Raw genomic sequence first — 57,671 nt, forward strand, 5'->3', positions numbered from 1 at the left:
ATTGAAAGAAATAAGACATAACCAAGAACTAAGTGTTTATGCATTTGATAAAGTAATTTTTTATGTGTTACAACGGTTAGTATAAGAAAAGTAGGGCTGGTGGTAAGCGATGACTTTTCCGTTTAAGCACAAGCCAAATCTTTTGCATTTTGTTTTTACCTTATTTTTCTAAAAGCCAAATCAAAAGATTTGGCGACTTCGTAAATACGCCCAAGCCTTTGTTTAAGCACTGTTTGCCCTATTTTTTTTATACATTGTTAGCTGCTGGCTTTTTTCCATTTTTATTCTTTTCATAAATCAAGTGGTAAGGCTTTTTCTTCCACATTTTGTCATTAATTATGCAGAAAACAGCAAACAACCAAATACTAACTACAAAAATCATTTTAGAACTACCGAATGCTTTATCAACATTGTTGAACATAGCATGCAACAAAATCACAGCAAGAATAGAATAAGAGGATTTGTTATACAGCCAAGTGGCTATAAATGTTAATGGTATAGTCCAAATAAAACCAGGAAGTACGTCCACAAATCCTCCATTTGAGTGGTATCCATTGTAATGCAGTGGTAAATGCCAAAACCTCCATAAAACTATGATTATAGTAGAGGTGATTAGTGGATTGTGTTTTTTCTGTAATTCTTTTTGTAAAAATCCTCGCCAACCAAACTCTTCACTTCCTCCATAAAGTAAAATCGCGCTAAAAAATCCAATGAACCAAATAAGTTTAGGATTAATAATGAAGTCAGTAACATTAATACCAACGAAACTGCCAATAAAATAACTTAAAAGACTTAATGTAATAAATGTAAAAATTCCAATTAGATACCACTTCAATTTACTGTTGTTATAGATAAATGAAGTTAGGTAGTTTTCGTTTAGTTTTTTATTTGTTGCATTACTGGCATTAATACTTAAAATTAAAAGTGGTATTGTAAGCATTAAATAGCCCAAAACACTAATTTCATTTAGAGTTGGTATTTTTCCATTAACTTCTCCATTAAGGTCACTCAAGCCTTTGCCGGCAAAATAAATTCGTAAAAACAACAATATGGTAGCAGCTATGAATACAGCCAAAAAAATAGGCTTAGATTTTATTGTGAATTTTTCATCTGAATTTATAACGGTGATAACATAAGCGGCAATTAGAGGTCCACAACTACCAATGAGAATAAAAGCAAATTCTAAGTCCTTTGGTATCGCTATCATAACTGGTAAAAACCAGAAAGAAAAAGTTATAATAAATGTGAGAAGAATAAAACTTATTATTGGCTTAAACTTGAATAGTTCTTTCAAATAAAATATTTTAGTTGGTTATTTTCAGCTTGCAGCTAACAATTGAATATAGCACATTATGCACTATATATCACTTATAGCTAAGATAACAAATCATCAATATCCTTGAAGGAATTTTCTTCTAGGAATTGATCGTCCCGATGAAATCCCCAAATCTTACCCATGACTTTGCGCATGGATCCTGTCCGATTATTTTAGTGTTCCGGCAGATAAGCGTTAAGAAATAATCGGATAGGGCGCATTCTACTATTTGTTAAATACCTGATTACTTGTTTTCATGTTTAGGATGCGAAGAAGACTAAATTGAAAAGCAAGAGGATAACACGCTTCGCGATGTTATTATTATTTAATTATTTGAATATCAAATAATTAAAATATTCGACAATTTAGATTTTTAGTAAATTTTCCTTGAAAAACTCCGGGAGACCTTATAAACAGGGAAAATATTCCGTGAAAAATTAGTAATTATTAAAAATGAACGCTTTTTACACATAAGCATTGCATAGTATTAGTTTCTGTAAGTTTTTGGGACGCTTGCAGCGCGAAATACTATTTCGCTCGCTATCCATTGATTTTATTGCCAAATGTCTCAATAAATGTTAAAGTTTGAGGTGTTTGCAAATTGTTTGCAAATGAAAAAAGCTTCAGAAGTCTGAGACTCGCTGAAGCTTTATGTTTACTGGGCTCCCCCTCTTGGGCTCGAACCAAGGACCCTCTGATTAACAGTCAGATGCTCTAACCAACTGAGCTAAGGAGGAATAAAATCTCTTTTTAGAGGGGCCAAAGATAGCAGTTTCTTTCAAATCCCCCAATAGTAGACCCTAATATTTTTATTTGAATATTGCCTTGTAGATGTCATTCCCATTGGCAAACAATAAGAGGGCAATAAGAAGGAAAAATCCGGTCATCTGGGCATATTCCATAAATTTATCACTTGGCTTCCTTCCGGAGATCATCTCGTAGAGTAAGAACATTACATGTCCGCCATCCAATGCAGGAATCGGAAGGATATTCATAAACGCTAGAATGATAGAGATCAATGCCGTTGTGTTCCAGAACGCCGGCCAGTTCCAGGTATCGGGGAACATGCTCCCGATGGCTGCAAAGCCCCCCACTCCTTTATAAGCCCCGGTTTCGGGATTGAAGATCTTTTTAAGCTGTTTTACATATCCCGTTAAGGTTGTAACTCCTTTATCAATGCCCGCCGGAATCGATTCGGCAAAAGAATATTTCTTTGTTTCCAGCCTTAAATACCCTCTTTTTTCCATTTCGTCATAAGTCAGGCCACCCAAATTAACCCCAATGGTAGCGGTATCACTAATGACAACAGGTATTTGTTCCCTGCGTCCATCCCTTTCAACGGTAAGCACTGTTTCCTGCCCTGTATACTTTTCTAAAATTGATTTTGCCTCATCGAAATAGGTCACCTCGTCATTTCCTACAGCTAAGATCAAGTCGTTTACCTCCAGGCCTGAATCCTTATTGGCGGAAACCTCAGGAATCGCTCCTATAACGAAAGGGCGCCTCGGGCTTAAAAATTGAACCTTATCCTCATCTTCTAACAAAGTGGCAATAAAATCGACAGGGATTTCCATATCAATGATCTGCCCATCCCTCTCTATGGTCATAGAATTTCCATTGACGATTTCTAAAAAAAGACTGTTGAAATTTTCAACTTTATTTCCATCAACCTCTAAAATTTTATCCCCTGTCTGTATGCCTAGCTTATCCCCGATGTTTTCTTCGGTTACCCATACCCCATCCCTAAGGCTATCCATGGGTATATACTGATCCCCATAGGCATATGCCATTCCAATGTAGATAATAACAGCTAGGATAAAATTTACAGTTACCCCACCTAACATTATGATGAGTCGCTGCCAGGATGGCTTACTCCTGAACTCCCAGGGTTTGGGAGGCTCCTGCATCTGCTCCTTGTCCATGCTCTCATCGATCATCCCGGCGATTTTTACATATCCGCCCAGCGGTAACCATCCGATCCCGTAAACGGTTTCCCCGATTTTCTTTTTGAAGAGAGAATATTTTATATCAAAAAAGAGGTAAAATTTCTCCACCCTGGTCTTAAAGAGCTTCGCAGGAATAAAGTGTCCCAACTCATGCAGAACAATCAGCAGGGAAAGGCTCATAAAGAATTGAATAGTCTGTATAACGATCGGATTCATTGAAGAAATCTTATTTTGGTGCACAAAAGTACGCTTTTAGGGGGTCTAAAAAAAAGAAACTCCAACAGCCCGGAAATTTTTAAGAAAGTTTTAGCAGCGCAGGAGTTCATGATAATTGATTGGCAGTTTTCGCTGCAGTACCTTTGTAAAAAACTATAATGCGGCAGTTCTTTAAAAAATTCAGATTTCTGGGCATTGTTTTATTAGGCATTTCTGCGGTTATAGTCTATCTTTTTTACAACGCCCTTCAGCCACAGAAAACGCTGCCGGTGTACCAGCCTGCTGATTTTAACCCCGAACTGGTAGACGACTCGGTTCAATTTGTCAGGAAATACCATACTATTGCCGACTTTTCCCTGGTCAATCAGAATGGAGACACCATCACTCAGGAAAACTACAGGGACAAAATCTATGTGGCAGATTTCTTTTTCACTACCTGCCCAACCATATGCCCAATTATGACAGAAAATATGGTTACCATCCAAAATGAGATTCTCGAAGATGATGAGGTGCTGCTTTTAAGTCATTCGGTAACACCTGTAATCGATTCCGTACCCCAACTTAAAAAATACGCCCTGGAAAAAGGGGTCATTGACAAAAAATGGAACCTGGTTACCGGAGATAAAAAACAAATCTACAACCTCGCGAGGAAGTCGTATCTGGCTGTAAAGTCTGATGGAGACGGAGGGCCCTATGACATGATACATACAGAAAATTTCATCCTGGTAGACAAGGAAAAAAGAATCCGGGGAACTTATGATGGCACAAACCCTGAGGAAATAGAAAAATTGCTTAACGATCTAAACATCCTGAAAGCATCTTACGCAGAATAAAAAAGTTCCGTTAATTCACCCTCCTTATTCTATTTTTTTCCACTATTTTTGTGCTTACTTAAAATCAATCTAAATAAAAATTGGACCATACCGTTGTAGATTTAAAAAGGGGACAACGTGGAATTATCAAGGAATTTGCCGATGATGTCCTTCCTATAAAACTCCTTGAACTGGGCTGCCTTCCGGGCAATGAGATTGAAATGGTTCAGATCGCCCCATTTAAAGACCCTATCTATATCAACGTCAATGGTTCACATATTGCCATCAGGAGGTCTACCGCCCGCCTGATATCCCTCGACATTATTGAAGACGCATAATCCCTCATGAGCAAGAGTATCAACGTTGCACTTATTGGAAATCCAAACACAGGGAAAACCTCCGTGTTTAATCAGCTTACCGGGCTGAAGCAAAAGGTTGGAAATTATCCGGGGATCACAGTAGAAAAAAAAGAAGGGGTTTGCAAACTACCCAGGGGAGTAAAAGCCCACATATTAGATCTCCCGGGTACCTACAGTCTTAATACGACTTCCCTGGATGAAAGTGTAGTTGTTGAATTACTGCTGAACCGTAATGACAAAGACTTCCCTGATGTAGCTGTTGTGATCAGCGATGTGGAAAACCTCAAACGAAACCTGCTCCTCTTTACACAGATCAAGGACCTGAGAATACCTACTATCCTAGTGATCAATATGGCAGACAGAATGTCGAGAAAAGGTATATCTCTCGACGTTTCTTTACTGGAAAAGAAACTGGATACAAAAATTGCCCTGGTAAGTATGCGAAAAAATACCGGGATCGATAAGATCAAGGAATTGATTGCCGATTATAAAAACTTATCGAGCAAACCTAATGTTGATACCACCGTAATTGCCCCGGAGTATTTTGACCGATTAAAAAAGACCTTCCCCAACGAGGATCTCTATAAACTTTGGCTGGTGATCACCCAGGATGTCAACTTTATGCCGATTGAAAAAAAACGCATTCAGGATCGAAGTAACTTCAGCACAAAATCAAAATCCGAGCTAAAGCGACTTCAGCAAAAAGAAACTATCCTGAGGTACCAGTTTATCAATGGGATTTTAAAAGAAGCCTATAAGGTTGACCTGAAGGCGGCCAAGGGATTCAGGGCAACATTAGATAAGATTCTTACACATAAGGTTTACGGCTATCTGATCTTCTTTCTGATCCTTCTTACCATCTTCCAGGCCATTTACGACTGGAGTAGCTATCCTATGGATTTTATTGATGAGCAATTTGCTGCAGGAAGTGAGTGGATTAAGGATACACTACCCCCTGGGGTCTTTACCGATTTGCTTGCGGAAGGTATCCTGGCCGGGATTGGGGGAATCGTGATTTTTATCCCTCAGATCGCATTTTTATTCCTGTTTATAGCTCTCCTGGAGGAATCGGGTTATATGAGCAGGGTGGTTTTTCTAATGGACAGGGTAATGAGGCCCTTCGGACTCAGCGGAAAAAGTGTGGTTCCCCTTATTTCAGGTACTGCTTGTGCAATACCGGCTGTTATGGCCACACGAAATATCGAGAATTGGAAGGAACGCCTGATTACTATACTGGTCACACCTTTTACTACTTGTTCAGCCCGACTTCCGGTTTACCTTATCATAATCGCCCTTGTAATCCCTGAAGGCAGATTTATTGGCCTCAGTTATCAGGCCCTCACCCTCATGCTTTTATACGCCCTTGGATTTATGGCTGCGATATTTTCTGCCATGATTCTGCATAAAGTACTGAAGATAAAAGGTCGGACTTTCTTTGTAATCGAAATGCCCAACTATAAATTGCCGTTGCTAAAAAACGTGGCGATAACGGTGATTGAAAAGACAAAGAGTTTTGTTTACGGTGCCGGGAAAATCATTCTAGCCATCTCCATTGTACTCTGGTTTCTGGGGTCTAATGGAATTTCAGATCGTTTTTCTGAGGCTGACACTCTGGTGCAAAAACGGATCTCTGAAGAGGGTTATACACCCTATAATAAAGCCGCTATGCAACAGAAGATAAAGGCTTATAAAGCTTCTCTGGATTCCCTACCCGCAATAAGTCCCACTCAAATTCAGGATTCCCTCATAGCCCGGCAAAAAGTACTTGAAGAACGAGCGGTTAAGCAGGAAATAGCCAGTTTTAAACTCGAGAATTCGTACATCGGTAATATTGGTAAAGCCATAGAACCCATTGTAAGACCTTTGGGATACGACTGGAAGATCGGCATTGCTGTACTTACTTCTTTTGCAGCAAGAGAAGTGTTTGTAGGAACACTTGCAACCATTTACAGCGTTGGAAATGACGAAGAAGAAACCATCAAAAACAGAATGGCAGCAGAAGTAAATTCTGAGACAGACCAACCTTTGTTCAACCTCGCTTCTGGTATTTCTCTTCTTTTATTTTACGCCTTTGCCATGCAATGCATGAGCACACTGGCGATTGTACAACGGGAGACCAATAGCTGGAAATGGCCCCTGGCACAGCTCGTTTTTATGAGCGTTTTTGCGTATCTTGTAGCGTTACTGGCTTATCAAATATTGAAGTAAAATATGAGTATTCAATCGGTTCTGGTTTACCTGGTACTTTTTATCGCCCTGGCTTATCTGGTGAACAAATTCCTGTTGCCAAAAAAGCTGTGGTCTGGAAAGAAGTCCTCTTCTCCGTGCGGAGAGGATGATTGTGGTTGTCACTGACCTTACACGATGTGCGCGATAAAAGAATAGAAAAGCATTGCCCATCCGGCCAGTAAAAGCAAGCCTCCAAGAGGGGTAACAGGACCCAAAAATTTCCATTTTCTCCCCTTTGCACCTGATAGACAAAGTCCGTAAATACTAAAAGAGAAAAGGAGGGTTCCAAAGATAAAGCAATAGGCCATATAGGTTTCCAAAGGCGTTGTGAATCCGAGATTAAATCCCAGCACTACAAGTATAATAGCGTGGTACATCTGGTATTTCACTCCGGTTTCGAAGCTCTTCAATAATTCTTCCGAAAGGGATTTTTTCAGAACATGGGCCCCGAAAGCTCCGAACAAAACGGCCAAGAATCCAAGCAAGGCACCTGTTACCTGTACCAGTAATATCATATGTATTGTTTTGACCAAATATAATCATTCGTTTCTGATGACATTTGACAAAAAAATAGGTCAGCTCACAGGAATGCCATATCTTCATGGCACTGAATTACGCTGATTTTATGAAACAATTTATCTTATTATTCTGTTTGTGCCTGTTTGCCTTCACTGCTTGCGGACCCGCCAAGAATACCGGGGATTCTGGTATTCCTCTGGAGAAATCATTAGACGATAAAAACAGGGTTACAATATCTTTACTAAACCAAATTAGACGTTTACCCGGGGTTGTTGTAAAAGGGGGCATACCATTCTTTAATAAAGCCAACAACTCTATGCTTCTGGAAGGTTCTCAGGAACCTCTTTATGTCCTTAACGGATATATTGTGGGCACTTCTTTTAAGAGCATTGATCAAATTGTCGACAACGTCAACGTTGCAGAAATAGAAGCCCTATACGGTGCCGATGCTTCTGAATATGGCGCAAGAGGAGCTAATGGGGTTATCAGGATCACTACGAAATAGATCCTAAAATCATATTATTATTCTACGCATTTATTGAGCATTATTCCTATTTGATGATGATCAATTGGGATTGATTAGCTCGTCTTTTTTCTCTACTTTCATAGGATAAATCATATCCAATGAAAACGCTAAATCTGTTACTTTTCTTTCTCATTTCTACAACAATCTCAGCTCAGGGAACACAACTCCTGAGGCAACCCACACTATCAGGATCGGATATTGTTTTTGTGTACGCGAACGATCTGTGGAAAGTTTCTGCCAATGGGGGAAATGCCCAACGGCTGACCAGCAATGAGGGATATGAATTCTCACCACATTTTTCCAATGATGGTTCCTGGATCGCTTTCACTGCAGAATACGATGGCAATAGCGATGTCTATATCATTCCCGTTTCCGGAGGGGAACCAAAAAGGCTTACCTGGCATCCGGGAGCGGATGTTGTTCAGGGCTGGACCCCCGATGGCGAGGTCTTATTCCGATCGGCCAGAGAGGCCAGGCCCACCCAAACCAACAAACTATACAAGGTATCTCCTGATGGTGGATTTCCAACAGCTATTAATATCCCGAGGGCGGCCTACGGGGAAATTTCCCCGGATGGCAAATATGCTGCCTATACACCTATCACTTTCTGGGATCCTGAATGGAGGAATTACCGTGGTGGGCAGGCCATGCCTGTCTGGATAGTGGAACTGGCTACCGGAGAGCTCCAGAGGACACCTCAGCCCACAAAGGAACGTCACCTGGATCCTGTTTGGTTTCAAAACAAGGTTTTCTACCTTTCGGAACGCGATCTGGCCAGCAATATCTGGTCTTATGACCCTTTGACCGGGGATGAAAAACAGCATACTTTCCACAAAAAATTTGACGTAAAAAGCCTGGATGCCGGACCAGGCCGAATCGTCTATGAGCAGGGAGGATATCTTCATTTGCTGAATCCTTCTGACAATTCAACCCAACAATTGATTATCGAGGTTAAAGGAGATATGAACTTTGCCCGCCCCAGATGGGAGGAAGTCAAAGGGAATGATCTCAGTCACGCCAACCTGTCTCCTAGAGGGAAAAGGGCTCTTTTCGAATACCGCGGTGAGATCATCAGTGTTCCAAAGGAGAAGGGCACCTACCGAAATCTCACAAATTCTCCCGGAGTGGCCGACCGTTATCCGGTTTGGTCTCCCAAAGGGGATAAGATCGCCTGGTTCTCAGATGAGAGCGGGGAATATCAATTGATGGTGGCAGATCAGGAGGGAAGTAATGCAAGGAGCTACCCCCTGCCTAATCCTACCTTCTACTTTGAACCCGACTGGTCACCTGACGGGAATTATATCGCCTATTCTGATACGGATTACAATGTTTGGGTCATATCCCTGAATTCGGGCAATGTCCAGAAAGTAGCTACAGACCGATACGCCCACCCGAACCGGACCATGAATCCTTTATGGTCTCCGGATAGTCGCTGGATAGCCTATTCCAAGCAATTGAATAGCCATTTTAAGGCGATTTTTGCCTATGATGTACAGGAGAAAAATGAAATACAGCTCACCGACGGCATGGCAGATGCGATAAGTCCGGTGTGGGATGAAGGAGGGGAATACCTCTATTTTCTGGCAAGCACCAATTACGGCCTGCAATCAGGTTGGTTAGACATGAGTTCATACGATCCGCAAGTGACGCGAAGTCTGTACGCTCTGGTCCTTGCATCAGACGGCAAGGCTCCAAATCTTCCCACATCTGATGAAGAAGAAGTGAGTACTTCCTCTACACCTGCGAAGAAGGACAGCGACAAAAAGAAGGGGAAGGAGGAAGATGCGGAAAAGAAGGTCAATGTAAGGATAGATGCCGAGGGGATCTACTCCCGAATCATCCCACTCAAATTGGAGGATCGAAACTATGTATCCCTTGTTAAAGGCCCTGAACATAGGGTATTCATTGCCGAAAACGTAGCTAATCAACCCAATCTAAAAATTCATACATACGATGTAAAGGAAATGAAGGCGGAGGATTTTGGGACCAATATATCAGACCTCGTCTCGTCCTCAGACAGGAAGAGCGTATTGGTGAAACAAAATGGCTCCTGGTATATTTCGGAATCCAAGGGAACTTTCAACAGCAGTGAGGGCAGGTTGGATACGAACATCAAAGTGCAGGTTGATCCCAGGGCAGAATATCATCAGATCTTCAGGGAAGGCTGGCGTTTTATGCGTGATTTCCTCTACGTGGACAATGTGCACGGTGCTCCCTGGGACCTCATCTACGAATGGTATTCCCCCTGGATAAATAATGTACGTCACCGTACCGATCTTAACTATGTGGTTGATATCATGAGCGGGGAAGTCGCCATTGGCCACTCTTATGTTTCAGGAGGGGACCTCCCTGATATAGACGATGTCCCCGTCGGTTTATTAGGGTGCGATCTGGAAATTTCTGGAGGGCACTATCGTATCTCCAAGATATATTCCGGAGAGTTGTGGAATCCCGGACTGAATGCTCCCTTACACTTGCCCGGTATTGATGTAAAAGTTGGGGATTATATTCTGGCCATAAACGGCAAACCCCTCACATCAGATGTAAATCCATATAGTTTATTAGAACAAACGGCAGGAAGGGAAACCAGTCTGAGCGTTGCTTCGGGTACCGAATTGAAAGATGCAAAAGAGATTCTGATAAAACCTGTCAGCAACGAATATATGTTAAGGACCATGGATTGGATCGAAGGTAATCGCAAAAAAGTTGATGCCTTGTCCGAAGGGAAATTGGCCTATGTTTACGTACCAAATACGGGGGGAAGAGGGTTTGAATATTTTAACCGCTACTATTTCGCCCAGCAAGACAAGAAAGGCGTGATCATTGACGAACGCAATAACGGAGGTGGCTCTGCAGCCGACTATATGATCGATATTATGGACCGTACGCTTGTGGGTTATTTCAATAGTAAGACCAATGACAACAGACCCTGGACAACCCCCATTGCAGGAATTTGGGGGCCTAAGGTGATGATCATTAATGAAAGGGCTGGTTCAGGAGGAGATTTATTGCCCTATATGTTTAAAGTAAAGAATTTAGGACCACTTATCGGTACAAGGACATGGGGAGGCCTGGTAGGGACATGGGATACCCCTAGGTTTATAGATGGCGGCCGTATGGTTGCCCCTCGTGGTGGATTCTATGATGCGAACGGGGAATGGGCCGTTGAAGGTGAAGGAATTGCTCCGGATATTGAAGTCATTCAGGATCCAAAAATGGTGTTGGAAGGACATGACCCACAACTGGAAAAAAGCATTGAAGAAGCATTGAGACTGCTCAAAACTCAGGAATTTAAAATGATGCCAGAGCCGGAAGCTCCGGTGAGGTGGATGCGTCCTCCGGGATATGAGAAGAGCAAAAATTAGGAATTATAAACTGATTTTGACCTCCTGATTTGAGGAAAGCCGGAAGGAACATTCTTTAAAGCTCGGAGGGCCAAAAGTCTTCATCCGGGAGTTAGAAAAACCTACTGGTTCCTTGGGGATTCCCAACCAGTTCGTATCGAGGATGTTGTTTCCATTTTCGTCGTGGAAAACGGCCAGGGCATATTCCCCACTCGGCAGATTGTTGATTTTTATCTGAGTATGACCTGCAGTAGCACGAGTGCTGTCTGAGATGTAAACCCCTTCAAATTTGAGAAATCCATCCGCATGATTGTACACGGCAACATTTATATTTCCATCGGAAGACTGTACCCCCTGTACGTCTATGATTAGTTCGTTTTGCGCCATGCCCAGAAAGGGAAGCAGAACAAATCCGAGTCTCAAAAATTTTACCATAGATTCTTAATTTCTCTATTCTAAACTGATTCTGGTCTGCAAAAGTATTTTAAAACCCAGAATTTTTTTATTCAAAAACAAAAAAGTACACACTTATCCTAAGTACCGAATCTATTCTCAATTTTCCGGTTCCTTTTTTTTAAGGTCTTCGAGCAGATTCTCATAAAAAGATGCTGTTTCAAGAGAGTCTTTAAAATTAAAGTAGATCAAGGGTGATTCTCCCTGTTGCAGCATGATCTTGGGATTCTTTAAGTTATCTACGTACACTCTTATCCCTTCCAGGCCTTGTATTGTATCCCTAAAGATTCCTTTTTCTATGGCCCAGGCAGAAAAGCCGCTCTCTCTTTCCATCTCCGGTATCCTGGAGACCATACTGACTTTTTTGATACTGTCATAGCGTATCTCAGAGTAGTAGAATCCGGAAATAAGGGTAAAACCGCCTTCTTCCTGCCTTATCCAGTTTTTGGAATGTAAGATAAAGGCAGCCAGACATATCACTATGGTAAGAGCGATAACCGTGTTCCAGAGCCAGTGTCTTTTCCGAATAGCCATTTATTCTTCCTCAGAGTTTCGGAATTTATTGAGCCAGGCGAGTGTATGTGCTACCTTAGTGATAAGATTGCTGGGTTTGTTTGCGATGCCATGACTGGCTCCGGGAATTTCGACCAACACCGTCTCAATTTTTCTCAATTTCAGGGCGTGGTACAATTGCTTGGCTTCACTTGGAGGGGTCCGCAAGTCATCCATCCCTACCAGTACCATAGTAGGGGTTTCAACCTGACCTACAAGTGAAAGTGGAGAAAACTTCCAGTATCCTTCAAAATTTTCCCAGGGCTGCCCGGGATAGCGAGAATTTGCGTAGCCAAAATAGTTGTCTGCAACAAGGGTCTTACTGATCCAGTTCATAACCGGCTTGGCTACAACGGCTGCTTCAAATCTGTTGTTTTTACCAATAATCCAGGCGGTCATAATTCCACCTGCACTTCCTCCTGTAACAAATAACTGATCCTCGTGGGCAATTCCTTTAGCGATACAATAATTTACCCCGTCCATAACATCGTCATAATCCTGCCCAGGGTAATTGTTGTATAGCAGATTCCCAAATTCCTCTCCGTAGCTGGTACTTCCCCTGGCATTTGGATAAAAGACTATATATCCGTCTGCAGCGTAAAGTTGGATTTCGGCAGTGAACCTGTCGCCGTAATTTGAAATCGGGCCACCATGATTTTCAACCAGGAAGGGATATTTTTTGCCAGGATCATAAGCGGGAGGGTAAACCACACATCCCTGCAGGTCGCGCTGGTCAAAAGATGATTTGTACCAGATTTCCTCCACCTTGCCCAGTTCTCTAAAATCGAATAAGGGTCCATTGAGGTCTGTTATTTTTGTAGTTGTTCCCTTCTTCGAATCATAAACAGCTAATTCTGCAGGGTATTCAGGTCTGGTCTGGGTAAATGCAATGGTGCCGTTCCCGGAAACACTGAAAGAACCACCCCCATACGGTCTTCCAATAGAGGTTCCACCAACATCTCCCACCAGCTGTTTAAGTGTCCCGTTAGGCGACATATGGCCAATTTTTGTGTTTCCTTTGTCGTCATACATAACGTAAAGTCCATTTCCTTTTGAATCCCATATGTAGTCGTCAATATCCCTGTCGAAGTTTTGGGAAATACTCCTTTTATTTTCCCCATTGAAGTCCATTAGTTGCAACCTACTTACCTGGTATGCCTGTACCTGGTCCTCATAACCTGAAAAGGCTACGGTGTTTCCATCTGGTGATATCGCAGGGCCTCTGTCAGGACCTTGCCTTGTTGTGAGTTGTCTGATCTTTCCATTCTGAACATTTACTGAATAGATTTCGCTGTTTCTGAAATCGTATTCCCAGTTTTCACTCCTGTTTGCAGAGAAAAAGAGTTCATCTCCTCCGGCAGACCAGGAAAGTGTCCCTCGGTGCTGATAATCTCCTTCCGTCAATTGTCTGGGAGAACCGCCGCTTGCAGGAATTACAAATAAGTGATTAAATCCAGGTTCAATGTATCCCCTTCCGTCTGCTTCGTGATAAACCCGGTCTGTGATTCTGGGCGACTCTGCCCATTTGGCCCCTTTTGGCTTCTCCGGCATCTTAGCGAGCACAGGAGGTTTTTTTGGAATGTTCATCGAAAAGGCGAGCTGATCGCCATTTGGTGACCAGCAAAGAGAAGAGGGGCTGGCAGGCAGTTGGGAGATTCGGGCAAATTTACCGGTACTTACCCAATACATATATATTTCGGATCCCTCATCAGTACTACTTACGAAAGCGATCCGGTCTCCATTCGGTGACCACCTCGGACTGGATTCAGACACTTCTCTGGTGGTAAGTTTCTGGTGCCGACTACCATCTTTTCTGATCATCCAAAGGTTCCCCTTCGCGCGATCGGTCATAATATCAAATCCCATTCGCCTGTATACGATCCAGTTTCCATCAGGTGAAATCTGAGGATCGGAGACATACTGCAGATCGAAAACATCGAGATAGTCAAAAGGTTTTTTCTGGGAATAGCCTGTTGTAACATGCAGGCAAATCAAAATGAAAAACAGAATAAAGGCAGATTTCTTCATAAGGGTAGAATTGACCGTTAAACATAATCAATAGGTCCCAGTAAAGCAAGAAGAAGGTTTAGGCTATATAAGGCTGGTTTCGAGTAGTACGAATCCACGACTCTTCCTTTGAAAAAAACTCAAAAACAGTATCTTTAGGGTCGAAGGCAGGTCCAATTTTGACGTTGAGCCTTTAATAATTCCATTAATTTTAATCTCCTACCCAGTTTATGTATACCATAGAAGACCTGACAGAGGCGAAGAAGAGGAAAGACCTTATTGAAATTGCCCTGAAAAAAGGGATGCCAGTCCAGAAAGCGCTTCGAAATCTGACATATGAAGAAGAGTTGCGATTGTTGCAGATCGAAATGGTGAATTTTCAGCAATGGGTAAAGAAAGAGGGGATCAGAGTTGCCATCATTTTTGAAGGTCGGGACGCGGCCGGGAAAGGCGGAGCAATCAAAAGATTTAAACAACATCTCAATCCCAGATCTACGCGTGTTGTCGCCCTATCAAAACCGACTGATGTCGAGCGGGGTCAATGGTATTTTCGAAGATATATCAAGGAACTTCCCAATCCTGGAGAAATCGTACTCTTTGACAGGAGCTGGTATAACAGGGCGGTTGTGGAACCTGTTATGGGATTCTGCAATCAGCAGGAATACAATCAATTTATGGTTCAGGTTCCGGGATTTGAGCACATGTTATATGAGGATGGGGTAAAAATCATCAAATTCTGGTTTTCCATATCCAAAAAAGAACAGAAGAAGAGAATGGAATCACGGTTGCTTAATCCCCTGAAAAAATGGAAATTCAGTCCGGTAGATCAAAAAGGACAGGAACTTTGGGACAAGTATACTTATTACAAAGAGCATATGTTTTCCAAAACACATTCTACCTTCAGTCCCTGGATCATTGTAAAAGCCAATAGTAAGAAAACTGCAAGGCTTGAGAGTATGCGATATGTTTTATCCCAGTTCGATTATTCTTCTGCTCAAAAAACCCAAACCACAATTCTGCCCGATCCCAACGTAGTACAACGTTACTTCAGGCAGATAGAACAAATTGATATTTAAACCATGAGGAAAGGAGCGGAAAGGAAGATTGATCTGAGTGAGGAAGATCTGCAATTACTCAATAGCCCTATGGGGTTGCAATTATTACTAGCAGATAAAAAACCCAATTTTGACAAAGCACTTCGGCTGGTTAAAAATGAATTAAAATTTCATGAACTTCAGGCTGAGGTCATCAAGCTACAAAATTGGGTAATTGAAAAAAACAAGAAGGTTGTGGTTATCTTCGAAGGCCGTGATGCCGCCGGAAAAGGTGGCGCTATCAGAAGAATCACCGAACACATTAATCCCCGTCATTTCAGGATAGTTGCCCTTCCGAAGCCAACAATTGAGGAACAGGGTCAATGGTATTTCCAACGCTATGTAAATCAACTCCCCAAACCAGGTGAAATGGTCTTTTTCGACAGGAGCTGGTACAACCGTGCCGTTGTTGAACCTGTCAACGGATTTTGTACAAAGTCGCAATACCGCAGCTTTATGGATCAGGTAAACAGCTTTGAACACATGATCATGGACTCGGGAATCCACCTTATCAAATTTTACTTTTCCATTACCAAAGAAGAGCAGGCAAGGCGCTTTAAAGAAATCCAATCCAGTCCGTTAAAACGATGGAAACTGACTCCTGTTGACCGGAAAGCACAGGAATTATGGGATACCTATACCGAATTTAAATTAAAGATGTTTGAGCATACCGACCTCAAACAGTCTCCATGGATTGTCATTGAAGCCAACCGTAAAACAGAAGCCAGAATACACGCCCTTGAATATATCATTGACACCATTCCTTACAAAGTTCCCAAAGAGGGAAATGAAGATGATGAAGACTAACGGGAAATTTTGGTATCTTTGAGAAGAGTGTGGTAGCCATGAAATTCTTTTCAATTATATCTGCTTTCCTGATATTATTCCAGAGCTTTAATATTAGCCTGGGAGAACTGGCACAATTAGACGAATTCCTTGAGCACGCCAGCTTCCATAAAGAACAATACGGCGACTCGCTTTTGGTCTTTATCTCAAAACACTACGGAGAACTGAAGGGGGAACATGAAAAGAACCATCAGGAGGAACAAAAGGAACACGAAAACCTGCCTTTTCAGAATCATTCAAGCACACATCATCTCGTAAATGCCTTTGTCCTTGTTACCAACTTCCTTCATAACGAAAAAATAGAGGTAAGCACGGAAAAAGCAGAGAATTTTTATTATCTGCAAAGCGATTCTTCTGGTTTTACTTCGGGGATATTCCAGCCACCCAGACACATCTGATCTTTATTTTTTGCCCGACCTTTCGTACAGGGCCATCTAATTCTTATATCAATTTAAATCAGATCATTAAATGCGTAATGGCATTTAATGCGTTTGTCAATATATCAGCTAATCATGCTATCCTCTATAATTAATTTTAGTATCCGTAACAAGTACCTTATCCTGCTCCTGGTATTGTTAAATATCGGATACGGTTTATTTTCCCTGACACAGATCCCGATAGGCGCTGTCCCCGACGTCACAAATAATCAGGTACAGGTCATCACAACCTCCACCAGTTTGTCTACACGGGAAATGGAAAAGTTTATCACCTACCCTGTAGAACTTGAGATGGTGAACCTCCCCGGGGTAATAGAGATCAGGTCAATATCTAAATTTGGCTTATCTGTGGTGACCATAGTATTTGAAGATGCAATGGGGACCTACTTACCCAGGCAATTGATTGCAGAAAAAATAAAATCAGCTTCGGAAAAAATTCCCAAAGGGTTTGGAAGCCCCGAAATGGGACCTATTTCTACAGGATTAGGTGAGATTTATCAATATACCCTTGAGGTTGAGCCTGCTTTTAAAGGCCGCTACTCCCCTACCGATTTGCGAACTATACAAGACTGGATCGTAAAACGACAGCTCTCCGGAATCCCGGGAGTGGTTGAAGTAAATACCTGGGGTGGGAAACTAAAACAATATGAAATTGCCATCAACACGGGGAAGTTGAATGCCATGGATATTTCTGCAGCTGATGTTTTTGAAGCCTTAGAGAAAAACAACAGCGTTACCGGGGGAGGATATATCGAAAGAGAAAACCAGGCGTACTTTATTAGGGGAGAAGGACTGATAGGTTCACTTGAAGATCTCGAGTCTGTAGTAGTAGATAACAAAGATGGAATCCCTATTCTAATCAAAGATATAGCTGAAGTCGGATTCGGGAATGCGTTGCGTTTTGGGGCTATTACTGGGAATGGAGAAGGAGAAAAAGTTCTCGGACAGGTTATGATGCTGAAAAACGCTAATTCCAAAAAGGTGATAGAAGCGGTTAAAGAGAGGGTTGCCAGTATTTCCGGCTCCCTCCCGGAAGGAGTCTATATCAACGCTTTTCTCGACCGTAGCGAACTGATTAGCAGAACCACCGCAACAGTTACTGAAAATCTGATCTTCGGATGTCTGATCGTAATTTTTGTGGTCGTCCTGCTATTGGGAAATTTCAGGTCCGGGTTGGTTGTTGCATCTATCATTCCCCTCAGTCTGTTATTTGCATTATCCATGATGTATCTGTTTGGCGTTGATGCCAATCTGATGAGTCTTGGAGCCATCGATTTTGGAATCATCATCGACGGCGCAGTCATCATCGTTGAATTCATCGCTTTTCAAATCACTAAAAAACATTCGCAATTCCAGAGTTTACCCAGGGAAGGTCAACAGCATTTAAAAGATGACATCGTGATCGATGGAGCAAGCAGGATGATGAATTCTGCTATTTTCGGTCAATTGATCATTCTTATCGTCTTTATCCCTATCCTTTCTCTAAGCGGCGTGGAAGGTAAGATGTTTAAACCGATGGCACTCACCTTTAGCTTCGCCCTCATTGGGGCCATTATCCTGTGTCTTACTTATGTCCCCATAGTGTCTTCTTTATTTTTAAAGCCCTCAAAGGCAAGTAAAAAAAATATTTCTATCCGACTCATGGATAGCTTGCAGTCCTATTATAACCCGGTTCTCCACTGGGCCCTTCATAAGAAAAAGCTGGTTCTGGGTATTGCAGGCGGACTACTGGTATTGACGGTCTTTCTTTTTTCCAGAATGGGTGCAGAATTTGTGCCCACTTTAGATGAAGGAGATTTTGTGATTCAGCCCATCCTAAAAACCGGGACTTCCCTAAGCGAGACTGTAGAAATCACCACCCGCATAGAAAAGATTTTACTCGAACAATTTTCCGAAGTGAAACAAGTAGTAACACGAATAGGAGCAGCAGAGGTACCCACCGACCCCATGTCAATGGAAGAAAGTGATGTGATCATCATCCTCCATCCTATCCGTACCTGGAAAGTGGCAAAAACCAAAGATGAACTGGCGGAGAAGTTTAAAGAAGCTTTGTCAATCATCCCGGGAATGCAGATCGAATTTACCCAGCCTATTGAAATGCGATTTAATGAATTGATCACCGGGGTAAGGGCAGATATTGCCATTAAAATTTTTGGTGAAGACCTCAACGTTCTCAGCAAAAAAGGAGAAGAGATTAAATCCCTTATCTCTGGCGTTGAAGGCGCAGCCGATATCACTGTAGAAAAGATAGCCGGACTCCCGCAAATGAATGTTGCTTACGACCGTTCGAAAATAGCCCGATTCGGCCTGAATATTGACGATTTGAATAAAATGATCTCCACCGGTTTCTCAGGCAATATCGTGGGTAGTGTATTTGAAGGGGAAAAGAAATTTGATTTGGTAGTTCGTCTCAGGCAGGAGCAAAGAAGTGGGATTGAAGACCTGCGGAATCTATATGTGGATCTTCCCAATGGAGGAAAAATCCCCCTTTCCCAGGTAGCCGATATTTCCTATCAAAAGGAAGCAGCCAAAATCTCAAGAGACAATAGTCAGCGCAGGATTGTCGTGGGGATCAACGTAAGAAACCGCGACCTGCAATCTGTGGTGGATGATGTTCGGGAATTGATCGAAACAAATATATCGCTGCCCGTAGGGTATACCATAAGTTATGGGGGGCAATTTGAGAATTTACAAAGTGCCAAGGCTCGACTATTAGTGGCAGTTCCCATTGCTTTAATCTTAATTTTTATACTGCTCTACTTTACTTTTAGATCTTTCAAAGAAGCCCTGCTAATCTATTCTGCGATTCCACTGGCAGCCATAGGGGGCGTCTTGTTGTTATGGCTCAGGGATATGCCTTTCAGTATTTCAGCAGGAATCGGTTTTATTGCCCTCTTCGGTATTGCCGTACTTAATGGGATCGTCCTGATCGAACATTTTAAAGAATTAAAAAATCAAGATTTCAGGGACATGGAAACACTAATAAAACAAGGAACAAAAGACAGGCTTCGTCCTGTATTGCTTACTGCTTCTGCCGCTGCTCTTGGATTCTTGCCTATGGCCATCTCTACCAATGCGGGGGCTGAAGTTCAAAGACCTCTGGCTACCGTGGTAATTGGCGGACTTATTTCTGCTACCCTGCTCACCCTGGTGGTCCTCCCTGTCTTGTATTCAATTTACAGCAGAGTTGAAGCAAGGGGAAAGAAAAAAGGCAAAGTACCTGCTTCAAAATTCCTGGGGTTAATTTTTGTTTTGATGGCATTCAACGGTCATGGGCAGTCGAGCCCCATGAATTTGGAAAGTTTAATCCCGCTTGCCCTGGAAAACAATGCAGGTCTGCAGGCTTCCTTTCTGCAACTTGAAAAGTCTGAGGCACTCAGGGGCACTGCCTTTAGTTTTGATAAAACCGAGATCTATTATTCTTACGATCAAAACAATATTGCAGAAAATGGCTTCCCTATTGACGTCTTTGGAATCAAACAGGATTTTCAATTTCCTACAGTTTACGGAGCCCAAAGAAAAGTTCAGAACAGGGCCTTTAATCTGGAACAGGATTCCTATGAAATCAGGAAAAAAGAGGTCATCCGGAATCTTACCAGGGCCTATTATGACTATCAGGTAAAAAGGCAAAAGGAAATTATTTACGATCAACTCGATAGCCTGTACAGGGACTTTGACTACGCAGCTAAACGACGTTTTGAATTAGGAGAAACCAATTATCTGGAAAAGGTGACGGCAACAGCCAAACAACGACAGATCATCATCCGGAAGAACAAGGCTGAAGAAGACGTGAGGCAAGCCTATAGAAGTTTGCAACAGACACTTCAAATTCAAGACAGTGTAATAATCCTGGAAGAACCCGAAAAGAAAATTATACTTGCTAATCCCAGGCTGGAAGAACTGCCGGAACTGGCATTCTACCGAGATAAAGCTCAGCTTTTAAAAGCAGAAAATCGATTGGAGCGGCAGAGGCTATTGCCGGATATAGGCCTGACGTATTTTCAGGGTTCAAACGCCACCCTGGATGATAATCTCACCGGGTATCTCATCGGTTTGAAAATACCTGTATTATTTGGTGGACAGGCATCAAAAATAAAAGCTTCAACAATTGAAAAGGAGGCCTTCGCCGCACAGAGCAGGGAATACGAGCTTCAGCTGAGTACCCGGTTAAAAGTATTACAGGGAAATTTTGATCAAAACAAAAAAGCTTTATTGTATTACGAAGAGGAGGGTAAGGCCCTTTCGGAAGAAATTTTGAAAACCGCCTCGAAAAGCTTCAGGAGCGGAGAGATCGATTTTTTCCAATACATACAAAGTATTGAAAATGCTTATGAAATAATGCTTAACTACCTCGATAGCCTAAATGAGTATAATCAGACCATCATCGAGATCAATTATTTAACCCTATAATTCAAGACTATGGCGCTTAAAATATATAAAATTACCCCGTTGATAATCCTTTTATTCCTGGTCGCATGCAGAAATAATACAGAGGAAAAAGAATCGAGTGATACAAAAGAAGATTTGACTATCACAGTCTCAAAAGAACAATTTGAGGCTTCAGAAATGGCATTAGGCCTTATAGAGATTAAGCCTTTCCCTGCCCTTAAACAGGCAACAGGTATGATTGAAGTCCCTCCACAGAACAAAGCTGTAGTCAGTGCCCTTATGGGTGGGTATATCAAAGAGACACCCTTGCTCATAGGAGATAAGGTTAAGAAAGGACAAGTACTGCTTACTCTTGAAAATCCTGAATTTATTACCCTCCAGCAGAATTATCTGGAAACTAAACAGCAGCTCGGGTTTTTAAAGGCCGAATTTGAACGCCAGAAACAACTAGTAGAAGAAAAAATTACTTCACAAAAGAATTTCCTGAAAGCAGAAAGCGATTACAAAGGAAAACTGGCTCTTTACAATGGTCTGAGGCAAAAATTAATCATGCTCAATATTCCTATTGCCCAGGTTGAAGCAGGAAACATAAGATCGGTACTAAACATTTACGCTCCTATTTCGGGCAGCGTAACCAAAATGCTTGTTTCAAAAGGTATGTATGTCTCTCCCGCAGATGAAATCCTGGAAATCACTGATAATGACCATATTCACCTCGAATTACAGGTTTTTGAAAAAGACATCATGAGCTTAAAAATAGGTCAGAACATTGTATTCACCATCCCTGAGGCATCTAATGAAAACTTTGGAGCTGAAGTATATCTGATCGGTACACATATTGAGGAAAACAGAACAGTAAGAGTCCACGCACATTTAAAAGATGAGAAAGATAACCGATTTCTTACAGGGATGTTTGTGGAGGCTCAGATAGAAACCTCTGAGACACAAAAACATGCATTGCCTACTGAAGCTCTGGCTGAAATTGACAATTCAGTTTACGCATTGAAATTGATTTCAGAAGATCAGAATAAGTATGTATTTGAACAGCTAAGGGTGAAAAGCGAACATCGTCACCAAGGCTATTCGGCAGTTGAACTTACAGAAGTAAAAGATAAAGATGCCACCTATCTGGTGAAAGGGGCTTTTTCACTCTTTGCTGCCGAATTTTAACAAAGGTTTAGCCGAGACCAACATCTAATGCCATCATGATTATAAAACCCCCTATAAAACCCATGGTAGCGATATCGGTGTACTTATCGAGCTGAGTTTCAGGGATCACTTCCTCAACAACCACAAAGATCATTGCGCCTGCCGCAAAAGAAAGGGCATATGGCAATATCGGTTGAAAGGTTAGTACAGCCCATGCTCCCAGAACAGCAGCTATAGGCTCTACAATGGCGGATGCCTGCCCGTAGGCGAAGCTCTTAAACCTGCTCAGGCCCTGTCTTCGAAGGGGCATCGCAACCGCAAAACCTTCAGGGAAATTCTGCAGACCAATCCCCAGAGCAAGAGCTACTGCCCCGCCAATATTGGCACCTTCAAATCCTGCTGCAACCCCTCCGAATAAGACCCCAACCGCCAAACCTTCCGGAATATTGTGTAAGGTTATTGCCAGGGTGAGCAGGGTAGTCCTGTGCCAGGGAGTTTTAATTCCTTCAGGTTTCTTGAAGTTTATATGTACATGAGGTAATATTTTATCGAGTCCGTATATAAAAGCCGCACCTAGCAAAAACCCTACGGCGGCAGGAATAACCTTTTGAAATCCTTCCCCGGGACTCATTTCTATTCCGGGCGCCAGAAGACTCCAGAAACTTGCAGCTACCATTACGCCCCCGGTGAATCCAAGCATCCCGTCTAGAAGAGCCCTGTTCATCGATTTAAATAAAAAAACCAGGGAAGCCCCCAGGGCAGTAAGCCCCCAGGTAAACAAAGTGGCATAGAACGCCGCCAGTACGGGATTAATTGATTCGAAATAAGAAATTACCTGTTCCATTATAATTCCAGTTAAGTGACAATTAAATTAGAAGCTATTAGATGGGAAAGATGAAGTTTCCGGTTCCCGATTTGTACGTGTACCGAATTGTCAAAATCTTCCTTTTCGAGGATTCGTATTTTATCTCCCAAAGCAATCTGGTTTTTATCAAGATACCGCAAGAATGATGAGGAAGAATCCTTCACGCCTATACAGACACAGTTAGTATCGGTATCCAGATTACTCAGGAGTTTAGACTGACGTGGTTCCAGTTCTCCATTCCTGTCAGGAATCGGATCTCCATGAGGATCTACCTTGGGAAAGGAGAGAAAACGATCGAGTTCATCGATCAGTTTTTCACTTTGGATATGCTCGAGTTGCTCTGCGATCTCGTGTACCTCATCCCAGTTAAAATTAAGTTTTTCTACAAGAAATGTTTCCCACAGTCGGTGCTTTCTAATTACTGAAAGGGCTTTCTGCTTTCCTTCAGAGGTAAGTGATACTCCCTGGTATCTTTTATAGTTTAACAGACCCTTGTCTGCCAGTTTCTTTACCATGTCGGTTACTGAAGAAGGCTTGGTCTGCATCTCTTCAGCAATGGCATTGGTAGATATCACCCCGGATTTTGCCTTTCCAAGGTGATAAATAGCCTTCAGGTAATTTTCTTCAGATTGAGTCATTTCTTTTGTCCTCGAACAAAAATACATTTTTATTTGTAAAAACATATTTTTAGATTTGTCTAAATTTTAGATACTCCCATGAGGTACCATTGGCCATCAAAGTATTTGTTCCTCGTTTCCTTTGTGCTCTGCAGTTATTTTCAGGGACATAGTCAGGAATCGAGTATCTATGGTACTATATACGCTGGAAATGAGGCAGTACCGTTTGTAAATATTCGGTTAAAAAATACCGATATCGGGACCTCAGGCAAGGCCGATGGCACCTACATTCTTGAGGATTTGCAGCCTGGAAAGTACCAGCTCATTGCCTCCGCAATAGGTTTTGAAGGGTTTAGGACAGAGATAAACTTAACAGAAAACCAGAATCTCAAGCTCGATATTGAACTCATTCCCTCCGTAGAAAATCTCGATGATATTGTAGTAAGCGGCACCTTAAAACCGGTGCGCCGACTTGCAAGTCCGGTCCCTGTAGAAGTTTATTCTCCGGCTTTTCTCAGTAAAAACCCAACCCCGAATGTCTTTGAATCCCTGGCCAATGTAAACGGGGTAAGGCCCCAGGTAAATTGCAATGTATGTAATACAGGAGATATACACATCAATGGCTTAGAAGGGCCTTATACCTTAGTCCTCATTGACGGTATGCCCATTATCAGTGGCCTGGGAACGGTTTACGGCTTGTCGGGTATCCCCAATTCACTGATTTCCCAGGTTGAAGTAGTCAAAGGTCCGGCCTCTTCCCTATATGGAAGCGAGGCGGTAGGCGGACTCATCAATGTGATTACAAAACACCCTCCGGAAGCACCCGAACTGGAAGTAGATGGATTTATGACCGGCTGGGGAGAATACAACCTGGATGTAGGTTCTAAAATTGCCCTTGGAGATAAGACTACCCTGTTGTTGGGATTAAACTATTTCAATTACAACATCCCTATTGATAACAATAACGACAATTTTACAGACGTCACCCTTCAAAATCGGATTTCCCTATTTCAAAAATGGAATTTTCAACGTTCTAACCAACGAGTGTTTTCCCTTGCGGGAAGGTACCTGTACGAAGATAGATGGGGAGGTGAAATGCAGTGGACGCCTGAGTTCAGAGGAGGAGATCAGATCTATGGAGAAAGTATTTACACCAATAGATGGGAAATACTGGGAAAATACCAGTTGCCGGTTGACGAACCCCTGATGCTGTCATTCTCCTATACGAATCACAATCAGAATTCGGTATACGGTACTACTACGTATCTGGCTGATCAACGAATCGGATTTGGCCAACTTACCTGGGGACCAACTTTCAAATCACATGACTTGCTCTTAGGCACCTCCCTTCGTTACAATTATTACGATGACAATACTCCTGCCACGTCAAATGTAAATCAGAATGAGCCTGATAAGGTATGGATTCCCAGCTTGTTTGCACAGGATCAGATAAGCCTTGGAGAAGATCATTCATTGCTGCTGGGATCAAGACTCGACTTTGACCAAAGGCATGGCGTTATTTTTACCCCCAGGCTGGCCTACAAATGGAAACTGTCAGATTCTGATATGTTCAGGTTAAATGCCGGTACGGGATTCAGGGTAGTTAATTTATTTACCGAAGACCACGCGGCATTAACCGGTGCCAGAGAGGTGGTAATTGCCGAAGCGCTTGATCCTGAACGATCTTACAATGTAAATCTGAATTATTCAAAAAAAATATACAGTTTTAACGGACTGTACCTCAATCTGGATACCTCAGCGTTCTACACCTACTTTACGAACAGGATCATCCCGGATTACGAAACAAATACAGACCAGATCATTTATGACAATCTCGATGGTAATTCTATATCCAGGGGAATAAGTGCGAATATCGACCTGGCACTACCTAATGGACTAAAATTTTTAGTAGGGGGAACACTTATGGATGTTACCAGCACTGAAAACGGGATAAAAACCAGGCAGATCCTAACCGAACAGTTTACAGGTACCTGGAGTATTTCATACGCCATTAGATCTATAGACCTGGCCTTAGATTATACCGGCAACCTCTATGGCCCCATGCGTCTTCCTCTTCTGGGAGAGTTGGATCCGCGGAGTGAATATTCCCCTAGCTGGAGTATTCAGAATATCCAATTCACTTACTCGGGGTTAAAGGATTTTGAGATATATGGGGGCATTAAAAATATACTCGACTGGACGCCCGCTAAAAGTGCACCTTTTATAATCGCCAGAGCTAATGATCCTTTTGATAAAAATGTGACATATGACTCAAATGGCAATGTAGTTGCCACCCCTGATAACCCTTATGCCCTTACTTTCGACCCTACCTATGTCTATGGGCCCAACCAGGGAATCCGTGCCTTTGCCGGGCTACGATAAAGCCTGTAATAATCGAGGCCAGATCAATACTTCCAATATTCGTACCTTAGCAATTCTTCAGTAATCTATGACAGAATACGATTTCATCATCATTGGAGCCGGGGCATCCGGCCTTATGCTGGCAGATGGATTGGGAAAAGACCCCGCCTTTAAAGACAAATCAATTCTCCTTTTAGATAAAGACGATAAATCCCGAAACGATCGTACCTGGTGTATTTGGGAAAAAGGAACTGGTCCATTTGATGAATTGATTCATAAGAAGTGGAAGCAGATTTACTTCGCAGGAAAAAAACACAAAGAGTCGTACCAAATCGCACCCTATTCCTACAAGTTGATCAAAGGGATAGATTTTTATTCGCATTACTTAACACGAATAAAGTCATATTCCAACATTACCTTTAAACCGTCAAGGGTGTTAGATATAGAAGAGAATTCAGAAGGAAGGGTTGTGGTTAAAACAGACCAGGAGAATTTCTGCACAGCACAGGTATTCAATAGTTGGTTTAGCTATGACAACTTCAGGGAAAATGCAAAATATCCTATCCTCCAGCAACATTTTATAGGCTGGTTTGTTCAGACGGAGCAAGCTGTATTTAATTCTGGCCAGGCTACTTTTATGGACTTTTCGGTTGTGCAAAAGGGCAATACACGATTTATGTATGTCTTGCCGTTCAGTGAGAAAGAAGCACTTGTTGAATACACTTTGTTCTCCCCACATCTTCTGAAGGATGAGGAATATGAAGGGGCGATTAAGGAATATATGATCAATGAATTTAATTGTTCAGATTTCAGGATCTTAGAAAAAGAAAAAGGAAGTATTCCGATGACCTGCTATGATTTTACACAACACAACACACAAAGGGTTTTCCATATCGGCACGGCAGGAGGATGGAGCAAGCCCAGTACAGGTTACACCTTCATGAATACGGCAAAGAAAACATCCGCACTCATTCAACATCTAAAAGAGCAGAAGTCTTTAGATACCTTTCAAAAAAGAACTCGTTTCTGGTTGTACGACCTGCTTCTCCTCAATATATTGTATAGAAATAATGAATTGGGTAGATCTATCTTTGAATCGCTATTCAAGAAGAGGAAACCCCAGCTTATTCTAAAATTTCTTGATGAAGAAACGAAGTGGTATGAGGATATCTATATCATGATGGCTCCAAATCCTATTCCATTTGTCAAATCACTGGGAAGGCATATTTTCTGGGCTATTGGCGGAAAAAAGAAATGGTGGTAGATGTTTTTTTTACACCTTTCTGCCCATCAGATCACGACCAAAACTAAGTAGTACTTCTTTATTTTCCTGACTAATATCCAGCTGATTCAGAAACTCGAACGCCTTGTTTGTGTAATGCGCAATTGCCTGCTTTGTTTCCTCTGATGCTCCTGATTGATCATAGATTTCCATGACTCTCCTGATCTTCTTCTCCGTATTCCTGGGCTGAATTGAAAACAGGTCTTTTAACTCTCGTGCCTGATTCGCATCACCTTGTTCAAGTGCTTTGAGGTAGAGGTAGGTCTTTTTGTTTTCAATTATATCCCCTCCTGTTTGCTTTCCAAAGGTTTTGGGATCTCCAAATACATCGAGGTAATCATCCTGTAATTGAAAAGCTATTCCCAGATAAAGACCAAAATTGTAGATCTTATCCTGTTCAGCTTCCGAAGCACCTGCGGTTATCGCTCCCATTTTCATCGCTCCTCCTACCAGGACCGCAGTTTTATACCTGATCATTTTTAAATACTCCGATACACTAACCTCTTCCCGGGTCTCAAAATCAATATCATATTGCTGCCCCTCACAGACCTCTATAGCCGTCTTATTAAAAAGCACAGTCAATTCCTTAAATACTTCCGGGGGATACGTTTCAAGAAAGCGATATGCCTCAATCAGCATGGCATCTCCAGACAGTATCCCGGTATTGATATCCCATTTCTTATGTACCGTAATTTTACCCCGCCTAAGTGGAGCAGCATCCATTATATCGTCGTGAATCAAGGAGAAATTGTGGAAATACTCTATAGCCATGGCGGCTTTAAAAGCATCCTTTGTCTCTCCCCCAAACAGATCGGCAGAAAGTATGGTAAGAACTGGCCTCAATCGTTTTCCACCAAGTTTCAGGATATAAAACATGGGTTCATACAAGGATCTGGGTTCCCGATCCCCAATGCTAGAACTGAGATACTCCTCAAATTTATCCCTGTAGAATGACACAGATTGCATAGACAATTTTTTTTCAAAAATAGAAGAAATCAGAACATGCCTGCCTTCCTTGTCCTGAAAAACGGAATTAAATTCAAATTGACGGTTTGTGTTAAATTATTGTAATACTTTGGAAACTTTTATTGTTTTTAAAGTTTCCAAAATTATATTTGCCCCCTGATGAGAGAAAAAATATTATATAAGGCAACCGACCTGTTCCTGTCCCTGGGGTTTAAAAGCGTCACTATGGACGACCTGGCTCATGAAATGGGCATTTCTAAAAAGACTATTTATTCTCATTTTGACAATAAAACCAAATTGGTTGAGGCTTGCACACTTGAACTATTCAATACTGTTTCACAAGGGATAGACGCCATCTGCAGCCTGCAGAAGAATCCAATTGAAGAACTCTATGAGATCAAGAAATTTGCGATGAAGCACCTTAAAGATGAAAAGGCCTCTCCACAATTCCAATTGCAAAAATACTACCCTAAAATACATAAGACGCTCAGAATGAAGCAATTTGAGCTTATGCAGAACTGTGTCGTGGATAATGTAAAAAGAGGGATAGATATGGGTATTTACCGCTCTTCTTTGAATATCAATTTTATTGCGAGAATTTATTTTTCAGGAGTTACCAGTATAAAAGATCACACCCTTTTCCCTGAAGATGAATTCCCTCAATCGCAGTTGATGGACGACTATTTGGAATACCACCTCAGGGGAATCGTTACCCCTCAGGGTAGAAAAATATTAAATGAAATTATTCACTCAAATCAAAAATAAATGAAACTTACTCGTTTATTTATAATGCTGATATTCTTGTCCTACTCGGGATTTTCCCAGGATGAGCCCACTTCATTTACTCTAAATGAAGCCATTGCATTTGCCTTAGAAAACAACTACTCTGCGCTCAATGCAGATAGGGATATTGTAGATGCCCGAAAGCAAAAATGGGAGACCATAGCTTCAGGACTACCCCAGATCACAGGAGATGTTAGCTATCAGAATTTTCTTAAACAACCTGTTTCCCTGATTCCTGCAGAATTTTTTGGCGGAGAACCCGGGGAATTCCAGCCTATTGTCTTTGGACAACCCCAGCAGGCAACGGCTACCGCTACGTTAAGACAGCAGGTATTTGACGGTTCCTATATTGTAGGGGTTCAGGCTACAAAAGCCTTTTTGAGTTACAGCCAAAACAACAAGGAAAAGACAACACAGGAAGTGCGCAAGGCCGTAGTTGAAGCCTATGGGAACGTATTACTGGCCAAGGAATCAGTGGGTATCCTTAGAAATAATCTGGATGCACTAAACGATAACTTGTACGAAACACAGAAACTATATGAGAACGGATTGGCAGAAGAAGAAAGTGTAGAGCAACTGCAGATCACATTTTCTACGGTTGAGAGTCAGTTCAACAATGCCATGCGCCTTGAGAAAATTACACTTCAGATGCTGAATCTGGTAATGGGTCTTCCCCTGGATTCAACCACACAATTGTCGGAAGATCTGAATGACCTGGCACAGGCTTATTTAGACCCCACCATTTTGGATGCCCCGTTTATCATGGAAAATAATGTTGATTTTAAACTTGTGAATAATCTCAATGAGCAGCGTTATTACGAGCTGAAGCTCGCTAAAAGCAGGGCCTTACCTACTTTAAATGCCTTTTTAAATTACGGTTCCACCGCCTTTAGCGATTCCTTCACTTTTTTTGACAGTGAACAGCAATGGTTCGATTCCTCTATTTTAGGATTCGACTTAAGTATCCCTATTTTTAGTTCTCTGAAACGCAGCGCCAGCACTCAGCGTGCTAAAATAGCCCTGGAAAAAGCAAAGACCCAACTCAAAGAAACACAGGAACAAATCAGGCTACAGCTGGAAAAAGCAAAGAGCGATTATCAGCTGGCTGTGGAACAATACAATACCACTCAGGAAAATCTGAATCTGGCTGAGCGCATTGAAAGAAAAAATCAGATTAAATACAAGGAAGGGATCGCCAGTAGTTTTGAACTCAGGCAAGCCCAAACCCAGCTCTATACTGCGCAACAGGAATATCTCCAATCCATGGTAGATGTAATCAATGCCAAAACCGAATTAGAAGTAATCGCAAACAACTAAGAACAGATCTTTAATCCATAACCAAAATGAAAACTAGTATATCAATCCTGACACTATTTCTCCTGCTCCTTTCGTGCGGGGAAAGCCAGAATGACTCTCTCGATTCCCTCATCAGCAGTGGAGATCTGGAACAAATACGATCTAGGAAATTAAGCCTTTCAGAAGAGGTAAAATCGTTGAATGAACAGGTCAATAAACTCGACTCCGTAATAGCAATCCTGGATGCCGACACCAGGTTCCCACTGGTAAATACCTATGAGGTTAACCCTCAGAATTTTGAGCATTTTCTGGAATTGCAGGGAAATGTAGCTACCAAACAAAATGTTTTGATTTATCCCGAGATGGCGGGAACTCTGAAAAGGGTTTATGTTAAGGAAGGTGACAGAGTTGTAAAAGGGCAGTTACTCGGAAAGATTGACGATGGTGGCTTAGCCAATCAACTGGAACAGTTGAGAGCCCAGGCGGCACTTGCAGAGACCACTTACCAACGCCAGAAAAGACTTTGGGAACAGAATATCGGTTCAGAAATTCAGTACCTCCAGGCAAAAACCTCATACGAAGCCATCGCAAACAATGTGCAACAGGTTGAACAACAATTGGGAAAATCATCTATCAGAGCTCCTTTTTCCGGGATTATTGACGATGTGATCAAAGATCAGGGTACCGTGGTTTCGCCAGGACCGGGCTCTGAAATTTTCAGAATTGTGAACCTCAGCAACATGTATATCAACGTAGATGTACCCGAAACCTATGTCGGTAGTGTCGCTGAAGGCACTAAAGCCCAGGTTTACTTCCCCGTTTTGGGAGATTCTGTTCAGACCAAAATCAGGCAGGCGGGTAATTTTATAAATCCAAACAACCGCTCTTTTAGTGTGGAAATCCCTGTTCCGAATGCGCAAGACAGGATAAAACCCAATTTAACTGCCAGGGTGATGATCAACGACTACAGCAATCCGGATGCCCTGCTGGTGCCTCAAAGTGTCATCTCCGAAAATGCAGAAGGAGAACAATATGTTTTTGTAGTGGATAAACCCGATGAAGAAATGAAGGGTACTGCCAAAAAGCGAGTGGTCACTACAGGAAAGACCCAGGGCAGGTATGTAGAAATCCTGAGTGGACTTCAGCAGGGAGATCTGATTATTCAGGAGGGTGCCAGAAGCGTAAAAGATAACCAGGACGTTCAAATCATTAAGTAGGATTTACAATGAGCAGACAAAAAAAGAACGCCGATAAAGAATTCAGGTTCTCTTCCTGGGCAATAGACAACCCATCTGTGGTCTATGTGATGATCGCAATCTTCCTCTATTTAGGGTATACGTCCTATATGGAGCTTCCCAGGGAAGATTTTCCTGAAGTAGTAGAGACCAAGGTTTATATCAGTACTCCTTATCCAGGGAATACCGCTGAGGATGTAGAACGATTAATCACCGATCCCCTTGAAGACCGCATTAAAAATGTGAGTAATCTGGTTGAACTCACATCAACTTCCCAGGAGGATTACAGTATTATCACCGCCGAATTTGATGAGGATATTTCAGTTGAGGAAGCCAAACAAAAGGTAAAGGATGAGGTGGATGTTGAAAAAGCAAGCGAAGATTGGCCTTTATTCAACGGGGCTAAGGTAGAACCCAATATTTTCGACCTGAATCTCGCTGAACAAATCCCCATCATCAATATCAACTTCACCGGGGATTATCCGGTTGAAAAATTGAAGGAATATGCCGAATATCTGGAAGAGAAAATAGAAGACCTCCCTCAGGTTAAAGAAGTGGATATTCGTGGCGCACAGGAAAAAGAAGTGGAGGTAGCCGTGGATGTCTATAAGATGATGGCTGCCAAAGTGAGTTTCCAGGATGTGCTGCAAGCCATTTCCAATGGAAATATGACTATGTCTGCCGGCAACCTTAAAACCATCAATCAAAGAAGAACAATCCGAATTCTCGGGGAAATAGAAGAACCTTCAGATCTGAACGACTTTGTAGTTAAATCTGAAAATGGAGCTATTTATCTTAAAGACATCGCAAAGGTGACCTTTGATGAAAAGGACAAGACTACCTATGCCAGGGAATTCGGCGACAATGTGGTAATGTTGGATGTAAAAAAGAGATCAGGGCGAAATACTATCGAGGCCATCAACGATATTAAGCAACTGGTAAAAGAAGCTGAGGATAATTATTATCCCAAAGACCTCACCCTTACCCTGGCCAACGATTCCTCCAGCAGGACGCTGGGACAGGTAGATGACCTTGTCAATAACATCATCTTCGGGATCATTCTCGTAGTGACTGTACTGATGTTTTTCCTGGGATTCAGAAATGCTTTGTTTGTCGGTTTTGCGATTCCAATGTCGATGTTTATGTCTTTTGTTATTCTGTCATCCCTGGGCTATACACTAAATACCATGATACTGTTTGGTCTTATTATGGGTCTTGGAATGTTGGTGGATAACGGGGTTGTAGTTGTTGAGAATGTCTATCGCCTTATGGAACAGGAGGGGATGTCGAGGATCGAAGCTGCCAAAAAGGGAATCGGAGAGATTGCATTTCCGATTATTATATCTACCCTTACCACGGTAGCTGCATTCGTACCTCTTGGCTTGTGGCCCGGTATATTTGGACAGTTTATGATCTATTTCCCGATTACCCTTTCGGTTGTTCTGGGCTCTTCTCTTTTCGTAGCAATTTTTATGAATTCCATGCTGGTTTCGCGCTTTATGGAAGTTGGCGATAAAGAACTAACCCGTAAGCAACTGATCAGGACCAGTTCTATCCTCGCGGGAATAGGAGTTTTTATCCTCATATTCGGAGGAAGTATGCGAGGTCTGGGCAGTGTTATGATCGTAACAGCCATTCTATTCTGGGCATACAAATACGGCATAAAAAAATGGTCTAAAAAGTTCCAGAGTACAATCCTGGTTAAGTTTGAAAATTTCTACGAGCGACAACTCAAGTTTTCACTGAGGGGAAAAAATGTTTATTGGTTTTCAGGGATCACTGTATTGTTGCTCATCAGTACGATCATGCTTTTTGGCCTTTCTCTGGGGAGCGGCAGAACGAAAGTAGAGTTCTTTCCAGACAATACCCCAAACGAGGTTAACGTATACATAGAGTATCCTCAGGGCACAGCAATTGAAAAAACCAACGAGCTTACTAAAGCCATTGAGGACCGGGTTTATGCAATTGCCAATAAGCCCAAATACACCGATGGGGATTATAATTTTCTCTTATCCTCAGGGGTTTCACAGGTAGGTGAAGGAGCAGGAAACCCATATACAGATGGGGGCTCTTCGGCAGAAATGCCTCACAGGGGGAAAATTACTCTGTCTATGAGGGAATTTAAATATCGGAATGGGATCGATTCCGAAGGACTTAGAAAAGACATCCAGGACAACCTCATTGGGATTTATCCGGGCGTATCTATATCTGTTGAAAAAGATGCGGTAGGGCCCCCATCGGGCTATCCGATCAATATAGAATTGGAAGGAAAAGACTACGATGTGCTCATCAATACTGCTGAAAACATCCGGAATTTTATCAACCGGAAAAATATTGCAGGAATAGAAGAACTGAAGATCGATGTCAATAAAGGCAAGCCCTCTATGAACGTTGAGGTCGACAGGGAAAAAGCAGGGGAGCTGGGCGTCAGTGTTGGCCAGGTAGGACAACAATTGCGACGGTCTCTCTTCGGTGAAAAGGCCGGGGTATATAAACTGAATGGGGAAGATTACGATATCAATGTCCGCTTTAAAGAAGACCTGAGATACGATAAAAGTGCCCTCTTTAATCAGAATATCATCTTCAGGGACCAGGCAACAGGACAGATCAGGGAAATTCCTGTTTCTGCAGTGGCTAGTCAGAAAAATACTTCCTCCTTTAGTGCTATCAAACACAGGGATAATAAACGGGTTGTAACGGTCTATTCGGGACTAAAACCCGGTTTTTCAGATGCAGGAGCGATAGTTGCGGAAATTCAGAAGGAAATGGAGAATTTTGAGGAATTGCCTGCTGATGTCCAATTAGATTTTACCGGACAGATTGAAGAACAAAATAAGCAAATGCAGTTTCTGGTGGGTGCTTTCTTTTCGGGACTGGGTCTTATCATGCTGATCCTGATTTTCCAGTTTGGAGGAATTTCCAAACCGGCCATCATTATGACGGCTATTTTCCTGAGTTTTATCGGGGTTTTTGGAGGGTTGATGCTCACAGGATGGCCCTTTGTGATTATGATGACCATGATGGGAATTATAGCTCTGGCAGGAATTGTGGTGAATAATGGAGTGGTTCTGTTAGATTATACCCAGATCCTTATCGACCGTAAAAAAGTTGCCCTGGGGATAGATGATTACAACCTGCTTCCGCTCGAACATGTAACCGAGGCCATTGTAAAAGGAGGGAAAGCCAGGTTACGACCTGTAATCCTTACGGCAGTTACTACCGTTCTTGGTTTGATACCGCTTGCTGTGGGATTAAATATCGATTTCTTCTCCTTATTTTCCACCGGAGATCCCAGAATATATGTAGGAGGTGATAATGTGATTTTCTGGGGGCCATTGGCCTGGACCGTCATTTTCGGTCTGATTATCGCTACCTTCCTTACGCTGATCATTGTCCCGGTATTGTTTAATATCACCTATCGGATTAAATTATTTTTTCAGAAAGACAAGAAGGCCGATCTGAAAAAGATCGATGCTGATATCGCCGCCTGATCAAGTAAAAAAGGCCGCCCAGATGGGCGGCCTTTTCATTGATAATCAGATCAGTTTATTCATTTTCCGATAAAGGCACCGGTAACGTATTAAATACTTGATCTCCTGCTCTGTCGATAGGCAAGGTATTGGAAAGGTTATACCTTCTCAGATCAAACATCCTGTGATTTTCGCACCAGAGGGAATAGCGTCTCTGATTCAACATCTCTGTGGTTAATGCCTCTGCAGTCAATGCCCCGGTATAAACGGGTAAAGAAGCAGAGTTTCTGATGACATTAATCGCATCTTCTGCCTCAAACAGATCGTTGGCCAAAATATTAGCCTCGGCATATACCAGAATCAATTCCTCATTCCGCAACATATCTATAGGAGATATATTTGACGCGTACAAGGCCGTTTGATAATCCCCTGAAAGTCCGTCCTGAGTAGTAGGATTAGCTCGAATCAGCGTTTTGCTATCAACTCGGGTATCACCAGCTTCAGCATCGGCAATAAATGAAGGATGTACAATGATCTGGTCTCCGTTATTATCCGGAATCTTAAAGAGCCCATTGGTGAAGTCCCCACTATCCAGACTATAAACGTGCTTGGGTCCGATAGTCAGGTCGCCTGCGAGATCAAAATAGGAATTAGACAGGGCTGTTAAGGCTGCATTTCCATCACCGGCATACACAGCGGCAACAGCAGCTACTGCTCTGTTGAATTCTGCGAAACCACTTGGAGTATCAAAACCTGAGAAACCTGCAAGGGGAAAAGCAAATTCTGCCCCTGCTCCATTCAGGTCGGTCAATGCTTCATCCAGCAAGGCTCTTACAGCCGTCAGAGCCGCATCAAATTCCAGAATAGGTCCAAGATTGTCCGGATCGGCCACGTCTATCCGTGCGCGGTTATACGACTTTAATACTTCGATCAGCTCAAAAGCTATTATGGTCTTGGCATACCCTCTATATCCCGCTTTCTGAGTGTCGGTTACCTGCTCTGTATTCTCTACAGATTCCAAAAGAATATTTGCATTCTTTATAGAAACGTACCGACCACCCCAGGGAGCAGTGGAATAAAAGGAATTATTATCCAGGGAAATCCCATTTGCGCCAAGTAAATCCTGGGTGTTTCTGGGATCTGCATCAAAGAGATACAATTCTCTTGCCATAGTTCCCGAACCCGTTGTCTGGATAGCCAGCGAATTACGCATAGCCGATTCAACCCCTACAACCAGGTTATTGAGCTGGTTTTGAGAAGCGTCGGTCAGGACCCCGGCCAGACTAGGTCTGTTGGGATCTACTTGTTCATCAAAAGAACAAGCGGTGATTACAGCACCAAAGAGTATTAAAAGTGCTAAACCTCCTATTGCTTTATATTTCTGTATGATTTTCATTGCTATTTTTTTAGAAGTTAACATTTAAATGAAAGTAAAACTGCTTGGTACTTGGGAATGGTGTAACCTCTATCCCTGAAGACAAGCCGGCACCTCCATTGGTGGAAGTTTCCGGGTCGTAGCTACTGTAATCTGTAATGGTGAATATATTTCTACCCGATACTCCCAGCTTTATTCCAGTAACCGCATCTCCGAAGAAGGCAAGGGCGCTTGAAGGCAATCTGTAATAAACTGCTGCTTCCCTTAGTCTTAAGTATCCTGCCGGTTCTACAAACCTTACCGCAGCAATAGGAGAAGCATTTCGAGCTATACCCTCAGGAGTATCTAGATCCGGGGTGGTACCCCCAAGGTCTGTAAGTAGTCTGGACAGATTGAGGTTATCTCCACCTTTTTTCCATTGTAAAAGGAAGGATACATCAAACTGCTTGGCGATGGTAAAATTATTGAAAAATCCCATCTGAAAGTCGGGTTCAACATTTCCAATCTGGGTGGGTACTCCATCTACATTCCCTGCCAACTGAGTTACAGGCTGTCCTTCTTCAATATAGAAGGTTCCCAGACCGAGGCCGAAACCGGCACCGGGCTGTGGGAAGGCGGGTACATCCAACCTCGTAATCTCTGATCGGTTAAACCACCAGTTGATATTTGAACTCCAGAAGAAATTCTCATTCTGAACAGGATTAACGGTTATACCTACTTCTACCCCTTCATTCTTTAAGTCGGCTAGATTTGTCGTTTCCGAACCAAAGCCTGTTGAAGTGGGCAGTACCCTACTCAAAAGAAGATCACTTACAACCCTGTTGTAATAAGAAACTTCCAGATTTACCTTATTAAAAAGCCCGGCATCAAAACCTACCTCAAATTCTGAGGAAGTTTCTGGTTCTATATCCGGGTCCCCTTTTAATGCAGAGATTGAAGAACCTCCAATTCCACCTACAGAAACCTGATTTAGCCCTGTGAATGCAGAACCAAAAGCTCCTGAAGATCCTGTTTCCCCGTATGCTGCTCTAATTTTTAATCTTTGGAAAACTCCATCCGACCAAAAATCGAAATTATGCAGGTTCACCGCCAGCGATGCCTTTGGGAAACCGTAAAACTTATTGGGGTCTCCGTTGAGGGTCGACTTGTCAAATCTGTACCCTACCGTACCGATCAACTGATCCTGATAATTTCCTTCAACCTGAGCAAAATATCCAAATTCCTTAACCGTTGAAGTGGTCTGGGTGATGGCTTGAGCAGAACCCTGACTTAGGTTGGTCTGACCTGGAATTAATTGTGTCGACTGGTTAAAGATCAGATCTGCCTGTTGTTCCAGATAGGAAATACCTGCCTGGGAAGTAAGGGCCAGATCACCTCCCATCGCATTGCGATTCCAGACCGCAATCCCCTGATAGTTGAAATTGGTAAAGTTATTCTTCCCTACTCCAATAAAGCCATTCTGATTTCCTCTTTGTGCCTGATGGGTCTCAGGAACGTACACAAAGGTTTCGTTTGCCAGAAAATCGGCCCCTCCATTGAAGATCAGTTTAACAGCGTCATCTCCGGTATTTAAAAGATTGGTGGTTAACTTAATCCCCTGTATAAAACGGTTGTTTTTATCTTCATTCACGGCCTGATCCCTCACGAAAATGGGATTTCCTGAATAGTTAGGGTTATCCGGATAAGCTCCGGTATCATCCGGGAACAAATTGATCCATGGTCTGGTAAATGCCAGGGTATACCCATAACTCAGACCTCCCTCATTCTCATTTCCGGTAAAACTCCTGCTTGAGCTACTCCTCACATAATTGGAAGAGGCCGAAAAGCTAAACGTATTTGAAATTGTATGGTCAACATTAGCTCTGAGAGAAAAACGATTAAAGCCGGTGTTTTTAATAATACCTTCCTCATCCCTGTAAGAAGCACCCACATAGAACTTGGTTTTTTCATCACCTCCACTTGCGCTAATACGCGTATCGGTAATTAATCCTGTTTCTCCGTAAATGATATCTTCATAATCAAAAAGTCCGCCACTGGCAATAGCCTGGTTGTAAAGGTCAACCTCAGCTGCACCAAAAGTATCTTCTACACTTTGGGCAGTCCAGGGCCTTAGTCCCAGTTTATTTATAATGGTATTAAATCCGGTATCTTGGCTAAACTTAACTTCAGTTTTACCCTGGCTTCCCCTTTTGGTGGTGATGATCACAACCCCGGCATTCGCCCGTGTTCCGTAGATGGCAGCGGCAGAAGCACCTTTAAGTACTTCTATGTTCTGAATGTCATTAGGATCCAGGTCGGCTATACGGTTGGCCGAGTTTTCTTCATTTCCCCTGTTGGCACCAGATGCAAAACGCAGTCCGGAAGGAATCTCCGCATTATTAACATACACCCCGTCTACGATATATAGAGGTTGGTTATTTCCGTTGATGGATGAGATTCCCCTGAGTCTCAAGGCAAATCCCCCACCGGGAGCACCTGAAGAAGAGGTAATATTCACCCCGGTAAGTTTCCCGTAAAGTGCACCATCTAAGGTGGTCTGTGCGGTAGTCCCTACAAGTTCTTCGTTAGACACCGTAGCAACAGCATTCGCCAGGTTACTTCGTTTGATGGAAGTTCCCAGACCTGTTACGACCACTTCATCAAGTCCGGTAGCGGATTCTCCGAGCGATACATTTAAAGTAGTAGGTCCTTCTACTGTCACCTCCTTGGTCTCATACCCTAGAGATGAAAAAACCAGGGTAGCAGGAAAATTGGCTACGCTGATTGAGTAGTTCCCGTCGAAGTCGGAAATAGCCCCCTGAGAGGTTCCTTTGACTACGACATTTACCCCCGCCAGGGGGTCTCCGTAATTGGAATCTGTAATATTCCCGCTAACCGTTCCCTGCGAAAACCCTAATATGGGTAAGGCGAGAAACAACCATAGGAATGTCTTTCCAAGTGATTTTTGTTTCATGTTAATTAAGTTTTGAGTTAGATTATTGATATTCCAAGGTAAGGAAGATATTATAATTACAAAATCTATCAATAATTTCTTTTGAATTCAGGGAGTAAAATTATCCCTAAAATACAATCAGAAATTGGGGGTTCAACGCATTACTTCTTACATTTGCCGCAGCTAAAATTCAGATTTTCAATGTATAGAACTCATAGTTGCGGAGAGTTAAGAGGAAAGGATGTAAAGACTGATGTTGTCCTGAGCGGATGGGTACAAAAAGTACGGGATAAAGGATTTGTGGTCTGGGTTGATCTAAGAGACCGATACGGCATTACCCAATTGGTCTTTGATGAAGAAAGGACACCGTCAAAACTACTGACCGAAGCCAGGAAACTGGGGCGCGAATTTGTCATCCAGGTAAAGGGAGAGGTCATTGAGAGGACCTCTAAAAATCCGCAACTCGGAACAGGTGATATTGAAATTCTCGTTAAGGAATTATCGGTACTTAATCCGGCATTACTCCCTCCTTTTACGATTGAAGATGAGACTGATGGCGGCACAGATCTCAGAATGAAATACAGATATCTCGACATTCGAAGAAATCCTGTAAAAGACAAGCTGATTTTCCGCAGTAAGGTTACCATGGAAGTGAGGAAATACCTTTCTGAACATGGATTTATCGAGGTGGAGACGCCCTATCTGATCAAATCAACCCCGGAGGGAGCACGCGATTTTGTGGTCCCCAGCAGAATGAACCCGGGGGAATTCTATGCCTTGCCCCAATCCCCTCAAACCTTTAAGCAACTGCTGATGGTTGGAGGACTCGACAAATATTTCCAGATAGTGAAGTGTTTCCGAGATGAAGATCTGAGAGCCGACAGACAGCCAGAATTTACGCAGATCGATTGCGAAATGGCCTTTGTGGAACAGGAAGATATCCTTAATGCCTTTGAAGGCCTCACCCGCCATCTGCTGAAAGAGATAGCAGGGGTGGAAGTTGATGCCTTTCCCCGGATGACCTATGACGAGGCGATGAAAACATATGGTAATGACAAACCTGATATCAGGTTTGATATGCGATTTGCAGAACTGAATACCCTTGCACAGCACCGGGAATTCAACGTATTTAATTCGGCTGAATTAGTCGTGGGAATTGCCGTTCCAGGAGGGGCCTCGTTTACCAGAAAAGAAATAGATGGTATCATCGACTGGCTCAAACGTCCTCAGGTGGGAGCGAAAGGAATGGTTTACGTGAAATGCAATGAAGATGGAAGCTTTAAGTCGTCAGTAGACAAATTCTACGAACAATCAGATCTTCAAAAATGGGCGGAGGCCACGGGCGCCAAGCCGGGAGACCTAATTTGTGTACTCTCTGGCGATATCGATACTACACGAACCCAGCTCAGTGCCCTTCGAATGGAGATGGCAGAAAGGCTCGGTTTGAGAAATCCTGCCGAATTTGCCCCCTTATGGGTCATAGATTTCCCCCTCTTGGAAAAAGATGAGGAAACAGGGGATTATCACGCCATGCATCATCCCTTCACCTCTCCAAAACCAGGTCAGCTCGAATTGCTCGATACTGATCCTGATGCGGTGAGGGCCAACGCTTATGACCTCGTCCTTAATGGAAATGAAATTGGCGGTGGATCTATCAGGATCCATGACAAAAAGGTGCAGAGTATCATGTTCCGGCATCTCGGATTTTCAGAGGAGGAAGCGAAAGCCCAGTTTGGGTTTTTAATGGAAGCTTTTCAGTACGGTGCACCTCCCCATGGGGGTATTGCCTTTGGTCTTGACAGGCTGGTGGCTATACTCGGAGGGCAGGAAACGATCCGTGATTTTATCGCCTTCCCCAAGAACAACAGTGGCAGGGATGTCATGATTGACGCCCCCGCACCGATTGATAACGCACAGCTGATAGAATTGAACCTGCGTCTGAGAGAGGAGTAAAAATTGCTTTTTTTAGTTTAAAAAGACCTAATGGGCTGGGCTGGTGTAACGAGGCTGTGAATTGTCATAAATTTGATGTTTAATTTCCATAATGCAAAGACAGATCAAAATTCTGTTCGCCAGGTTTTATCGCTGGAGGTATAAAAATATCTCCAATAAGACCTTTATCCATATCATGAGTGTAGTGGTTGGTCTGTTAGCCGGATTGGCCGCGGTGACCCTTAAAAATACCACCTACTTTATTGAATCCCTGGTAGAAGAAGGCATCACCTTTACCAGTACTCAGCTCTATTTTATAAGCCCCATTATTGGCCTTACCCTGGTGTATCTCTATGTAAAATATGTGCACAGAGAGAAACTAGAACATGCCATTTCTTCTATCCTTCTGGCAATGTCAAAGAAGAAGGGCATTATCACCATAAAAAAAATCTACACTCCCCTGATAACGGCCCCTCTCACAGTTGGCTTCGGGGGTTCTGTCGGACTCTTAGGTCCTGCCGTGGCCTCGGGTTCTGCCCTGAGTTCAAATCTATCCAGATTCCTGCATATCAATGCCAAAACGCGCTCCTTGCTTATAGCTTGCGCTTCAGCCGGAGCCATAGCTTCTATTTTTCAGTCCCCTATAGCGGCAATCATCTTTGCAGTGGAGGTATTTAGCCTCGACCTTACCATGCTCTCTTTGCTGCCTTTGCTCTTTGCTTCCATTTCTGGCGTACTCACCTCCTATTTCTTCCTGGGCGACGAAACCCTTTTCAATTTTAATGTCACCGACAAATTTGAGATCCGGGATACGCTTTTTTATATTCTGCTGGGCGTGGGAACGGCCTTTGCCTCCATTTACTTTACGAGGATGTACTTCGGTATCCTCGAATTCTTTAAGCGATTTAAAAGCCCTAAATACAAACTGCTTGTCGGAGGTATCGCAATTGGGATCATGTTATATTTCATCCCTCCTCTTTACGGGGAAGGATTCGGGTTTATCAACCATTTATTGGATGGTAATTCACTGGAAGCACTTGGGAAAACCCCATTTGATAAATATACTTCCAACATATGGGTTGTCATTGCCCTGCTTTTTGGGATCACCATCTTTAAAGCAGTGGCCATGACCACTACTTTTGCCGCAGGAGGTGCAGGAGGGATATTTATCCCTACTATGGTGATGGGAAGCGCGCTGGGAAATGTAGTCGCAAAAGTGATCAACAATATTGGCATCGGATTTACGGTGAGTGAGAGTAATTTTACGCTGATAGGCATGGCCGGCCTGATCGCAGGGGTATTACACGCACCCCTGACAGCCATTTTTCTTATCGCTGAGATTACAGGTGGATATGAGCTTTTTGTTCCCCTGATGATCACCTCGGCCATCTCATATCTCATAACAAAGAACGCCATGGACCATACCATTTATACCCGGGAGCTGGCCAAAGCCGGGGCTCTGATCACTCATGATAAAGACCAGACCGTTCTTACCCTGATGCATTTGGACGATGTGATCGAAAAAGGTTTTAAAACCGTAAATCAGGATATGACCCTAGGAGAAATGTTGCACCAGTCCGTTGCTAAATCAACCCGGAATATTTTCCCCGTAGTCAACAAAGGAGGTATACTGGTAGGGATTGTTTTGCTGGATGATGTTCGTGATTTTATGTTTGACACCAGTCTTTACGACAAACTTTTTGTTGAAACACTAATGCACAAAGCCCCGGAACATATATTTTATGAAACCGACACTATGCAGGCCGTCATGAAGAAATTTCAGGACAGCAGCGCATGGAATTTACCCGTTATCAAAGATGGAAAATATTACGGTTTTGTCTCAAAATCTAAACTTTTGACGGCATACAGACGCAAACTGATTAATTTTACAAAATAGGATGCTTATAAAGACTAAATATATCATCACAGCCATTGTTCTTCTCTCCCTGGGAGCCATCATCTACGGTTTTATCATCGTGGGAGAACAACCTGCAACAGGCAACAAATACATAGGCTTTGGGACGGTTGGTTTGTTCCTTATCGCCATGCCACTCTTCCTTCTGAAAGAAAGTAAGGGGAAGAATGTAAAGGATTATATGCTGAACGAAGAGAACATCAGAAAAATGAGGGATGTTGAAGAAAAAAAGACCAAAAAACGCTAGTAATCAGGCAATTTCTCCTCATTCCATTACGGCTTCTGCCCAAAATTCCATATTTTAGTATTACACATATTATTTATTAATCTTAATTGGATGACTGGAACAGTAAAATTTTTCAATGAATCTAAAGGTTATGGATTCATTACGAACGACGAAACCGGAAAGGACATCTTTGTTCACGCCACCGCCCTTAACGGAGTGGAACTGAACGAAGGAGACAAAGTAGAATACGAGGAAGAAGAGGGGAGAAAAGGAATGGTTGCCGCCCAGGTACAGGTGGTCAACTGATATATTTTATTTTGAAAGAAACAGAACACCCGTTTAAAACGGGTGTTTTTTTTTATGTCTAATTGAGATTTCGCTTCTGGATAAAAAATCTTTTTAATAGAGCATTCGACTCTTTTTCCAGAATACCGCCGGTAAGGATCGTCTTTGGATGCAGTATACCGCCGGAAACGGAAAATCCCCTTTTGGGATCCGGAGCCCCGTATACAATTCTTGGTATCTGACTCCAGTACAAGGCACCGGCACACATCAGGCAGGGTTCCAGAGTGACGTACATGGTACAATCGTATAAATACTTCCCGCCCAGGAAATTGGCGGCTGCTGTTATGGCCAGCATCTCGGCATGGGCAGTTACATCATTGAGTTTTTCCGTCTGATTGTAGGCACGGGCGATGATCCTTCCCTGCACGGCAATAACCGCACCAACAGGGACTTCCCCTTGCTCAAAAGCCACCTCAGCCTCCTGCAGGGCTTTTTTCATAAAATACGTATCGTCGAGAATAAGATCCACAGCGTCAAAAATACAATTTTCATCCAAGCATCATCCCACTTCAAATGCGAATTAATGTACCTTTGTTCCTTCCATGAATCTCTTAGATACCATACAATATCCCAAAGACCTGAGGGAGCTCACTGAGGAACAGTTGCCACAACTAACCAGGGAACTCAGGGAATTTATCATCGATATTGTTGCCGCAAAAGAAGGACATCTGGGCGCCAGTCTGGGCGTTGTTGAACTCACCATCGCCCTTCACTATGTCTTTAACACACCTGAGGATAAGCTGATCTGGGATGTAGGGCATCAGGCCTATGGACACAAGATTTTGACAGGAAGAAGATCACAATTTAATACCAACCGCCAATTGGGGGGTCTGAGCGGCTTCCCTAAAAGAGACGAAAGTGAATTTGACGCTTTTGGCACCGGCCACAGCTCCACTTCCATTTCCGCTATTGTTGGGATGGCCCTGGCAGCTAAACTCAAAGGCGATAAGGAGAGACAACATATCGCCGTAATTGGCGATGCCTCCATCGCAAGCGGAATGGCTTTCGAAGGCCTGAACCATCTGGGAGTTCTCGACGCCAATGTACTCATAGTTCTAAATGACAATGCCATCGGTATCGATCCAAGCGTTGGGGCCTTAAAGAAATACCTTACCAACGTTAAAAAGGGTACGGCCAAAGAAGAGAATATTTTTGAATGCCTCAATTTCACTTATACCGGTCCTGTTGATGGTCATGACCTCAAAGCGGTAATCAATGCACTCCGGGAAATGAGGAAGGTAAAAGGTCCGAGACTCCTGCACCTGATCACAACCAAGGGGAAAGGACTGAAAAAAGCAGAGGAAAACCAAATCGTTTACCACGCCCCCGGCAAATTCGACAGGAATACGGGAGAACTGGCAAAGCAAACTACCTTAGAACAGCCTCCAAAATATCAGGACGTATTTGGGCATAGTCTGGTGGAACTTGCAGAGCAAAATAATAAGATAGTAGGGATCACTCCTGCCATGCCAACAGGCAGTTCCCTGAAATACATGATGGAAGCATTTCCCGACCGGGCCTTCGACGTAGGTATTGCCGAGCAACACGCCGTTACCATGGCTGCTGGGATGGCGGCTGAAGGACTGGTTCCCTTTTGCGCCATTTATTCCACCTTTCTGCAAAGAGCCTATGATCAGGTAATTCACGATGTGGCCCTGCAAAAGTTACCTGTTATTTTTTGTATCGACAGGGCCGGACTGGTAGGTCAGGACGGAGCCACGCACCACGGTGCCTACGATCTGGCTTACTTGCGTTGTATCCCGAATATGACCATTTTTGCCCCCATGAATGAAATGGAGTTGAGGAATATCATGTTTACCGCTCAGTTGGGCATTGACCAGCCCCTCGCCATAAGATACCCCCGTGGAAGAGGAAATACGGAATCCTGGCAATCCTCCTTTGAGAGGATACCTATTGGGTCTTCAAGAGAACTTGCCAAAGGGACGTCCATTGCCGTTTTATCCGTAGGCCACCTGGGAAATAAAGTCACAGAAGTATTAAAAAGACTGGGGCATCCCAAAGAAATTGGTCATTATGATATGCGTTTTGTAAAGCCCTTAGACGAGGAACAACTGCATGGTGTATTTAGCCGGTATAACGCAGTTGTGACCCTGGAAGACGGATGCCTGGCAGGGGGCTTTGGCAGTGCTGTTCTGGAATTTGCAAATGAGTATGGCTATTCCCAAAAGGTAGAACGACTTGGACTACCGGATACCTTTATTGAACAGGGAACAGTAGAAGAGTTGCTGGAGCTGAGCCATATCGATGAGGAAGCTATTACCCGATGCCTAATTAAATTACTGCATGAAGTTCGCTAAGCTGTTTTTCTTAACTCTCTTCGTCTTTGGTCTTCAATCCAAAGTAGCTGCCCAGGATACTATTCCGCCTACTCAGGAGCCCGATACCACGGTGATAGACACCATCGTGATTCGCGCTACACCAGAAAAAATAAGATATATTCCCAGGGGAGTAAATCTTACCAATCCGGTGATCTCCTTTAAAAGAACAAAACCCCGCACCAGGAAGTTTAACCGTTTTAAAATCCCATCTTTTTGGGAAGTGGAAAACAATCTGGGCCTGAACCTTTCTGAAGTTGCCTTCGTCAACTGGAACGCAGGGGGAGACAACGCTTTTTCTGCCCTTGCAAACGCCAAATTTGTACGAAATTACAAGTTCAGATATGTACAATGGAACAACGATTTGGTACTGCGGTACGGGGTGAATGTACAGGAAGGACAAAAATTGCGAAAAACCGAGGATGCGATTCGTTTTTCATCCAGTTTTGGCTATCGAAAAGATACCTTAACCAGCTGGTACTATTCTGCCAAGGTTAAGTTCAATACCCAGTTTTCTAACGGGTATAAATATCCGGACCGCTCTGCCCCTATATCCCGATTTATGTCTCCGGGATATCTTTTTGTAGGGGCGGGTATCTCCTATATCCCTGAAGGAAAAAATTTCAACCTCTACCTTTCTCCCTTAACACAAAAAGCAACCTTTGTTCTTGATCAGGAGCTGGCCAATGAAGGCGCCTTTGGGGTGCAAAAAGCTGTAAGGGATTCTACAGGAAATATCCTGACGGAGGGAGAAAACAAATTTATTGAAGTGGGGATATCGGTAACCAATGAATGGAGGACACCCGTATGGGAAAATGTCACCCTGGATCACCGCTTAAGCCTGTATACTGATTATCTGAGGTCGTTTGGAAATGTGGATATCGATTGGGAACTCAACTTTGAATTCACCGTAAATGAATTTCTCAAAGCGAATTTTGGCACCCAGATCATCTATGACGATGATATCCGATTTAATGCCAACATTGCAGACGACGGAACGGTCATTGATCCCGGCGTACCCCGAATACAATTCAGGCAGCTACTCGCCATTGGCCTCAGCTACAATTTTTAAAGTTGTTTCCCGGTAATCTTATTGTGGATATGTACTGCGCTACTATCTGACAGGCTGGCTACATAGCAGGAACATTGAAGTAAAAGGGTGTAAAGGGATCCTGAAGTATCCCTGAACCTTTCGGGGAGGGTGGTCAGGATCAGTTTGTCATAGTTGGTGGCATTCCCTTTTTTAGTCCGCACCAGGGCCCCTGAATAAGCCTCAAGGATATCTGAAATAATCCTGTACCCGGCTATTTCTTTTTCGATTACCTCCTGGGAACGGTAAACCCGTTCTGCACTGAGGGAAAGGATGTCTTCAACCTGGGCTTTGTACTTACTTTTCTCCAATAATGCCGTACTGAATGTCCCTTTAATAATTTCAGTTTCATGCTCCATAAAGACCCGGGTGGCATCCTGGATAAGCGTACTGATCGCCAGTGCCCTGAGATAACTCAGCCGATCTTCCATATGGGCCAGTCGGTGATACTTCTTGGTGTCTATCCTGTCCTTTACCAGTTTGATAAGGTATTCCAGGGCATAGTCTTCGGGAATTAATCCCAGGTTGATCCCATCCTCAAAGTCGATGATCGTATAGCAAATATCATCTGCCGCTTCCACCAGGAATGTCAGGGGATGTCTTGAAAAACTACCGGGATGCTCCCTGCTGAGCAGGCCTAGTTCATCTGCAACCTCCCGGAAAAATTCGGTGCTCGCCTGGAAACATGCGTACTTCTTATCCGCAATATGCGTTGTTGGTTTTTTAGGCAGGGATTCTTTGGGGTATTTTAAAAATGCTCCCAGGGTGGCATAACTAAGTCTGAGTCCTCCTTCCACCCCTTTTCGGGATTCTGTAAGTATCTTAAACCCATTGGCATTTCCCTCAAAGTCGACCAGGTCCTGGTATTCCTTTTCACTGAGGTCTTTTTTATAGGCCACTCCGGGGCCGGCCTGAAAGAATTCCCCGATCGCCTTTTCGCCGCTGTGTCCGAAGGGTGGGTTCCCTATATCGTGGGCCAGTGCTGCGGCCGCTACAATAGCTCCAAAATCATTGAATTGGTATCCGTGAACCTGATTCAAATGAGGATAGCGAGAAATTATTTCTTTCCCGGCACTCCTTCCAAGGCTACGTCCTACCACGGAAACCTCAAGACTATGGGTAAGGCGGGTATGAACAAAGTCTGTTTTTGATAAGGGGATGACCTGGGTTTTATCCTGCAAACTTCTGAAAGCAGAAGAAAATATTATCCTGTCATAGTCTACTTCGAAGCCCAGTCGGGTCTCATCCTGTTCCTTCCGAAGTCGTTTATGAGTATCGCCAAAGCGGCGTAAAGAGAGGAGTTGTTCCCAGTTCATCCTTCAAATTTCCCGCAAGATACTACTTTCATTTATCCCAAAGGGAGGGATTTATCATCAGTCATAACCTTTACTTAATGTGCTAACATTAAAGTAACCTTTAATAAATAAATCTTTAACTCTGGAATAACATGGCCTTTACCCACTCCCCCGTTCTTTGCACCGTGATTTGAAAAAAAGATTAATGAAACAATTATTTATAGCCTTCATTCTTTTATTTACAGCATCGGTATATGCTCAGAGAACAGGAAGCATTGCTGGGAAGCTTGGTGATAAGGAAATGAACAATGAACCCCTGGCTTTTGCTAATGTTTTAGTTAAGGGAACCACCAAGGGAACCACCTCCGATTTTGATGGCCTATACGAAATATCTAATCTGGAACCGGGGATATACACCCTGGTTTTTACATTCCTTGGTTACGAAACGGTAGAAGTGCCAGACGTATTGGTAGAAGCCGGGAAGGTAACTGAGGTTAATACTGAACTTGGTGCAGGCAGCGTTTCACTAAATGAAGTGGTCCTGATCACAACGGCTTCTAAGGATTCTGAGGTTGCTCTGCTATTAGACCAGAAAAAGGCAGTTGAAATAAGGGAAGCAATCGGCGCCGAAGCCCTTACTAAAAAAGGGATCGATGATGCGGCTGCCGCGGTGGCTCAGATTGCCGGGATTTCAAAACAACAGGGATCAAGCGATGTTTATGTAAGGGGCTTGGGGGACCGGTATCAGAATACTACTATGAATGGATTGGCCCTCCCGTCAAACAATGTAAATAAAAAGAATATAGACCTCGACATATTTTCCTCAAGTATTATTGAAAATATTTCTGTAAGTAAGGCATATACTCCTTCCTTCTACGGCGACTTTTCCGCAGGGAATGTAAACATCGATTCCAAAGAATATACCGGTGATGGATACCTGGAAGTCTCCCTGGGTTCGGGAATAAATTCGAATGCCCTGGGAACCGATTTTGTAACCAGTGAAGGAACTAGTTTCTTTGGCTTTTACAATCGGTATGACAACGATCCCTTTGCTGTTGTTCTTTCGCATGGCGTAGATCCAGAATCCGACTATAATCCCATTAATATTTCAGGCGCTGTCGAAGGAGGTTATTCCTTCAACCTCAACGAGGAATCAAGACTTAGCTTTTTTGGGATGGCAAGTTTTGGCAATGGATTTGAATTTCTGGAAGGTCCGGCTTTGGATTTTACAAACGATATTAAAGTCCGGTTTCCCTTGGTAAATGAATACACGTATAGTACCACCACAACGGCTATGGGAAATATTACTTACAGAATTGATAATGATCACAAATTAAAATTCAGCTCCCTATTTGTCAACAGTGCAAGAGATGCCGTAGGCTACTATGGAATCGGTGGGTACGGTTTTAACCGAGATGGCTTTAGTAATAATGGGGATGGCGGATACTTTCAGTTAAACGTGCAGTTTAATCAGGACATGATTTTTGTCAATCAATTAAACGGGAACCACACTTTCCAGGACGACTGGGAATTGGACTGGGGAATTGGATTTAATAAAGTCTTTTCAGATGAACCAGACAGGAAGCGGATCTCCCTTGAGGATTTCCAGTTTGCCCTGGATGATGATCCTAACACCAACCCAATATTTTATGACAACATCGCCTTTGACAACCAGCGGTTTTTCCAAAGCATTGAAGACGATGAAATTAGTAGCTACATTAACCTATCCAAAAAAGTATCTGAAAAGGTGTCCCTGAACTTCGGCTACAATGGGAGAAGAAAAGAAAGAAGGTTCAACAACTGGCGCTACGGATATCTCATTGCAGATAAAAATGCCAATCCGGTGACCGACGTGAATAACCTGAATGATTTCTTCGATGTATCAAACATCAACATTCCCCAGGGCAGTGGGTTATGGGATCTCTTTATAGTTAGGAATCCTCAGAATGTGGATATTGGCCGTTTAAACCGGCCACAGATTTATGAGAATACCTACAAAGGAAATTTAGATATTCATGCCGTTTATGCCACGGCCGAATTAAATCTCAGTGACAAATGGTTACTAATCCCCGGCTTCCGCGTGGAATCTTACAAGCAGGGGATCGTGTATGACGTGATTAACCCGGTTCCTACAGATCCCGGAGTTAGGGATGCCTATGAAAACATATATCTCCCGAGTTTAAACCTGCGTTACGCCCTTAGTGAAGACACCAATCTGCGTTTCTCCTTTAGCAAGACTGCATCCTTCCCTGAATTTAAGGAAGCTGCCAATTTTGTTTACGAAGGTGTGGTGCAAAGAGTAGGTGGAAACCCCGACCTGCTGGGAAAACCAGATGGAACCGGCCCTATTTTTTCTGAAATCTACAATTATGATCTCAAATACGAATGGTTCCCCAACAGAGGTGAACTTATTTCTGTCGCTGCCTTTGCAAAGACTATCAATGATCCTGTAAACCGGGTAGTTGCAACAGATGCTACGGGTAATCAGCGCTACTTCAGAACAGGAGATCAGGCTAAAGTGTTCGGGCTTGAATTGGAGGTGAGAAAGAACATCATTAACGATTCGAATGAAAATGCCATCTTATCCTTTGGTGCAAATGCTGCATATACCTTCACCGAACAGGATTTAAAAACCGTTTCAACAACAGAGGGATTTACATTTGGCACCTCATTCGCTGACAGAACCAGCGAAGAACTGGAAGGAGCCTCTCCTGTTATTGTGAATGCAGATATTAATTATAGTCCTGTGATTGGCAAGTACAAGCCTTCGGCTTCTCTGGCTTTCTCATATTTCGCAGACCGCATTTTTGCCATTGGGAGTGGAAACCTTGGGAATATGGTGGAAAAATCTGTTCCAACACTCAATTTTGTCTGGCAAAATGCGATAGGTGAACATTTTGAGGCAAACATCAGTGCCCTTAATCTACTCAATCCGGATATATCCCTAATAAGAGAAAACACGGGTGTTGAAGATAACAACCCTTTGATTCAGGGCTTTGTGAAAGATGGAAATGTCATTTTACGCGAGTTTAAACGAGGAGTAAATATTGGACTCACCCTTAAATATAAATTCTAATTATTTTTTAAACTATAAACAATGAAAAACAAATTATTATTCTTAGGAATCGTTGCTTCCCTTCTAATTGCATGCGAAAGTGATGATACTGCCGATATTATTATTACAGATAATAGTGTAACTAACAATATCACGAATTCAGGTGGTAATGAACCTGGTTCTACAACGGAAAATCTGAGTGGAGTCTACACCGAAGATCTTACATTGGATCCTGAGGTTGATTACGTAATTACCGGACCTGTATTAATGGCTTCAGGAACTACCTTGACAATTCCTGCTGGAATGACTATTAAAGCACAACCAGTTGGCGTTAATGCGTATATAGCTATACAACAAGGAGCGATGATCAGTGCAGTTGGTTCAGCATCAAGTCCTATTGTTTTGACTTCCAATGCAAGTAGTCCAGCCTCGGGTGACTGGGGAGGATTGGTCATTTGCGGTTCTGCACCAATCAATTCAACTGCGGATGGCTCATCAGACACGTCTACTTCTGAAATAGGCGGACTATCTTACGGAGGTAATATTCCTGCCGATGATTCTGGATCTATTCAATACATGCGTATCGAATATGCAGGTGGAGCCATTGATGGAAATGCTGAGTTGAACGGCCTCTCTTTGTATGCAGTTGGCAACGGAACAACTATAGATTATGTACAAGTCTTTGAAGGATCAGACGATGGTATTGAATTTTTTGGAGGTACCGTAAATGCCAGCCATATAGCAGTTGTCAATGCTGAAGATGACTCAATAGACTGGACAGAGGGTTTTATAGGAACGCTGACAGATGTTTATGTACAGCATGGAGTTTCACATGACAAAGCCTTTGAATGTGATGGATACAATACTGACTTCAGCAACGAAGGTGGTTATTTCTCAGCTCCTAATGTCGCCAATGTGACTATAGTAGGTGCCAATGACGGAAGTGAAGCAATTAGACTGAGAGCAGGAACCCAGGGCCTATTCACTAATTTGGTAATTACCGATTTTGATGAAGCCTTTGACCTCGATGGTGACTCAGGAGATAATCCAACCGGACAGGGGGTTATCGATGGCTTACTCAACGTCTCTGACGTAACTTTTAACAATGTCATCACAAAACTAAAAAACGATACCGGATTTACTTTTACGGAAGGTGATTTTATTAGTGGAGATGGCAATGGCACAGGAACCGACATTGCAAGCTGGGGTACCGGCTGGACGGTAGGCATCAATTAAAAGAGATTAACTATAAAAGTCATTGTATAAAAAAGCCCTTCTTGCGAGGGCTTTTTCCGTTTGTATAATTACCGAATTTTAATCTGAAGGTAACGTTAGTTTTACATTCCCTGCTTTCCTTTGCAACTGTAAAATGATATCTAATGAAAAATGCCTTTTTACTGAGTCTGTTTCTTTTTACTGTAGGCCTTTTTGCCCAAGAACACGGTAGTATTGCAGGCAACATAATAGATAATGAGATTTATAACGAACCTCTTGTGTTCGCAAATATTGAATTGAAAAACACTACATTTCAAACTCAAACCAACTTTAGGGGAAATTTCGAAATAGAAGGAATAACACCGGGTTCGTATACCTTAATAGTGCGCTATCCCGGTTACGAATCCCTTGAATTACCTCTTCTTGTTAGACCAAATCAGATAACCAGAATCCAACGAGAGCTCTCTGCGATGAAGATTAACCTAAGCGACTTAGTCTCGGAAGAGACATCAAAAGAAGAGCCTGGTATAAAGATAACTGCCAACTTAAGACAGGGCAGGGAGTAATTTGAAGTAACAGAAGTAAACAAAACATCCCGCAATTGGCGGGATGTTTTGTTTTAATAGAAATTGATATTGTTAGTGATTGTCGGCTAAGCGATTTTTGTTTTTTACTCCATCAATACTGGCAATTGCATTTTTACTATATTCCACTTCCTTTACGGAATCTCCCATCCAAAAATACCATTTACCTGTCCTTTGACCATTTAAATATGAACCTCTGGAAATTTTTTCTCCCTTATCATTGTAACTCACCCATTCCCCATGCAGCTCACCTTCTAAATTAAAAGTACCTTCCTGACTTACCAAGCCATTGTCGTGGTACTCCTTTACTTCTATCAGGTTAGTCTCCTTGTTCAATTTTAGTTCTCTCTCATTTTGACTGTACACAATAGAAGTTATTGTGAATACAACCAGTAGTAGATTTATTTTTCTCATGCTTTTAGACTATAACCGATTTTAAAGATAATTCGAAATTAACTTTAATTCAACTTTTAGCTAACATTTATTTTACATTAAAAACGTTGTGAGCTGAATATTAGTATGTTATAAAGCGTAATAATAAATACTTTTAATGATAATTTAATCTTTGAATTACAATTACATCATACTTAAGTATGTTCTTTGATTCGTAATTAATTACATCCTTAGTTAATTCATATATACGTATAGTTTTTGTCGACTGAGTATTATGAATGCTATGAACTGCCTTTGGCCAAGGCAGTTTTTTTATAAACTTAGATTAACATTCAGTTAACATGTAAGCCGTTTATTTGCCTTCGACAAAAACTATTACGTTCATGAAGGCTAAGCTACTTTTAACAGGCTCTCTCATTTTTTTTATTTTTTCTTTACATGCCCAGGATTCCAACGCCCCGGCCTTTGGTAAAGGTCTTTTTAATTTAGTTGGAAAAGACAGTTCATTTACGATGAAAATCGGTGCTCGAATGCAAATCCTTGCCATTTCACAAGGGCAGGATGGTTCAGATGGCTTCCTTTCAGACAATGAAACCAATTTTTTAGTTCGGCGGGCACGTTTAAAATTTGATGGCTACGCATATTCACCAAAACTTAGATATAAACTGGAGTTAGGACTATCTAACCGTGATATTTCAGGGGTATCAGAATTTACCCGCAACACTCCCCGATATATTCTGGATGCCGTTGTAATGTGGAATTTTTATGAAAATTTTGAACTTTGGTTTGGACAGACGAAATTACCTGGGAATATCGAAAGGGTAATTTCTTCTGGAAATCTGCAGCAGGTTGACAGGTCACTGGTAAACAGCAGGTTTAACATAGATCGGGATATGGGCTTTCAACTAAGGCATCATTTCGACTTAACAGATAGGTTTGTAATCAGGGAAAAAATAGCCTTTTCTCAGGGTGAAGGACGTAATATTACTGACGGTAATCTTGGGGGATACCAATATACAGGACGTTTGGAATTCCTTCCCTTTGGTGAATTCATAAGCAAGGGCGATTACAGCGGGAGTGACCTCAAACGGGAAGCTACACCAAAGCTGATGTTCGCGGTTAATTACGACATCAATCAGAATGCTGTAAAAAACAGGAGTAACCTGGGTTCTTATATGTTAAATGACACAGGTTTGTACGAGACTACCATCAATACTTTTTTCTTTGACGGGATGTTTAAATACAATGGCTTTTCCTTTATGTGGGAATATGCCAACAGAGACGCTGAAGATCCGATTGCCAAGAACTCAGACGGTACAGAAACCGGTGATGTAGTTTGGGTTGGAGACGGTATCAATCTACAGGGAGGATATTTACTTCCGAGTAACTGGGAAGTTTCAGGAAGGTATACTAATATAAAATTAGATGAAGGTATTACTGGTAGAAGTCCTGAATCTCAGTATACTTTGGGATTATCTAAGTATATTGTCGGACACAAACTGAAGGTACAGACAGATTTAAGTTATCTCTCAGTAGATAATGGAACAAATGAATTAATGTTCAGATTACAACTTGATGTTCATTTCTAAATTTAGAAATAACGATTACATAACACAGCTAAGAAGCTTACTTTAGATATTTGCATCCTTATTTTTAAGCCATAATGGAAAATATTTATTTTATAATGATCATCGCTCTGGCCGCTCTGGCTGTAGCAGATCTGGTTGTCGGAGTCAGTAATGATGCCGTGAATTTTCTCAATTCTGCCATTGGTTCTAAAGCTATTTCTTTCAGGACCATAATGATCGTAGCCAGTTTGGGAATTGCTTTTGGTGCCATCTTTTCAAGCGGGATGATGGAGGTTGCCAGGAAGGGAATTTTTAATCCCGGAGAGTTTTACTTCGATGAGATCATGTTCATTTTTATGGCTGTCATGATTACGGATATCCTTCTGCTTGACTTTTTTAACACTCTTGGGATGCCTACCTCAACTACAGTCTCCATCGTATTTGAGTTACTGGGAGCAGCGGTGGCTATGTCCATATTAAAAATTGGAGCTGACGGTGGTAGTTTTAGTGATATTATCACTTATATCAATACTTCAAAAGCACTTCAGATCATCTCCGGAATACTACTTTCCGTTGTAGTTGCGTTTTCAATCGGGGCTATTGTACAATGGATATCTCGTATCCTGCTTTCATATAATTTTGAAAGAAAAGCGAAATGGGTTGGGGCCGTATTTGGGGGAGTTGCCTTGTCTGCCATCACTTATTTTATATTTATGAAAGGGATAAAGGGTACACCTTTTGCCGGTGAAACCTATGAATTGATTGGTGGAATGACCATCAGTAATTTCCTGGAAAGCCAGGTATATGCCATTATAGCCATTAGTTTGGTCCTCTGGTCTTTGTTATCTTATTTCCTTATTATTTTATTTAATACCAATATCTATAAGTTGATCATCGGAGTTGGAACTTTTGCATTGGCTCTGGCATTCGCAGGTAACGATCTGGTTAATTTTATTGGTGTACCCATTGCAGCCTACCAGTCCTATGAAGCATGGAGTGTATCAGGAATTCCGGCAAGTGAATTCAGTATGAATATCCTGGCTACAAAAGTACCAACGCCAACAGTATTGCTGTTTTTATCCGGAATGGTCATGGTTGTTACACTTTGGTTTTCCAAAAAGGCAAGATATGTAGCTGATACCGAAATTAATCTGGCAAGACAAAGTGATACAAAAGAACGTTTTGAACCAAATTATATCTCGAGAATGCTGGTTCGATTCACCATAATGGTAACAGATTATACAGCTACCGTACTCCCGAAATCTTTTCTGGATAAAGTCGATTCCCGATTTAAAAAACCCGCAATTGCACTACCGTCAGGGAAGGTTCATGAACTTCCTGCCTTTGACATGGTAAGGGCTGCCGTCAATTTAATGGTAGCTGGAATCCTTATTTCCATTGCCACTTCTTATAAACTACCCCTTTCCACAACTTATGTTACCTTTATGGTGGCCATGGGAACATCGTTGGCAGACCGTGCCTGGGGAAGTGAGAGTGCTGTATACCGGGTTGCCGGAGTATTAAATGTAATAGGTGGCTGGTTCTTAACGGCTATAATCGCTTTTGTTGCCGCCGGGATTATATTGGCCCTGATTAGCTTTGGAAAAGGAGCGGCAATTGGTATTTTGTTATTTGTTGCCATCCTTTTACTGGCGAGAAACTACATTTCTTATAATAGGAAATCCAAGGAAATTCTTGCTGAAGACAGACTGATAAGAACTGAAAGTAAGTCTATTCAAGGAGTAATCGTGGAGAGTTCAAAGAACATTTCCAATGCGATGAAAAGGAGTAGCAAATTATACCGGATAAGTATTGAAGGACTTGCGAAACAGGACCTGGAAAGACTTAAAAAGAATAAAAGCAATGTTGTTAAACTTTCATCGGAGATTGACGATCTGCGCAACCACCTGTTCTACTTTATCAAGAATTTGGACGATTCAAGTGTTGAGGCCAGTAATTTCTATATCAACATATTGAGCTATTTAACCGATATCTCACAATCTCTTGAATTTATTACCAAGATCAGTCATAAGCATGTGAATAACAATCACAAGAAATTAAAGTTTAACCAGATAAAAGAGTTAACCGAAATTAATAACGAACTCGAAACTTTATTCAGTAGTACCAAGCAAGCCTTTGACAATGAGTCTTATGAAGAAATTGGACAGATACTCCAAAGCAAGCAACGATTGTATGATTTGGTCAAAGAAAAAATCGAAAAACAGATCACAAGAACAAGATCTGAAGAATCGAGTCCTAAGAATACCACTCTTTATTTCTCTTTATTATTAGAAACCAAGGATTTGATAGAGGCTACAATGAAACTATTGGAGCTGTATTAT

The 57,671-nt window shown here is 42.4% G+C and carries 42 protein-coding genes and 1 tRNA gene (1 of these 43 running past the window's edge); 28 read left to right on the top strand and 15 right to left on the bottom strand.

The genetic code is table 11. The features are described from left to right. Positions 1–247: 247 nt before the first annotated feature. The 3 genes from AB8P51_RS05095 to rseP form a co-directional block, all read right to left on the bottom strand. Positions 248–1,294, bottom strand: a complete 1,047-nt coding sequence (locus tag AB8P51_RS05095) for a CPBP family intramembrane glutamic endopeptidase (protein WP_369747703.1) — start codon at positions 1,292–1,294, stop codon at positions 248–250. A 684-nt stretch (positions 1,295–1,978) separates the two neighbouring features. Continuing rightward, a tRNA-Asn gene (locus AB8P51_RS05100) sits at positions 1,979–2,052 on the bottom strand. Positions 2,053–2,124: 72 nt separating this feature from the next. Continuing rightward, a complete protein-coding gene (rseP, locus tag AB8P51_RS05105; RefSeq protein WP_369747704.1) occupies positions 2,125–3,477 on the bottom strand; it encodes an RIP metalloprotease RseP in 1,353 nt (450 codons plus the stop codon). A gap of 158 nt (positions 3,478–3,635) precedes the next feature. On the opposite strand from rseP, the gene AB8P51_RS05110 reads away from it, so the two are divergent. The 4 genes from AB8P51_RS05110 (at position 3,636) to AB8P51_RS05125 (ending at position 7,003) form a co-directional block, all read left to right on the top strand. Beyond that, positions 3,636–4,310 carry an SCO family protein gene (locus tag AB8P51_RS05110; RefSeq protein WP_369747705.1) on the top strand — a complete coding sequence of 225 codons (675 nt, stop codon included), beginning with the start codon at positions 3,636–3,638 and terminating at the stop codon, positions 4,308–4,310. An 80-nt stretch (positions 4,311–4,390) separates the two neighbouring features. Beyond that, the gene (locus AB8P51_RS05115; RefSeq protein ID WP_369747706.1) at positions 4,391–4,627 is read left to right on the top strand and encodes a ferrous iron transport protein A; all 237 of its coding nucleotides are present in this window, start codon (positions 4,391–4,393) and stop codon (positions 4,625–4,627) included. 6 nt (positions 4,628–4,633) lie between these two features. Continuing rightward, positions 4,634–6,856 (top strand): ferrous iron transport protein B, encoded by a 2,223-nt coding sequence (gene feoB / locus AB8P51_RS05120; protein ID WP_369747707.1) that lies wholly within the window; start codon positions 4,634–4,636, stop codon positions 6,854–6,856. Positions 6,857–6,859: 3 nt separating this feature from the next. After that, positions 6,860–7,003, top strand: a complete 144-nt coding sequence (locus tag AB8P51_RS05125; protein ID WP_369747708.1) for a hypothetical protein — start codon at positions 6,860–6,862, stop codon at positions 7,001–7,003. Positions 7,004–7,005: 2 nt separating this feature from the next. On the opposite strand, the gene AB8P51_RS05130 is transcribed toward AB8P51_RS05125, so the two are convergent. Next, entirely contained in the window at positions 7,006–7,392 is a 387-nt protein-coding gene (locus tag AB8P51_RS05130; protein WP_369747709.1) for a DUF423 domain-containing protein, read from the bottom strand. A gap of 110 nt (positions 7,393–7,502) precedes the next feature. Between AB8P51_RS05130 and AB8P51_RS05135 the strand changes: the two genes are divergently transcribed. Together AB8P51_RS05135 and AB8P51_RS05140 are read left to right on the top strand one after the other, a co-directional pair. Then, on the top strand, positions 7,503–7,901 hold the full coding sequence (locus tag AB8P51_RS05135) for a TonB-dependent receptor (protein WP_369747710.1): 399 nt from the start codon (positions 7,503–7,505) through the stop codon (positions 7,899–7,901). Between the two features lie 119 nt (positions 7,902–8,020). Then, complete coding sequence (locus AB8P51_RS05140; RefSeq protein ID WP_369747711.1) at positions 8,021–11,287, top strand: PDZ domain-containing protein; 3,267 nt, start codon at positions 8,021–8,023, stop codon at positions 11,285–11,287. 3 nt (positions 11,288–11,290) lie between these two features. Here the strand turns inward: AB8P51_RS05140 and AB8P51_RS05145 are convergent, their stop codons facing one another. The 3 genes from AB8P51_RS05145 to AB8P51_RS05155 form a co-directional block, all read right to left on the bottom strand. Further along, positions 11,291–11,701, bottom strand: a complete 411-nt coding sequence (locus tag AB8P51_RS05145) for a DUF2141 domain-containing protein (RefSeq protein WP_369747712.1) — start codon at positions 11,699–11,701, stop codon at positions 11,291–11,293. Positions 11,702–11,818: 117 nt separating this feature from the next. Beyond that, on the bottom strand, positions 11,819–12,253 hold the full coding sequence (locus tag AB8P51_RS05150; RefSeq protein WP_369747713.1) for a hypothetical protein: 435 nt from the start codon (positions 12,251–12,253) through the stop codon (positions 11,819–11,821). Next, complete coding sequence (locus AB8P51_RS05155) at positions 12,254–14,299, bottom strand: prolyl oligopeptidase family serine peptidase (protein WP_369747714.1); 2,046 nt, start codon at positions 14,297–14,299, stop codon at positions 12,254–12,256. A 209-nt stretch (positions 14,300–14,508) separates the two neighbouring features. On the opposite strand from AB8P51_RS05155, the gene ppk2 (AB8P51_RS05160) reads away from it, so the two are divergent. The 5 genes from ppk2 (AB8P51_RS05160) (at position 14,509) to AB8P51_RS05180 (ending at position 22,214) form a co-directional block, all read left to right on the top strand. Beyond that, positions 14,509–15,354 carry a polyphosphate kinase 2 gene (gene ppk2 / locus AB8P51_RS05160; protein WP_369747715.1) on the top strand — a complete coding sequence of 282 codons (846 nt, stop codon included), beginning with the start codon at positions 14,509–14,511 and terminating at the stop codon, positions 15,352–15,354. A gap of 3 nt (positions 15,355–15,357) precedes the next feature. Further along, positions 15,358–16,179, top strand: coding sequence for a polyphosphate kinase 2 (ppk2, locus tag AB8P51_RS05165; protein WP_369747716.1), 822 nt, complete (start codon positions 15,358–15,360; stop codon positions 16,177–16,179). Between the two features lie 38 nt (positions 16,180–16,217). After that, positions 16,218–16,616, top strand: coding sequence for a hypothetical protein (locus tag AB8P51_RS05170; protein WP_369747717.1), 399 nt, complete (start codon positions 16,218–16,220; stop codon positions 16,614–16,616). Positions 16,617–16,730: 114 nt separating this feature from the next. After that, a complete protein-coding gene (locus AB8P51_RS05175) occupies positions 16,731–21,065 on the top strand; it encodes a CusA/CzcA family heavy metal efflux RND transporter (RefSeq protein ID WP_369747718.1) in 4,335 nt (1,444 codons plus the stop codon). 9 nt (positions 21,066–21,074) lie between these two features. Then, the gene (locus tag AB8P51_RS05180; RefSeq protein WP_369747719.1) at positions 21,075–22,214 is read left to right on the top strand and encodes an efflux RND transporter periplasmic adaptor subunit; all 1,140 of its coding nucleotides are present in this window, start codon (positions 21,075–21,077) and stop codon (positions 22,212–22,214) included. A 7-nt stretch (positions 22,215–22,221) separates the two neighbouring features. Here the strand turns inward: AB8P51_RS05180 and AB8P51_RS05185 are convergent, their stop codons facing one another. After that, positions 22,222–23,037, bottom strand: a complete 816-nt coding sequence (locus AB8P51_RS05185) for a ZIP family metal transporter (protein ID WP_369747720.1) — start codon at positions 23,035–23,037, stop codon at positions 22,222–22,224. Positions 23,038–23,048: 11 nt separating this feature from the next. Next, a complete protein-coding gene (locus AB8P51_RS05190) occupies positions 23,049–23,696 on the bottom strand; it encodes a metal-dependent transcriptional regulator (protein WP_369747721.1) in 648 nt (215 codons plus the stop codon). A 78-nt stretch (positions 23,697–23,774) separates the two neighbouring features. Here AB8P51_RS05190 and AB8P51_RS05195 point away from each other — a divergent pair, with 78 nt between their 5' ends. Further along, a complete protein-coding gene (locus tag AB8P51_RS05195; RefSeq protein ID WP_369747722.1) occupies positions 23,775–26,057 on the top strand; it encodes a TonB-dependent receptor domain-containing protein in 2,283 nt (760 codons plus the stop codon). Positions 26,058–26,124: 67 nt separating this feature from the next. Next, a complete protein-coding gene (locus tag AB8P51_RS05200) occupies positions 26,125–27,300 on the top strand; it encodes a lycopene cyclase family protein (protein ID WP_369747723.1) in 1,176 nt (391 codons plus the stop codon). 9 nt (positions 27,301–27,309) lie between these two features. Here AB8P51_RS05200 and AB8P51_RS05205 read toward each other — a convergent pair whose 3' ends face one another. Continuing rightward, positions 27,310–28,284, bottom strand: a complete 975-nt coding sequence (locus tag AB8P51_RS05205) for a polyprenyl synthetase family protein (protein ID WP_369747724.1) — start codon at positions 28,282–28,284, stop codon at positions 27,310–27,312. A 159-nt stretch (positions 28,285–28,443) separates the two neighbouring features. Here AB8P51_RS05205 and AB8P51_RS05210 point away from each other — a divergent pair, with 159 nt between their 5' ends. Genes AB8P51_RS05210 through AB8P51_RS05225 form a run of 4 tightly spaced genes read left to right on the top strand, consistent with a single transcriptional unit; the run spans position 28,444 to position 35,089 of the window. Continuing rightward, the gene (locus AB8P51_RS05210; RefSeq protein WP_369747725.1) at positions 28,444–29,049 is read left to right on the top strand and encodes a TetR/AcrR family transcriptional regulator; all 606 of its coding nucleotides are present in this window, start codon (positions 28,444–28,446) and stop codon (positions 29,047–29,049) included. Beyond that, positions 29,050–30,384 (top strand): TolC family protein, encoded by a 1,335-nt coding sequence (locus tag AB8P51_RS05215; RefSeq protein ID WP_369747726.1) that lies wholly within the window; start codon positions 29,050–29,052, stop codon positions 30,382–30,384. A gap of 26 nt (positions 30,385–30,410) precedes the next feature. Next, positions 30,411–31,580 carry an efflux RND transporter periplasmic adaptor subunit gene (locus AB8P51_RS05220; RefSeq protein WP_369747727.1) on the top strand — a complete coding sequence of 390 codons (1,170 nt, stop codon included), beginning with the start codon at positions 30,411–30,413 and terminating at the stop codon, positions 31,578–31,580. An 8-nt stretch (positions 31,581–31,588) separates the two neighbouring features. After that, positions 31,589–35,089, top strand: a complete 3,501-nt coding sequence (locus AB8P51_RS05225) for an efflux RND transporter permease subunit (protein WP_369747728.1) — start codon at positions 31,589–31,591, stop codon at positions 35,087–35,089. 55 nt (positions 35,090–35,144) lie between these two features. Here AB8P51_RS05225 and AB8P51_RS05230 read toward each other — a convergent pair whose 3' ends face one another. Further along, complete coding sequence (locus AB8P51_RS05230; RefSeq protein ID WP_369747730.1) at positions 35,145–36,464, bottom strand: RagB/SusD family nutrient uptake outer membrane protein; 1,320 nt, start codon at positions 36,462–36,464, stop codon at positions 35,145–35,147. 10 nt (positions 36,465–36,474) lie between these two features. Further along, positions 36,475–39,396, bottom strand: a complete 2,922-nt coding sequence (locus AB8P51_RS05235) for a SusC/RagA family TonB-linked outer membrane protein (protein WP_369747731.1) — start codon at positions 39,394–39,396, stop codon at positions 36,475–36,477. 180 nt (positions 39,397–39,576) lie between these two features. On the opposite strand from AB8P51_RS05235, the gene aspS reads away from it, so the two are divergent. The 4 genes from aspS (at position 39,577) to AB8P51_RS05255 (ending at position 43,754) form a co-directional block, all read left to right on the top strand. Continuing rightward, positions 39,577–41,328, top strand: coding sequence for an aspartate--tRNA ligase (aspS, locus tag AB8P51_RS05240; RefSeq protein WP_369747732.1), 1,752 nt, complete (start codon positions 39,577–39,579; stop codon positions 41,326–41,328). Between the two features lie 91 nt (positions 41,329–41,419). Further along, a complete protein-coding gene (locus tag AB8P51_RS05245; RefSeq protein ID WP_369747733.1) occupies positions 41,420–43,204 on the top strand; it encodes a chloride channel protein in 1,785 nt (594 codons plus the stop codon). A 1-nt stretch (position 43,205) separates the two neighbouring features. After that, the gene (locus AB8P51_RS05250; protein WP_369747734.1) at positions 43,206–43,469 is read left to right on the top strand and encodes a hypothetical protein; all 264 of its coding nucleotides are present in this window, start codon (positions 43,206–43,208) and stop codon (positions 43,467–43,469) included. Positions 43,470–43,559: 90 nt separating this feature from the next. Further along, complete coding sequence (locus tag AB8P51_RS05255; RefSeq protein WP_369747735.1) at positions 43,560–43,754, top strand: cold-shock protein; 195 nt, start codon at positions 43,560–43,562, stop codon at positions 43,752–43,754. A 58-nt stretch (positions 43,755–43,812) separates the two neighbouring features. On the opposite strand, the gene AB8P51_RS05260 is transcribed toward AB8P51_RS05255, so the two are convergent. After that, the gene (locus AB8P51_RS05260; RefSeq protein WP_369748467.1) at positions 43,813–44,262 is read right to left on the bottom strand and encodes a nucleoside deaminase; all 450 of its coding nucleotides are present in this window, start codon (positions 44,260–44,262) and stop codon (positions 43,813–43,815) included. Positions 44,263–44,335: 73 nt separating this feature from the next. On the opposite strand from AB8P51_RS05260, the gene dxs reads away from it, so the two are divergent. Both dxs and AB8P51_RS05270 read left to right on the top strand, forming a co-directional pair. After that, entirely contained in the window at positions 44,336–46,111 is a 1,776-nt protein-coding gene (dxs, locus tag AB8P51_RS05265) for a 1-deoxy-D-xylulose-5-phosphate synthase (protein WP_369747736.1), read from the top strand. After that, positions 46,098–47,201: a DUF3078 domain-containing protein gene (locus AB8P51_RS05270; RefSeq protein ID WP_369747737.1), complete on the top strand. Its 1,104-nt coding sequence runs from the start codon at positions 46,098–46,100 to the stop codon at positions 47,199–47,201. Before dxs ends, AB8P51_RS05270 begins: the two co-directional genes overlap by 14 nt. On the opposite strand, the gene dgt is transcribed toward AB8P51_RS05270, so the two are convergent. Beyond that, positions 47,198–48,535: a dGTP triphosphohydrolase gene (dgt, locus tag AB8P51_RS05275; protein ID WP_369747738.1), complete on the bottom strand. Its 1,338-nt coding sequence runs from the start codon at positions 48,533–48,535 to the stop codon at positions 47,198–47,200. The genes AB8P51_RS05270 and dgt overlap by 4 nt on opposite strands. A 184-nt stretch (positions 48,536–48,719) precedes the next feature. On the opposite strand from dgt, the gene AB8P51_RS05280 reads away from it, so the two are divergent. The 3 genes from AB8P51_RS05280 to AB8P51_RS05290 all read left to right on the top strand — a co-directional run bounded on the left by AB8P51_RS05280 (position 48,720) and on the right by AB8P51_RS05290 (position 53,350). Beyond that, the gene (locus tag AB8P51_RS05280) at positions 48,720–51,590 is read left to right on the top strand and encodes a TonB-dependent receptor domain-containing protein (protein ID WP_369747739.1); all 2,871 of its coding nucleotides are present in this window, start codon (positions 48,720–48,722) and stop codon (positions 51,588–51,590) included. Positions 51,591–51,611: 21 nt separating this feature from the next. Then, positions 51,612–52,805, top strand: coding sequence for a multidrug transporter (locus AB8P51_RS05285; RefSeq protein ID WP_369747740.1), 1,194 nt, complete (start codon positions 51,612–51,614; stop codon positions 52,803–52,805). Between the two features lie 143 nt (positions 52,806–52,948). Further along, complete coding sequence (locus AB8P51_RS05290; RefSeq protein ID WP_369747741.1) at positions 52,949–53,350, top strand: carboxypeptidase-like regulatory domain-containing protein; 402 nt, start codon at positions 52,949–52,951, stop codon at positions 53,348–53,350. Positions 53,351–53,422: 72 nt separating this feature from the next. Here the strand turns inward: AB8P51_RS05290 and AB8P51_RS05295 are convergent, their stop codons facing one another. Then, a complete protein-coding gene (locus tag AB8P51_RS05295) occupies positions 53,423–53,782 on the bottom strand; it encodes a toxin-antitoxin system YwqK family antitoxin (protein ID WP_369747742.1) in 360 nt (119 codons plus the stop codon). A gap of 362 nt (positions 53,783–54,144) precedes the next feature. Between AB8P51_RS05295 and AB8P51_RS05300 the strand changes: the two genes are divergently transcribed. Beyond that, a complete protein-coding gene (locus AB8P51_RS05300) occupies positions 54,145–55,350 on the top strand; it encodes a porin (RefSeq protein ID WP_369747743.1) in 1,206 nt (401 codons plus the stop codon). 74 nt (positions 55,351–55,424) lie between these two features. Then, positions 55,425–57,671 carry the 5' portion of an inorganic phosphate transporter gene (locus AB8P51_RS05305; RefSeq protein WP_369747744.1) on the top strand. 45 nt of this gene lie beyond the right edge of the window, so 2,247 of the gene's 2,292 nt are visible here — the first part of the coding sequence; its start codon is at positions 55,425–55,427; its stop codon lies off the right edge, out of view.

Source organism: Muriicola sp. SD30, assembly GCF_041205185.1.
Classification (GTDB): Bacteria; Bacteroidota; Bacteroidia; order Flavobacteriales; family Flavobacteriaceae; genus Muriicola.

What these genes read in the sequence shown, in the direction of transcription:
- rseP (WP_369747704.1), bottom strand. Translation starts at nt 3,477, where the DNA reads ATGAATCCGATCGTTATACAGACTATTCAATTCTTTATGAGCCTTTCC.
- AB8P51_RS05110 (WP_369747705.1), top strand. Translation starts at nt 3,636, where the DNA reads ATGCGGCAGTTCTTTAAAAAATTCAGATTTCTGGGCATTGTTTTATTA.
- feoB (WP_369747707.1), top strand. Translation starts at nt 4,634, where the DNA reads ATGAGCAAGAGTATCAACGTTGCACTTATTGGAAATCCAAACACAGGG.
- AB8P51_RS05125 (WP_369747708.1), top strand. Translation starts at nt 6,860, where the DNA reads ATGAGTATTCAATCGGTTCTGGTTTACCTGGTACTTTTTATCGCCCTG.
- AB8P51_RS05130 (WP_369747709.1), bottom strand. Translation starts at nt 7,392, where the DNA reads ATGATATTACTGGTACAGGTAACAGGTGCCTTGCTTGGATTCTTGGCC.
- AB8P51_RS05135 (WP_369747710.1), top strand. Translation starts at nt 7,503, where the DNA reads ATGAAACAATTTATCTTATTATTCTGTTTGTGCCTGTTTGCCTTCACT.
- AB8P51_RS05140 (WP_369747711.1), top strand. Translation starts at nt 8,021, where the DNA reads ATGAAAACGCTAAATCTGTTACTTTTCTTTCTCATTTCTACAACAATC.
- AB8P51_RS05145 (WP_369747712.1), bottom strand. Translation starts at nt 11,701, where the DNA reads ATGGTAAAATTTTTGAGACTCGGATTTGTTCTGCTTCCCTTTCTGGGC.
- AB8P51_RS05150 (WP_369747713.1), bottom strand. Translation starts at nt 12,253, where the DNA reads ATGGCTATTCGGAAAAGACACTGGCTCTGGAACACGGTTATCGCTCTT.
- AB8P51_RS05155 (WP_369747714.1), bottom strand. Translation starts at nt 14,299, where the DNA reads ATGAAGAAATCTGCCTTTATTCTGTTTTTCATTTTGATTTGCCTGCAT.
- ppk2 (WP_369747715.1), top strand. Translation starts at nt 14,509, where the DNA reads ATGTATACCATAGAAGACCTGACAGAGGCGAAGAAGAGGAAAGACCTT.
- ppk2 (WP_369747716.1), top strand. Translation starts at nt 15,358, where the DNA reads ATGAGGAAAGGAGCGGAAAGGAAGATTGATCTGAGTGAGGAAGATCTG.
- AB8P51_RS05170 (WP_369747717.1), top strand. Translation starts at nt 16,218, where the DNA reads ATGAAATTCTTTTCAATTATATCTGCTTTCCTGATATTATTCCAGAGC.
- AB8P51_RS05175 (WP_369747718.1), top strand. Translation starts at nt 16,731, where the DNA reads ATGCTATCCTCTATAATTAATTTTAGTATCCGTAACAAGTACCTTATC.
- AB8P51_RS05180 (WP_369747719.1), top strand. Translation starts at nt 21,075, where the DNA reads ATGGCGCTTAAAATATATAAAATTACCCCGTTGATAATCCTTTTATTC.
- AB8P51_RS05185 (WP_369747720.1), bottom strand. Translation starts at nt 23,037, where the DNA reads ATGGAACAGGTAATTTCTTATTTCGAATCAATTAATCCCGTACTGGCG.
- AB8P51_RS05190 (WP_369747721.1), bottom strand. Translation starts at nt 23,696, where the DNA reads ATGACTCAATCTGAAGAAAATTACCTGAAGGCTATTTATCACCTTGGA.
- AB8P51_RS05195 (WP_369747722.1), top strand. Translation starts at nt 23,775, where the DNA reads ATGAGGTACCATTGGCCATCAAAGTATTTGTTCCTCGTTTCCTTTGTG.
- AB8P51_RS05200 (WP_369747723.1), top strand. Translation starts at nt 26,125, where the DNA reads ATGACAGAATACGATTTCATCATCATTGGAGCCGGGGCATCCGGCCTT.
- AB8P51_RS05205 (WP_369747724.1), bottom strand. Translation starts at nt 28,284, where the DNA reads ATGCAATCTGTGTCATTCTACAGGGATAAATTTGAGGAGTATCTCAGT.
- AB8P51_RS05210 (WP_369747725.1), top strand. Translation starts at nt 28,444, where the DNA reads ATGAGAGAAAAAATATTATATAAGGCAACCGACCTGTTCCTGTCCCTG.
- AB8P51_RS05215 (WP_369747726.1), top strand. Translation starts at nt 29,050, where the DNA reads ATGAAACTTACTCGTTTATTTATAATGCTGATATTCTTGTCCTACTCG.
- AB8P51_RS05220 (WP_369747727.1), top strand. Translation starts at nt 30,411, where the DNA reads ATGAAAACTAGTATATCAATCCTGACACTATTTCTCCTGCTCCTTTCG.
- AB8P51_RS05225 (WP_369747728.1), top strand. Translation starts at nt 31,589, where the DNA reads ATGAGCAGACAAAAAAAGAACGCCGATAAAGAATTCAGGTTCTCTTCC.
- AB8P51_RS05230 (WP_369747730.1), bottom strand. Translation starts at nt 36,464, where the DNA reads ATGAAAATCATACAGAAATATAAAGCAATAGGAGGTTTAGCACTTTTA.
- AB8P51_RS05235 (WP_369747731.1), bottom strand. Translation starts at nt 39,396, where the DNA reads ATGAAACAAAAATCACTTGGAAAGACATTCCTATGGTTGTTTCTCGCC.
- aspS (WP_369747732.1), top strand. Translation starts at nt 39,577, where the DNA reads ATGTATAGAACTCATAGTTGCGGAGAGTTAAGAGGAAAGGATGTAAAG.
- AB8P51_RS05245 (WP_369747733.1), top strand. Translation starts at nt 41,420, where the DNA reads ATGCAAAGACAGATCAAAATTCTGTTCGCCAGGTTTTATCGCTGGAGG.
- AB8P51_RS05250 (WP_369747734.1), top strand. Translation starts at nt 43,206, where the DNA reads ATGCTTATAAAGACTAAATATATCATCACAGCCATTGTTCTTCTCTCC.
- AB8P51_RS05255 (WP_369747735.1), top strand. Translation starts at nt 43,560, where the DNA reads ATGACTGGAACAGTAAAATTTTTCAATGAATCTAAAGGTTATGGATTC.
- dxs (WP_369747736.1), top strand. Translation starts at nt 44,336, where the DNA reads ATGAATCTCTTAGATACCATACAATATCCCAAAGACCTGAGGGAGCTC.
- AB8P51_RS05270 (WP_369747737.1), top strand. Translation starts at nt 46,098, where the DNA reads ATGAAGTTCGCTAAGCTGTTTTTCTTAACTCTCTTCGTCTTTGGTCTT.
- dgt (WP_369747738.1), bottom strand. Translation starts at nt 48,535, where the DNA reads ATGAACTGGGAACAACTCCTCTCTTTACGCCGCTTTGGCGATACTCAT.
- AB8P51_RS05280 (WP_369747739.1), top strand. Translation starts at nt 48,720, where the DNA reads ATGAAACAATTATTTATAGCCTTCATTCTTTTATTTACAGCATCGGTA.
- AB8P51_RS05285 (WP_369747740.1), top strand. Translation starts at nt 51,612, where the DNA reads ATGAAAAACAAATTATTATTCTTAGGAATCGTTGCTTCCCTTCTAATT.
- AB8P51_RS05290 (WP_369747741.1), top strand. Translation starts at nt 52,949, where the DNA reads ATGAAAAATGCCTTTTTACTGAGTCTGTTTCTTTTTACTGTAGGCCTT.
- AB8P51_RS05295 (WP_369747742.1), bottom strand. Translation starts at nt 53,782, where the DNA reads ATGAGAAAAATAAATCTACTACTGGTTGTATTCACAATAACTTCTATT.
- AB8P51_RS05300 (WP_369747743.1), top strand. Translation starts at nt 54,145, where the DNA reads ATGAAGGCTAAGCTACTTTTAACAGGCTCTCTCATTTTTTTTATTTTT.